The organism is Gordonia hydrophobica NBRC 16057 (genome assembly GCF_001592365.1).
GTDB classification, from domain to species: domain Bacteria; phylum Actinomycetota; class Actinomycetes; order Mycobacteriales; family Mycobacteriaceae; genus Gordonia; species Gordonia hydrophobica.
Genome location: NZ_BCWU01000001.1, coordinates 115,344 through 170,923, shown reverse-complemented (window position 1 = coordinate 170,923; position 55,580 = coordinate 115,344). Strand labels below are relative to the sequence as shown.

General features: G+C 66.4%; 57 protein-coding genes and 1 tRNA gene (2 of these 58 cut by a window edge). 22 read left to right on the top strand and 36 right to left on the bottom strand.

The genetic code is table 11. The features are described 5' to 3' along the window. From GH2_RS00825 to GH2_RS00780, 10 genes are all read right to left on the bottom strand, one after another. Nucleotides 1-323 carry the beginning of a hypothetical protein gene (locus tag GH2_RS00825; protein ID WP_066163206.1) on the bottom strand. 637 nt of this gene lie to the left of the window's left edge, so 323 of the gene's 960 nt are visible here — the first part of the coding sequence; it begins with the start codon at nt 321-323; its stop codon lies off the left edge, out of view. Between the two features lie 31 nt (nt 324-354). Continuing rightward, nucleotides 355-1,074, bottom strand: coding sequence for a YoaK family protein (locus GH2_RS00820; RefSeq protein ID WP_066161810.1), 720 nt, complete (start codon nt 1,072-1,074; stop codon nt 355-357). After that, nucleotides 1,071-1,907, bottom strand: coding sequence for a Cof-type HAD-IIB family hydrolase (locus GH2_RS00815; protein WP_066161807.1), 837 nt, complete (start codon nt 1,905-1,907; stop codon nt 1,071-1,073). The genes GH2_RS00820 and GH2_RS00815 overlap by 4 nt, the downstream gene beginning before the upstream one ends. Before the next feature lie 74 nt (nt 1,908-1,981). Then, nucleotides 1,982-2,992 (bottom strand): MerR family transcriptional regulator, encoded by a 1,011-nt coding sequence (locus GH2_RS00810; protein ID WP_275583798.1) that lies wholly within the window; start codon nt 2,990-2,992, stop codon nt 1,982-1,984. Nucleotides 2,993-3,017: 25 nt separating this feature from the next. Then, nucleotides 3,018-3,689 (bottom strand): HEAT repeat domain-containing protein, encoded by a 672-nt coding sequence (locus GH2_RS00805; protein ID WP_066161805.1) that lies wholly within the window; start codon nt 3,687-3,689, stop codon nt 3,018-3,020. Nucleotides 3,690-3,767: 78 nt separating this feature from the next. Next, nucleotides 3,768-4,664, bottom strand: a complete 897-nt coding sequence (locus GH2_RS00800) for an RNA polymerase sigma-70 factor (protein WP_066161802.1) — start codon at nt 4,662-4,664, stop codon at nt 3,768-3,770. Continuing rightward, nucleotides 4,661-5,704 (bottom strand): NAD(P)/FAD-dependent oxidoreductase, encoded by a 1,044-nt coding sequence (locus GH2_RS00795; protein ID WP_066161799.1) that lies wholly within the window; start codon nt 5,702-5,704, stop codon nt 4,661-4,663. The genes GH2_RS00800 and GH2_RS00795 overlap by 4 nt, the downstream gene beginning before the upstream one ends. A 108-nt stretch (nt 5,705-5,812) precedes the next feature. Beyond that, complete coding sequence (locus GH2_RS00790; RefSeq protein ID WP_066161796.1) at nt 5,813-8,320, bottom strand: excinuclease ABC subunit UvrA; 2,508 nt, start codon at nt 8,318-8,320, stop codon at nt 5,813-5,815. Nucleotides 8,321-8,377: 57 nt separating this feature from the next. Beyond that, complete coding sequence (locus GH2_RS00785; RefSeq protein ID WP_066161793.1) at nt 8,378-9,940, bottom strand: acyl-CoA synthetase; 1,563 nt, start codon at nt 9,938-9,940, stop codon at nt 8,378-8,380. A gap of 73 nt (nt 9,941-10,013) precedes the next feature. Further along, a complete protein-coding gene (locus GH2_RS00780; protein ID WP_066161787.1) occupies nt 10,014-10,985 on the bottom strand; it encodes an EamA family transporter in 972 nt (323 codons plus the stop codon). 72 nt (nt 10,986-11,057) lie between these two features. Here GH2_RS00780 and GH2_RS00775 point away from each other — a divergent pair, with 72 nt between their 5' ends. Then, a complete protein-coding gene (locus GH2_RS00775) occupies nt 11,058-11,975 on the top strand; it encodes a LysR family transcriptional regulator (RefSeq protein WP_066161785.1) in 918 nt (305 codons plus the stop codon). A 283-nt stretch (nt 11,976-12,258) separates the two neighbouring features. On the opposite strand, the gene GH2_RS00770 is transcribed toward GH2_RS00775, so the two are convergent. Both GH2_RS00770 and GH2_RS00765 read right to left on the bottom strand, forming a co-directional pair. Continuing rightward, complete coding sequence (locus GH2_RS00770; protein WP_066161782.1) at nt 12,259-13,626, bottom strand: HNH endonuclease signature motif containing protein; 1,368 nt, start codon at nt 13,624-13,626, stop codon at nt 12,259-12,261. Between the two features lie 814 nt (nt 13,627-14,440). Further along, a complete protein-coding gene (locus GH2_RS00765; protein WP_066161780.1) occupies nt 14,441-14,785 on the bottom strand; it encodes a hypothetical protein in 345 nt (114 codons plus the stop codon). Between the two features lie 71 nt (nt 14,786-14,856). On the opposite strand from GH2_RS00765, the gene GH2_RS00760 reads away from it, so the two are divergent. The 3 genes from GH2_RS00760 (at nt 14,857) to GH2_RS00750 (ending at nt 16,462) form a co-directional block, all read left to right on the top strand. Beyond that, entirely contained in the window at nt 14,857-15,162 is a 306-nt protein-coding gene (locus GH2_RS00760) for a thiamine-binding protein (protein ID WP_066161778.1), read from the top strand. A 35-nt stretch (nt 15,163-15,197) separates the two neighbouring features. Next, the gene (locus GH2_RS00755) at nt 15,198-15,689 is read left to right on the top strand and encodes a MarR family winged helix-turn-helix transcriptional regulator (RefSeq protein ID WP_066161774.1); all 492 of its coding nucleotides are present in this window, start codon (nt 15,198-15,200) and stop codon (nt 15,687-15,689) included. A gap of 146 nt (nt 15,690-15,835) precedes the next feature. Further along, on the top strand, nt 15,836-16,462 hold the full coding sequence (locus tag GH2_RS00750) for a heme-binding beta-barrel domain-containing protein (RefSeq protein WP_066161771.1): 627 nt from the start codon (nt 15,836-15,838) through the stop codon (nt 16,460-16,462). Nucleotides 16,463-16,528: 66 nt separating this feature from the next. Here GH2_RS00750 and GH2_RS00745 read toward each other — a convergent pair whose 3' ends face one another. The 3 genes from GH2_RS00745 to GH2_RS00735 form a co-directional block, all read right to left on the bottom strand. Beyond that, complete coding sequence (locus GH2_RS00745; protein WP_066161769.1) at nt 16,529-18,175, bottom strand: ABC-F family ATP-binding cassette domain-containing protein; 1,647 nt, start codon at nt 18,173-18,175, stop codon at nt 16,529-16,531. A 166-nt stretch (nt 18,176-18,341) separates the two neighbouring features. Continuing rightward, a complete protein-coding gene (locus GH2_RS00740; RefSeq protein WP_066161766.1) occupies nt 18,342-19,190 on the bottom strand; it encodes a 3-hydroxybutyryl-CoA dehydrogenase in 849 nt (282 codons plus the stop codon). 183 nt (nt 19,191-19,373) lie between these two features. Beyond that, nucleotides 19,374-19,655 (bottom strand): DUF2249 domain-containing protein, encoded by a 282-nt coding sequence (locus GH2_RS00735; protein WP_066161762.1) that lies wholly within the window; start codon nt 19,653-19,655, stop codon nt 19,374-19,376. Nucleotides 19,656-19,754: 99 nt separating this feature from the next. Here GH2_RS00735 and GH2_RS00730 point away from each other — a divergent pair, with 99 nt between their 5' ends. Then, on the top strand, nt 19,755-20,366 hold the full coding sequence (locus GH2_RS00730; protein ID WP_066161759.1) for a helix-turn-helix transcriptional regulator: 612 nt from the start codon (nt 19,755-19,757) through the stop codon (nt 20,364-20,366). 61 nt (nt 20,367-20,427) lie between these two features. Here the strand turns inward: GH2_RS00730 and ahpF are convergent, their stop codons facing one another. The 3 genes from ahpF to GH2_RS00715 form a co-directional block, all read right to left on the bottom strand. Further along, entirely contained in the window at nt 20,428-22,011 is a 1,584-nt protein-coding gene (gene ahpF, locus GH2_RS00725) for an alkyl hydroperoxide reductase subunit F (RefSeq protein WP_066163202.1), read from the bottom strand. Between the two features lie 88 nt (nt 22,012-22,099). Then, nucleotides 22,100-22,663 carry an alkyl hydroperoxide reductase subunit C gene (gene ahpC, locus GH2_RS00720; RefSeq protein WP_066161756.1) on the bottom strand — a complete coding sequence of 188 codons (564 nt, stop codon included), beginning with the start codon at nt 22,661-22,663 and terminating at the stop codon, nt 22,100-22,102. A gap of 224 nt (nt 22,664-22,887) precedes the next feature. Continuing rightward, nucleotides 22,888-24,162 (bottom strand): glutaminase, encoded by a 1,275-nt coding sequence (locus GH2_RS00715; protein ID WP_066161753.1) that lies wholly within the window; start codon nt 24,160-24,162, stop codon nt 22,888-22,890. Nucleotides 24,163-24,328: 166 nt separating this feature from the next. On the opposite strand from GH2_RS00715, the gene GH2_RS00710 reads away from it, so the two are divergent. From GH2_RS00710 to GH2_RS21935, 5 genes are all read left to right on the top strand, one after another. Continuing rightward, a complete protein-coding gene (locus GH2_RS00710) occupies nt 24,329-25,741 on the top strand; it encodes a CitMHS family transporter (RefSeq protein ID WP_066161750.1) in 1,413 nt (470 codons plus the stop codon). A 31-nt stretch (nt 25,742-25,772) separates the two neighbouring features. Further along, nucleotides 25,773-27,446, top strand: coding sequence for an ATP-binding protein (locus GH2_RS00705; protein WP_239588500.1), 1,674 nt, complete (start codon nt 25,773-25,775; stop codon nt 27,444-27,446). Nucleotides 27,447-27,450: 4 nt separating this feature from the next. Next, entirely contained in the window at nt 27,451-28,107 is a 657-nt protein-coding gene (locus tag GH2_RS00700; RefSeq protein WP_066161746.1) for a response regulator, read from the top strand. Nucleotides 28,108-28,394: 287 nt separating this feature from the next. Then, nucleotides 28,395-28,820 carry an Ltp family lipoprotein gene (locus GH2_RS00695; RefSeq protein WP_066161743.1) on the top strand — a complete coding sequence of 142 codons (426 nt, stop codon included), beginning with the start codon at nt 28,395-28,397 and terminating at the stop codon, nt 28,818-28,820. 149 nt (nt 28,821-28,969) lie between these two features. Further along, on the top strand, nt 28,970-29,563 hold the full coding sequence (locus GH2_RS21935) for a hypothetical protein (RefSeq protein ID WP_239588499.1): 594 nt from the start codon (nt 28,970-28,972) through the stop codon (nt 29,561-29,563). A gap of 35 nt (nt 29,564-29,598) precedes the next feature. Here GH2_RS21935 and GH2_RS00685 read toward each other — a convergent pair whose 3' ends face one another. Together GH2_RS00685 and GH2_RS00680 are read right to left on the bottom strand one after the other, a co-directional pair. Then, on the bottom strand, nt 29,599-30,249 hold the full coding sequence (locus tag GH2_RS00685) for a CoA transferase subunit B (protein WP_066161741.1): 651 nt from the start codon (nt 30,247-30,249) through the stop codon (nt 29,599-29,601). After that, on the bottom strand, nt 30,249-31,010 hold the full coding sequence (locus GH2_RS00680; protein ID WP_066161738.1) for a CoA transferase subunit A: 762 nt from the start codon (nt 31,008-31,010) through the stop codon (nt 30,249-30,251). Before GH2_RS00680 ends, GH2_RS00685 begins: the two co-directional genes overlap by 1 nt. A 158-nt stretch (nt 31,011-31,168) precedes the next feature. Between GH2_RS00680 and GH2_RS00675 the strand changes: the two genes are divergently transcribed. Further along, complete coding sequence (locus tag GH2_RS00675) at nt 31,169-31,957, top strand: IclR family transcriptional regulator (RefSeq protein WP_066161735.1); 789 nt, start codon at nt 31,169-31,171, stop codon at nt 31,955-31,957. A gap of 55 nt (nt 31,958-32,012) precedes the next feature. On the opposite strand, the gene GH2_RS00670 is transcribed toward GH2_RS00675, so the two are convergent. Beyond that, the gene (locus GH2_RS00670) at nt 32,013-33,080 is read right to left on the bottom strand and encodes a phosphotransferase (protein ID WP_157085952.1); all 1,068 of its coding nucleotides are present in this window, start codon (nt 33,078-33,080) and stop codon (nt 32,013-32,015) included. Nucleotides 33,081-33,616: 536 nt separating this feature from the next. Here GH2_RS00670 and GH2_RS00660 point away from each other — a divergent pair. Beyond that, nucleotides 33,617-33,934: a hypothetical protein gene (locus GH2_RS00660; RefSeq protein ID WP_066161726.1), complete on the top strand. Its 318-nt coding sequence runs from the start codon at nt 33,617-33,619 to the stop codon at nt 33,932-33,934. Between the two features lie 45 nt (nt 33,935-33,979). Here GH2_RS00660 and GH2_RS00655 read toward each other — a convergent pair whose 3' ends face one another. Continuing rightward, nucleotides 33,980-34,441, bottom strand: coding sequence for a MarR family winged helix-turn-helix transcriptional regulator (locus tag GH2_RS00655; RefSeq protein ID WP_066161723.1), 462 nt, complete (start codon nt 34,439-34,441; stop codon nt 33,980-33,982). A gap of 92 nt (nt 34,442-34,533) precedes the next feature. Between GH2_RS00655 and GH2_RS00650 the strand changes: the two genes are divergently transcribed. Both GH2_RS00650 and GH2_RS00645 read left to right on the top strand, forming a co-directional pair. Then, nucleotides 34,534-35,115, top strand: coding sequence for an NADPH-dependent FMN reductase (locus tag GH2_RS00650; protein ID WP_066161720.1), 582 nt, complete (start codon nt 34,534-34,536; stop codon nt 35,113-35,115). A 76-nt stretch (nt 35,116-35,191) separates the two neighbouring features. Further along, a complete protein-coding gene (locus GH2_RS00645) occupies nt 35,192-35,956 on the top strand; it encodes an NmrA family NAD(P)-binding protein (protein ID WP_066161717.1) in 765 nt (254 codons plus the stop codon). 93 nt (nt 35,957-36,049) lie between these two features. On the opposite strand, the gene GH2_RS00640 is transcribed toward GH2_RS00645, so the two are convergent. Beyond that, nucleotides 36,050-36,619, bottom strand: a complete 570-nt coding sequence (locus GH2_RS00640) for a TetR/AcrR family transcriptional regulator (RefSeq protein ID WP_066161714.1) — start codon at nt 36,617-36,619, stop codon at nt 36,050-36,052. A 216-nt stretch (nt 36,620-36,835) separates the two neighbouring features. Between GH2_RS00640 and GH2_RS00635 the strand changes: the two genes are divergently transcribed. The 4 genes from GH2_RS00635 (at nt 36,836) to GH2_RS00620 (ending at nt 40,245) form a co-directional block, all read left to right on the top strand. Beyond that, entirely contained in the window at nt 36,836-37,927 is a 1,092-nt protein-coding gene (locus GH2_RS00635) for an LLM class flavin-dependent oxidoreductase (RefSeq protein ID WP_066161711.1), read from the top strand. Continuing rightward, a complete protein-coding gene (locus GH2_RS00630; protein ID WP_066161709.1) occupies nt 37,914-38,975 on the top strand; it encodes an LLM class flavin-dependent oxidoreductase in 1,062 nt (353 codons plus the stop codon). Before GH2_RS00635 ends, GH2_RS00630 begins: the two co-directional genes overlap by 14 nt. Then, the gene (locus tag GH2_RS00625; protein WP_239588498.1) at nt 38,975-39,718 is read left to right on the top strand and encodes an NADPH-dependent F420 reductase; all 744 of its coding nucleotides are present in this window, start codon (nt 38,975-38,977) and stop codon (nt 39,716-39,718) included. The genes GH2_RS00630 and GH2_RS00625 overlap by 1 nt, the downstream gene beginning before the upstream one ends. A 149-nt stretch (nt 39,719-39,867) precedes the next feature. Beyond that, nucleotides 39,868-40,245, top strand: coding sequence for a TlpA family protein disulfide reductase (locus GH2_RS00620; RefSeq protein WP_204700954.1), 378 nt, complete (start codon nt 39,868-39,870; stop codon nt 40,243-40,245). Nucleotides 40,246-40,326: 81 nt separating this feature from the next. On the opposite strand, the gene GH2_RS00615 is transcribed toward GH2_RS00620, so the two are convergent. From GH2_RS00615 to pgm, 4 genes are all read right to left on the bottom strand, one after another. Continuing rightward, nucleotides 40,327-40,399, bottom strand: a tRNA-Ala gene (locus GH2_RS00615). Nucleotides 40,400-40,517: 118 nt separating this feature from the next. Continuing rightward, nucleotides 40,518-41,105, bottom strand: a complete 588-nt coding sequence (locus GH2_RS00610) for a DUF1707 SHOCT-like domain-containing protein (protein WP_066163196.1) — start codon at nt 41,103-41,105, stop codon at nt 40,518-40,520. A gap of 44 nt (nt 41,106-41,149) precedes the next feature. Beyond that, a complete protein-coding gene (locus GH2_RS00605) occupies nt 41,150-41,878 on the bottom strand; it encodes a DsbA family protein (RefSeq protein WP_066161706.1) in 729 nt (242 codons plus the stop codon). A 29-nt stretch (nt 41,879-41,907) separates the two neighbouring features. Then, complete coding sequence (pgm, locus tag GH2_RS00600; RefSeq protein ID WP_066161704.1) at nt 41,908-43,551, bottom strand: phosphoglucomutase (alpha-D-glucose-1,6-bisphosphate-dependent); 1,644 nt, start codon at nt 43,549-43,551, stop codon at nt 41,908-41,910. Between the two features lie 127 nt (nt 43,552-43,678). Here pgm and GH2_RS00595 point away from each other — a divergent pair, with 127 nt between their 5' ends. The 4 genes from GH2_RS00595 to GH2_RS00580 are packed head-to-tail and all read left to right on the top strand — an operon-like array spanning nt 43,679 to nt 46,605. After that, entirely contained in the window at nt 43,679-44,308 is a 630-nt protein-coding gene (locus GH2_RS00595) for a dienelactone hydrolase family protein (protein ID WP_244885283.1), read from the top strand. Further along, nucleotides 44,305-45,153: an ABC transporter ATP-binding protein gene (locus GH2_RS00590; RefSeq protein WP_066161702.1), complete on the top strand. Its 849-nt coding sequence runs from the start codon at nt 44,305-44,307 to the stop codon at nt 45,151-45,153. Before GH2_RS00595 ends, GH2_RS00590 begins: the two co-directional genes overlap by 4 nt. 1 nt (nt 45,154) lies before the next feature. Further along, nucleotides 45,155-46,216, top strand: a complete 1,062-nt coding sequence (locus GH2_RS00585; protein WP_066161699.1) for an ABC transporter permease — start codon at nt 45,155-45,157, stop codon at nt 46,214-46,216. 32 nt (nt 46,217-46,248) lie between these two features. After that, entirely contained in the window at nt 46,249-46,605 is a 357-nt protein-coding gene (locus GH2_RS00580) for a DUF488 domain-containing protein (RefSeq protein WP_066161697.1), read from the top strand. Between the two features lie 28 nt (nt 46,606-46,633). Here the strand turns inward: GH2_RS00580 and GH2_RS00575 are convergent, their stop codons facing one another. The 9 genes from GH2_RS00575 to GH2_RS00535 form a co-directional block, all read right to left on the bottom strand. Then, nucleotides 46,634-48,373 carry a sigma-54-dependent Fis family transcriptional regulator gene (locus GH2_RS00575; protein ID WP_066161695.1) on the bottom strand — a complete coding sequence of 580 codons (1,740 nt, stop codon included), beginning with the start codon at nt 48,371-48,373 and terminating at the stop codon, nt 46,634-46,636. A gap of 126 nt (nt 48,374-48,499) precedes the next feature. Continuing rightward, nucleotides 48,500-49,840, bottom strand: coding sequence for an FAD-binding oxidoreductase (locus tag GH2_RS00570; protein ID WP_066163192.1), 1,341 nt, complete (start codon nt 49,838-49,840; stop codon nt 48,500-48,502). Between the two features lie 64 nt (nt 49,841-49,904). Beyond that, complete coding sequence (locus GH2_RS00565; protein ID WP_066161693.1) at nt 49,905-50,228, bottom strand: putative quinol monooxygenase; 324 nt, start codon at nt 50,226-50,228, stop codon at nt 49,905-49,907. 28 nt (nt 50,229-50,256) lie between these two features. Beyond that, complete coding sequence (groL, locus tag GH2_RS00560; protein ID WP_066161692.1) at nt 50,257-51,909, bottom strand: chaperonin GroEL; 1,653 nt, start codon at nt 51,907-51,909, stop codon at nt 50,257-50,259. Nucleotides 51,910-51,986: 77 nt separating this feature from the next. Further along, nucleotides 51,987-53,012, bottom strand: a complete 1,026-nt coding sequence (locus GH2_RS00555; RefSeq protein ID WP_066161691.1) for an NAD(P)-dependent alcohol dehydrogenase — start codon at nt 53,010-53,012, stop codon at nt 51,987-51,989. Then, nucleotides 53,009-53,803: an iron-sulfur cluster assembly protein gene (locus GH2_RS00550; RefSeq protein WP_066161689.1), complete on the bottom strand. Its 795-nt coding sequence runs from the start codon at nt 53,801-53,803 to the stop codon at nt 53,009-53,011. Before GH2_RS00550 ends, GH2_RS00555 begins: the two co-directional genes overlap by 4 nt. A 9-nt stretch (nt 53,804-53,812) precedes the next feature. Further along, nucleotides 53,813-54,814 carry an amidohydrolase family protein gene (locus GH2_RS00545; protein ID WP_066161687.1) on the bottom strand — a complete coding sequence of 334 codons (1,002 nt, stop codon included), beginning with the start codon at nt 54,812-54,814 and terminating at the stop codon, nt 53,813-53,815. A gap of 125 nt (nt 54,815-54,939) precedes the next feature. Next, a complete protein-coding gene (gene mimD / locus GH2_RS00540; protein ID WP_066161685.1) occupies nt 54,940-55,281 on the bottom strand; it encodes a propane 2-monooxygenase effector subunit MimD in 342 nt (113 codons plus the stop codon). Further along, nucleotides 55,278-55,580 carry the end of an aromatic/alkene monooxygenase hydroxylase subunit beta gene (locus GH2_RS00535; protein ID WP_066161684.1) on the bottom strand. Its footprint extends 804 nt past the window's final position, so only the last 303 of its 1,107 coding nucleotides appear in the window; its start codon lies beyond the right edge, outside the window; it ends in the stop codon at nt 55,278-55,280. The genes mimD and GH2_RS00535 overlap by 4 nt, the downstream gene beginning before the upstream one ends.

Sequence of the window (55,580 nt, the reverse complement as noted above, 5' to 3'; positions counted from 1 at the left end):
TCGAACCGTCGGCGGTCGAGGACGTCCGGGAGCGTGGTGTCATGCGCGACTGAGTAGGCGTACAACCGCGCGGCGACCGTTCCCACCAACTCGGGAATCGCCCCTTCGACGGGGAAGGCGACCGTGTACTTGCGGGCCACTGCTTTCACGAGATCCCGGGAGACGGCGACCTCCAGCGGCAGATCGTCGGCCACGGCCAGGAAGGCGTCGATCTCTTCCTGGACCAGCGCGTTGAAGGCCGCCGGATCGGTCAGCCGACGACGCTCGAAATCGATGTGGGCCTCGAGGAGTCGTGCGGCGAGATCTGCGGAGTCCGTTGGCATGTCCTTCATGCTAGGGCGTGTCTGGTCAATCCTAGGAGATCGGTTCTGGTTCGTCGGGGTTGCCGATCACCGTCGTCTCGCGATAGTGGTGGTGCTGCGATCCGAAACGTCCGGCCCGCTTGCGGACCACCACGACGACGACCGTGACGACGCTGATCACGCCGACCGCGATCCAGGTCGCGGCGGTCACACCGGTCAGTCGGTGCGTGAAGGCGCCGAGCACGCCGCCGACGGCGAGCGCCATCCAGAGTCCCAGATTTCGCAGCCACAGCCAGCGGGGTCCCCCGGCGAAGGCGTCGACGAGTTGCTGTCCGGACTTCACCAGTGCGCCCGTCATGTACGTGAGGCCGATCGTCACCTCCCCCTGTTTCAGGAAGGTCGCGTTGATGGTGCCCATTGCGGCCGGCATTCCCACCATGACGGCGAGATCCGGATCCACGATGCTCGTCGCCACCGCGGTGATGGCGAGCAGAACGATCGTCACCACCAGCACGGTGGTGCGCGGATCACCGAACCGCGCGGCCACCGCGCCGCCCATCACACCGAGGAAGAACATCGCGAGCAGGACCGCGACCGTCCCCACCCCGGCCAGATCGCCGGTACCCAGGAAGGTCGCGAACTCCGTGGTGTTGCCGCTCATGAACGAGACGAACCGGCCGCCGAGCACCAGGAAGCCGACCGCGTCGAGATAGCCTGCCACACTGGCGAGGACGACCGCGAGCCCTACCTCGCGGCGCAGCGCCGACCTCATTCTTCGAGGAGTTGCGCGAGCACGGCCACGACCCCTGCCTCCAAGTTCGTCGGGGCCCGGTAGCGCGCGCGTTCAAGCACCTCCGGGTGCGCGTTCGACATCGCGAACGACCACTCGGCGGCGTCGAGCATCTCGAGATCGTTGAGGTAATCACCGAAGGCGACGGTGTTCTCCGGACCCGCCCCGACCAACTCCTGCAGGGCGGCGACGCCGGTCGCCTTGTGGGTTCCCGGTGCGGTGATATCGATCCAGTGATGCCCTGAGACCGCCATCTTGTGGTCGCCGACGATCGACGTGAACAACGCGGCGCTCGTCTCCGCGTCGTCGGCGTCGAAGATCGCCAGCTTCACCGCATCGCCCGGAATCTCCGACTGATCGGCGACGTGTTCCAGGCGCGCGCAGTAGTGGCGCGCGTGCCCGATGAAATGGTCGTCCTCGGACTCGATGAACGCGCCGTCGATCCGGTGCACGATCAGATACAACCGGCGGCCGGCGGCAGCAGCGGCGCGAACGGTGTCCACCACGGCTGCGGTGACCGACGGGTCGATGTTCGACGACGCGAGCAGTTCGCCGTCGTGCATCACCATGCTGCCGTTCTCCGCGATATACGAGAGGCTGCCCGGATGCGGAGCGAAGATCTCCGCAAGCGTGTAGTACTGCCGTCCGCTGGCGGGGACGAAGGCGATCCCGCGCGCGGTCATGTCGGCCAGCAGCGGCCAGAACGCTTCAGGGACGCGGCCTGCGTCGTCGAGCAGAGTTCCGTCCATATCGGACACCACCAGGCGAATGTCCGCCGCCGCAAGTCCGTCAGGCAGGAGTCCCCGTTGTGTCATGCTCCCATGATATCGGTGCCGCTTCGGCCGGCAGAACTGCTGGTCGGCGGTGATGGCGACAGCCGCCGCTCGGTTCAGGGACGCGGCCGCGCCGGCCGGATCGTCGTCAGATAGGTCGCTGTCCTGGCCACCATCTCGTCGTCGTCCGCGGTCAAGGCCTCCAGCGCTGCGCGAGCGTGGCCGCCCCGCAGATCCCCGAGCGCTTGAGCGATCCGGCACCGTTGCCCGGGCGACGCGGACGCCAGTGGAGCCGTCAGTCGCCGAGCGATCGCGTCGGGGTCTCCGGCGCGGTCGGCGAGCGACGCGAGCGCATCGGCTGCGTCGACATCACGGACGCCCTCGACGACGAGGTTCACCAGAACCTCGACCGGTTCGTCGCGACCGCGGTCGGCGAGTTCGAGCGCGACCAGCGCACGCACCTGCGAATCGCCGTCGGTCAGCATCTCGATCAAGACCGCGGTGGCGCCCTCACCGGGAATGTCGACGAGGGCGAACGCCGCACGCCGACGGCGCTCGACGTCGGCGCTGCCGACGGCGGCCGACAGCGGGGCAACCGCGGCGTCGCCCGTGCGCGTGACCGCCCAGCGCAGTGCACCTGCGACATTGACGTCCGACTCGCACAGCAGTGAGTCGACGAGCGCCGTCGGCGACGCGGACCGCTGCTCGTAGGTGAGCGCGGCGCGTTGGCGCTGCCCCGCAGTCGGCGACGACAGCGCCGCGAGCAGGGCGACGGCGTCGAGCACCTCTTCCCAATTGTCGGGCGCGGTGGCATCGATGTGCTCCAACCTGGCGAGCAGTGCCTCCTCGCTGCGGATCCGTTCAGCGCTGCGGTGCTTCAGTTCGGCGACGAGCGCAGCGGGCGCGAACGCGGGATCGTCCAGCGCCTGCCCCACCTCGCGCAACGACAATCCGAGTGAACGCAGACTCTCCACATGGAAGATGCGTGTCACCTCGGCGGGTGTGTAGACCCGATACCCCGCCGAGGTCCGAGCGCCCGGGCTGACGAGCCCGAGTTCGTCATAGTGCCGCAGCATGCGCGCGCTCACTCCCGAACGTCGCGCCACCTCCGAGATCCGCACGTCCATCCCCTTCCAGGTCTGCCCCTTCGTTCTACCGGGTCCCGAGCCGCGCCGCCGGTCCGAGCGCAGCGGCTCGGCGCGCAGCGTCCACGTCGACAACGAAGCTCGACTCCGGATCGTGCATCAACGCCTCGGTCGCCAGCGCATGGGCACGCACCTCGGGGACGTTCGAGCGCTGCGCAGCCCGCACGAGCGGCAGCGCCGTCTCGCCGATCTCGACGAATGCGCGACTGAGACTGCGCTGGACATCGATGCCGCCGCGCCCCAACTGGGTGATGAGGGCGGCGGCGACCTCCGCCACCGCGGGTCCGGCAGCGACGATCACCGCCAGGCGCCAGGCACTGCGCGCCACCTCGTCGTCGGGGTCGGTGAGCAACGAGTTCGCCGTCGGCGTCCAGGTCGCCGGATCGCCGATCTTCGACAGGGTGTGCAGCGCCTGACTGCGCGCCTGCGGGATCGGGGACTCCAGCTCGGCCAGCAGTGCGGGCACCGTCAGCGCGTCGTCGTGCCGTGTCAGCGCCCAGGTCAGCATGTCGCGGACGTAGAAGTCCGGCTCGTGACGGCACCGCTCCAGCAAGTCGGCGACGAGGACCGGGTCGGGTTCAGTCCCGGCAGCGAGCGCCGCCTGCAATCGCACGGTCGACGACGGCGCGCCCAGGGCTCGGCGCAGCGTGTCGACGGTTCGGGTGTGCTGTTCAGTCATGGTGACCTCCTCTGTGAGGTCGACTCCACACCTTCGCACTGTGTGAAGGTCAAGCGTCCGCTGTCGAAACGACGTCGCCTATGCCATGCGGAGGCCGCTCAGCTTGGCGGGATTCCGCACCGCGTAGACGGCGGTGACCACCTCATCGGTCACCTCGACGCACACCACGGTGTCGAGCGCGCCGTCGATCGTCACGGCCACCGCGGGCATGCCGTTGGCGACGGTCATGCGCATGTCGACCTCACCCATCGTCGTTGCTCTCGCCAGCAGTCCCACCAGCATGCGCGCCACATGGTCAGGCCCTTCGACGGGGCGGCGCGCCGCAGCCACCACTCCCCCGCCGTCGCCGAGGTACACCACGCCGGGTGCGAGCAGGTCCATCAGGAGCTGGACCTCGCCGGTCGCCGCGGCGAGCAGGAACCGCTCGACGACCGCCTGTGCCTCGGACGGTTCGGCGACCGCCGTGGTGCGACGAGCGCGCACGTGATGGCGGGCGCGGTGTGCGATCTGGCGGACGGCGGGTTCGGTCTTGTCGACCGCGGCGGCGATCTCCGGATACCCGAAGTCGAAGACTTCGCGCAGGACGAAGACGGCACGCTCGTCGGGGGTCAACGTCTCCAACACCAGCAGCATCGCGGTGGTGACCGCTTCGCCGGTGAGCACGTGGTCGAGGCCGCTGTCGGCCCCGGCCTGCTCCAGCGGTTCTGGCAGCCAGGGACCGACGTACGACTCCCGTCGCCGCGATGCCGTCCGCGCAGCGTTGAGCGCTTGTCGCGTCACGATGCGGGCGAGGTACGCCCGTGGATTCTCGACATCGCGGCGGTCGTGCTCCTGCCACCGCAGCCAACTCTCCGACAGCACGTCTTCGGCGTCGGCGACCGATCCCAGGATTTCGTAGGCGATCGAGAACAGCAGCGGTCGGTGCGTCGAGAACTCCTCGAGACCGGTCGGCTCACCCGCTGACCCCGCTGTCATGACGGCCCGGGCATCCACGCGTACTGCGACGACCGCGTGGCGACCACGGTGCTGCGGCACACCTGTTCTTTGACGAACGCTGCCGCTCGCCCACCGAGCCAGGCGCCTGCCGGGCTGTCGTCGCGGTGGACCCGCTGAACGACGCCGTCGCGGCGACCCAGCGAAACGCACTGCGCCGTGAAGCCCATCGAATACGGCTTCGGCGCTCGGTTCCGCGACTCCCGGGCGATGGCGTCGGCGGCGTGCGCACCCTGTGGGATCGCGGCCTGGCAGCTCATCCGTGATCCCGGCACGGCCGCCGCATCACCGACCGCATAGAGCCGCGCATCGCTGACGCTCCGCAGACTCGCGTCGACGACCATTCGCCCGTCGGTGTCGACCTCCAGTCCGCTGGCCTCGGCGAGTTCGCTGACCTGCCGCGCGACCGCCCACAACGTCAGGGCGGCATCGCCTGGACTGTTCCACTCCGCTCGGACGGTCTCCACGCCCAGCCGGTCGAGGACCGCGGCGACCCGGGCGCGGGCGCGCCGTCCCAGCGACGGCGCCACCGGCCCGTCGGTGATGAGCCGCACGCGCAGGTCCGGGCGTTCGGAGGCGACCTCGGTCGTCGTCTCGATGCCGGTCAGGCCGCCGCCGACCACGTCGACTCGCGCATCGGTCGGCAGGTTGGCCAGCTGGTCCGCCGCCCGCCGCGCATCGTCAACGGCTCCGACCGCGAACGCGCCCTCGGGTGCGACGACCGTCCCGCCGGCCGCGTAGACGAGGCGGTCGAAGTCGATCGCGTCGCCGTCAGTCAGCGCGACCACGCCGTCGCCGATCTTCTGCGCTGCGGCGACACGCAACGTCACCGACTCGCGCAGCATCGCAGCGAGGGGACGGCTTGCTCCGCCGCTCCCCGCAATGAGTTCGTGCAACCGGATCCGTTCGACGAAGTCCGGCCGCGGGTTGACCAGGGTGACCTGCGCACCGCGTGCCCGGCGCGCGATGCGATTGGCGGCCATCGTCCCCGCGTATCCCGCTCCTACCACCACAACCTTCATGACAACCTCCACGGAGTTCGTTCTCATTGGCTGCCCATGGGACACCGCGCACTCGGCGTCTGTGACATCGACTCCCGGTGATGGCCGACACTACCTCCGCGACGGCGCTCAGCGCGTCAGGTGCTTGTCCAGATACCGCCCGGTGATGCTGTCGGCCGACCCCGCGACCTCGCCCGGCGTCCCGGTGGCAATGATCCGGCCGCCGTCCAGTCCGCCGCCCGGCCCCAGATCGATGAGGTGGTCGGCGTTGGCGATCACGTCGAGGTCGTGCTCGATCACCACGACGGTGGCTCCGGTGTCGAGGAGTCGCTGGAGCACGGCGATCAGGGTGCGGACGTCGAGCGGATGCAGTCCGACGCTCGGCTCGTCGAAGACGAACATCGCCGCGCCCTGGTCGCGACCGAGTTCTGCGGCGAGCTTGAGGCGTTGCGCCTCGCCGCCGGACAGTGCAGGGGTCGACTCGCCGAGCGTCAGGTAGCCGAGACCGAGGTCGATGAGCGTCTGCAGTCTGGTCCGGATCCGCCGGATGTCGCCGAGTCGATCGACGGCGTCGACCACGGTCAGGCGCAGCACTTCGGGCAGCGCGAGTCCGGGATCGTCGCCGACGGGCCGCCGGACGCGAACCGCCGCGGGCCCGTAGCGGCCGCCGTCGCAGTCGGGGCACACGATGTCCAGGTCCGGCAAGAACTGGACGTCGAGCACCACCTGGCCGGTGCCGGAGCAGCGCTCGCACCGCAGGCTTCCGGTGTTGTACGAGAAGTCTGCGGCGGCGAGCCCCGCCACCTGTGCGTCGGCGGTGTCGGCGTATGCGCGTCGAAGATCGTCCATCACCCCGCTGTAGGTCGCGACCGTGGAGCGGACGTTGATCCCGATCGGGTCGGCGTCGACCACCTGGACTCGCTCGATCCCGCCCGACGCCACGGTCCTCACGTGGCCGGGGAGCTCGTCGTCGGCGAGCGCAGGCACCAGGGTGTCGAGGACCAGCGTCGACTTGCCCGACCCGGACACTCCGGTCACCACCGTGAAACGGCTCTTCGGAACCTCCAGCGTCAGCGCCTCGACGGTGCGGAACGGCGTGGCGTGCACGGTGATCCGGCCATCGGCGAAGACGGCGTCCGCGGTCGAGCGGGCGCGGGTCACGACTGGTTCTGAACCGTCGAGGAAGCCCGCCAGCCGCGATCGCGGGTCGGCGCTCAGTTCGTTCGGCGCCGCTTGGGCGACCACGGTGCCGCCGCTCCTGCCGGACCCCGGGCCGATCTCGATCACCTGATCGGCCTCGCGGAGCACCTGGATGTCATGGTCCACCACCACGACCGAGTTCCCGTCCCGGAGGAGATCGCGCATCACGCCGACCAGGCCGTCGACGTTCGACGGGTGCAGGCCGATCGACGGCTCGTCCAGCACGTACAGCACGCCGGTGGTCTCGTTGCGCACCGCCCGGGACAGTTGGACGCGCTGCCGCTCGCCGGTCGAGAGAGTGGATGCCGCGCGGTCGAGCGTCAGATATCCGAGGCCGAGTTCGTGGAGTCGGCCCGCGGTCTGCTGAAAGGTCGCCGCGAGGTTCTGCCCCATCGCGGTCATCGCCTGGGGCAGCGTCTCCGGCACCTCCTCGGCCCAGGCGATGATGTTGTCGAGCGTCATCGCGGTGGCGTCGGCCAGTCCGAGTTCACCGATCCGCGGCGCGCGAGCCGCCTCGCTCAGCCGGGTTCCCTCACAGTCCGGACACGGGTGCTCGGTGATGAACCGATTGACCCGAAGCAGCCCCTTCTCCGTGGTCGCCTTGCCGAGTGCCTCCTCGACCGCTCGTCGAGCATTGCGATAGGTGAAGTTCAATTCGAACAACTTGCCGTTCTTGGAGCGGACTGCGATGTGGCGCTTCTCTTCCGGCCCACTCATGACGATGTCGCGTTCGGCTGCGGTGAGTTCTCGGTACGGGACATCGATGCGGACGCCGAGGTCTTCGACCACCTGCGGCATCACCGTAAGACCGAACATCGACCACGGTCGAACCGCGCCGTCGGCGATCGACCTGTCGTGGTCGGGGACCAGCGTCTGGTCGTCGATGCCGCGCACCTGCCCGGTGCCCTGACACGTGGGGCACGCACCACCCGAGTTGAACGCCAGTGACTCCGCGCCCGGCGGGGTGAACACGGTGTCGCACTCCGGGCAGGTCAGGTCGAGTCCGATGGCGACGTCGACGGTCGGCGCCACCCGGTGACCATTGGGACACCGATGAGCAGCCAGTCGCGAGAACATCAGGCGCAGCACGTTGAGCAGTTCTGTCGAGGTTCCGAACGTACTCCGGACGCCTGCGACGCCTGGCCGCTGTCGCAAGGCCAGCGCCGCAGGCACGTGCCGGACCGACTCCACGGCGGCCCGCGGTGCATGCGACATCCGGCGCCGCGTGTACGTCGACAGCGCCTCGATATATCTCCGCGACCCCTCCGCGTACAGCACACCCATCGCCAATGACGACTTCCCCGACCCGGACACTCCGCCGATCGCGACGATCTGGTTCAACGGCACGTCGACGTCGACGTCCTGCAGGTTGTGGACCCGCGCGCCCCGCACTTCGATCACCGTCGGCTGGGCGGCGACGTCACCGGCTGCGTTCATGTCGCCAGATTAGCGACCGGGTACGACATCGATGCCCGGCTGAGCTGAGGACGTCTCCTAACGCTGGACCGCCGAGCCGTCGGCCGACCAGCGTTTGCGGAGGTCGCGCTTCAGGATCTTTCCGGTCGCGGTGCGCGGCAGGGCGTCGACGAAGTAGACGGCGCGGGGGCTTTTGAAGTGGGCGATCTGTTCCCGCGTCCACGTGATCAACTCGGCTTCGGCGACGTCGGCGCCGGGTTTCACCGCGACCACCGCGGTCACTGATTCGCCCCACTTCTCGTCGGGTATGCCGATCACCGCGACCTCGCCGACCGCCGGGTGACGGTGCATCACCTGCTCCACCTCGGAGGCGTACACGTTCTCGCCGCCGCTGACGATCATGTCCTTCTTGCGATCGACGATCCGGTAGTAGCCGTCGTCGTCGCAGGTCGCGAGGTCGCCGGTGTAGAACCAGCCGCCGCGCAGCGCTTCGGCGGTGGCATCCGGCTTGTTCCAGTACCCGATGAACACATTGGGTCCGCGGACCAGCAGTTCGCCGATCTCCCCGCGAGACACCTCCTCGCCCTGCGGGTCCGCCACCATCATGTCGACGTGCAGTGCGGGTTTCCCGACCGAGCCGGCGAACCGCACCGTGTCTTCGATGTCGAGCACGCAGGCGATGGGCGCGGTCTCGGTGAGGCCGAACCCTTCCGCGAAACGGATGCCGCGCCGAGTCAGGCTCTCGATCAGCACCACCGGGCACGGTGCGCCGCCGCACAGTCCGTAGCGCAGCGAACTCAGATCGGTGGTGCCCATCGCCGGCGTGGCATCGATCGCTGCCCACATCGCCGGGACGGCGAAGGCGACGGAGACCCGATGCGTCGCGACCGCGTCGAGCCAGGCGTCCGGTGTGAACGCTTCGAGGACGACGGTCGTGCCGCCCACGTACAGGAGCGGTAACGAGAAGATGCCGAGAGCGCCGATGTGGAAGAGCGGTGCGGCGGCCAGGCTGATGTCGAGCGGTCCTATCCCCTCGACCGCCGTCAGGTTGTTGATCGCGTTCCAGTGATGGTTCGCGTGGGTCAGCATCGCGCCCTTCGGGAATCCGGTCGTCCCCGAGGTGTACATCAGCATGGCGAGATCGTCGGCGGCGACATCGGCTTCGACCCGTTCGGTGCTGCCCGCCGCGATCAACGTCTCGTACGGTGACTGGGACGCCTCGCCCGCGGCGCGCTGCTCACCGGACGGGATCTCGATGATCTCGGAGACGTCGGTCCCCTCGACGGCGGCAGCCACCACCGGTGCGGTCTGGGGCGAGGAGAAGACGATGCGGGCTCCGCAGTCGCCGAGGATGTACTGCACCTCCGGGGCCTGCAGTCGGCAGTTGATCGGCACCGCGACGCCGCCGAGTTTCGCGACGGCGAGCACCACCTCGAGCATCTGTGGACTGTTGAGCGTCACCAGCGCCACCCGGTCGCCCTGCGCGATGCCCTTGCGCGCAAGCGCGTCGGCGAGCGCATTGGTACGTGCATCCAGCTGCCCGAACGTGAGTTCCGCACCGTTGGCCGCGTCGATCAGCGCGATTCGATCCGGGTGCCGCACCCGGTGAATCGTGGGCCAATTGCCGATGCCATTGTCCATGTGACGCTCCCGTTGCTCCGCGCGGCGCCTGCCGCTCTGCCGTGACGAGCATCACCGTAGCGTGTCTGAACGGTCAGCGGCGGCCGTCCGCTGCCGACGCGGATGCGGGCGCTGCGTCGAGGGTGCGATCCGGTCTCCGTTCTGCTGCTGCCGCGGTGTCCGCCGTCGTCGTGCGGCGCGCTCGCCGGACCGTCGAACCCAGCAGCACACCGGCGACGACGAGCACCGCGCCGACCATCTCCAGCGGTGTGACGGCCTGACCGAGGACGATCCACGCCGTCGACATCCCGAACACCGGAACCAGCATGGAGAAGGGTGCGACGACGCCCGCAGGATGCCGGGTCATGAGCCACGTCCAGATGCCTGAGCCCGCGAGCGTGGCGATCACGATCGTGTACAGCAGGCCGAGGGTCGCGGGCAGACCTGTCATGCTGGCACCTTCCTGCAGCGCCTCACCGATTCGAGTCGGGCCTTCGACGATCAGGCTGACGACGAGCATCGGGATCGGTGGGATCACCGACATCCACAGGGTGAGCCGGATCGGATTCGCGGCGCGCGCCTGGCGATTGCAGACATTGCCGATGGCCCACCCGAACGCACCCGCGAGAGTGAGCAGGAACGGCAGGAACGCCGCGTGTGCCGACTGCTCCCAGCCGACCACTGTCATGCCGATCACTGCGATCGCGATGCCGAGGACCCGAATCGGCGTGAGCCGTTCCCGCAGGAAGGTCGCGCCGAGCAGAACGGTGAACGGCGCCGACGCCTGGAGCACCAGCGAGGCCAACCCGGCGGGCATCCCCGCGGCCATGCCCCAGTACAGGAATGCGAATTGGAGGATGCCGAAACCGACGCCGAACCCGATGAGCCACCGCCACGGCACGTCAGGGCGCGGCACCAAGAGAATCGTCGGGATCGCGATGATGCCGAACCGCAGTGCGGCACAGAGGAAGGGCGGAAACGTCTCGAGCGAATAGTGGATCGCCAGGAAGTTGATTCCCCACATCGCCGCGACGGTGATCGCGAGGAGTCGGTGGCGCGTCGGCATCCTTCTATCGTCTTACGTCGCAAGAATTCAGCACAACTGAAATGATTTGAAACAACACTGTAGGTTGCCTGTATGGATGTTCGGCACTTGGAGTTGCTTCGGGAGCTGGCCGAACGCGGAAGCGTCACCGCTGTGGCGCGGGCGACCCACCGAACCGTCTCTGCGGTCTCCCAACAGTTGCGGACCGCCCAACGCGAGTTCGGGATGGCGCTCGTCGAACCGGCGGGTCGCGGTGTTCGGCTGACCGACGCCGGGCGGCTGCTGGCTGCCGGTGGCGTCGAGGTCCACACCGCGATCGCCGCAGTCCAGGCGCAGTGGGATGCCTACCGCCGCGATCCCGGCGGGCTGGTATCGGTGAATGCGTTCCCCAGCGCTGCCACCCTCGTCTTTCCCCATCTCATCGGCGAAGCGACAGCTCATGGAATCACCCTCCGACTCGACGACGTGGATCCCGCCGAGTCGGAGATCGCCGCGATGACGGCCGACTACGACATCGTCGTCACCCACAGCCTCGACAGCCCCCGTCCAGCGGCATCCGCGGGCCTGACCGTCCGCGAGTTGGTCACCGAACCACTCGACATCGCGATGCGCGCCGATCACCCGCTGGCCGCGAAACACCGCCTCCACGCCGCAGACGTTCGCGGCGCAACCTGGTTCGGCGTCCCCGAGGGCTACCCGTTCGACTCGGTCCTCCGCGGCATCGAGCAGACCTTGGGCGAGCCGCCCGATGTGCGGCAGCGACTCCGCGACAATCGCGTCATCGAGCACCTCGTCGCCGCAGGCGACTCACTCGCCGTCCTCCCCCGCTTCACCACCCGGGTCGACGACGCCGTCGTACTCCGCGAGATCGTCGACGTCCCGGCCCGCCGCTATCTGGCAGCACTGATGCGACCGGACCGCGCCGAACGACACGCCGTCCGCACAGTGCTGGGCTGGCTCACCGAGGCCGCCCAGGCCCACGGGGGCATGGCATCGCGGTCGGCGCTCTAGGGGGAAGGCTGGTACTTGCCTTCCACCTTCGCGGGAACGGGCACTGGTCAGGCCCGCGTGGCGAGCGGCGTGAAGCGTTACGCCCGCGTGGGAGGGCGGAGTGGTCACGCCCACGTGGGGAGCGGCGGAGTGGTCACGCCCGCGTGGCGAGCGGCGTGAAGGTCACGCCACCTCGACAGTCCTCACTCCTCGGCTAGCGCCTCGTCCCTGCGGAGAGCTCGGCGGTCGTGACCACTCCGCCCCTCCCCGCGCTGCTTCCTGCGTCGTACGGCTTCCGCTGTGGTTACGCTGCCGCCGTTGGTGCTGAGGTCATCGTCCTTCTCGCGTTGGAGCGAATCGGTTCGCGGTGGCGATCCGGGTTCGCCTGGTCGAGGGGTGGGCGGAACCAGGGGTGGCGGTCGTGGCCGATGAACACCTCCCAGCCAGTCTGATGAACCACGGTGTGGTGCATGCGGCAGAGGAGAACGCAGTTGTCGATCGCGGTCTCACCTCCCTCCGACCAGGGAGTGCAGTGGTGGGCGTCGGTCCAGGAGATCGGGCGTCCGCAGCCCGGGAAGGCGCAGCCTCGGTCGCGGGCTTCCAGCGCCCGGCGTAGCCCCGCAGTCACCAAGCGGTGCTCCCTGCCGACGTCCAGCGGTGCCGAGTTCTGGTCGAGGAGCACGCGGCGCATCGCGGCTTCGCAGAGGACCAGTCCTACAGTCGCCGGAGAGACCGGGCCGGTGAAACCGAGCGACGCGACCTGCGACGAATCCTCGGGCGACGAACCTGGTGCGCTGGTGCCATCACCGCATTGCGTCGGAACGATCATGGTGACGTGCGGAAGAACTCCTCCCGAGACCGTCGAACGCTCCTTCCCGTTGAGGTAGGTGCGAATGACCTGCGCGAGCGCATCGGCGCGGCGTTGCTTAGCGTTGCGTGGATCTCGCGAGCCGTCGGGCTGCGGAATCGGCTTACACAATGGATCGAGCGCCTGATTGAGTTCCTCGCCGGTCAGTGCGTCGAGATCAAACGTCCCGGTCGTGCGGCCGTCGTCCCCGGTCACCAACGTCATCTCATTGAGATCCCGATTCTCCGCGACCGGTACCGCATCCGGATCAGTCTCATCGATCTCCGGCTGCCATTCCAGGGCGAGTTCCCGAGCCCGCTGGGACACATCCGCCGGCGTGACCTGGCAGGACAGTCGCCGAGCCAGATCAGCGCGCCGATCCTCATCCAGTGGAACCCGCTTGCCCACGAAGGAGATGCCTTTCCCGATGGCATCGAGTTGTTCGATCGGAACGCCGCCGGTCCTCGCGTGAACCATCACGCCCGGCATCGTGTGCGCGGCGTGCCCGGTCCGCGCGTACCGATGCGCGGCCGCGGGCGTGATGCCCAACTGCTTGAGCAGGTCGGTGCTGGTTTTGACTCGTTTCCGAGCCGGTAGTCCGGCTCGGCCGGCGGCGTCGGTCAACCCCGACATCGCCGTCCCAGCGAGATTGACCACCCGAGTCAACTGCACCATCGTCTGCCCGATGACCTGATCATCGAAACCGACCGTGGAAGGAGTCGCGCATAAACGGGCGAGTTCTCCTCCGGGTGCAGCGAGAGTGGGTGGGCTGAGCGCTTCGATGAGCGCGTCAGCGAATTCAGTGATGACGTCGACAATGGCCATGGCAAATCCCCCTTGCCCTTGTTGGCGAACGCGACCCGATACGGGTCGCGATCTTGGCTGGGCCCGCTCCGATCGAGAGCGCACCCGAAATGTGAAGCGGCAAGCCGACATCGGGGCCCGGGATCACCGAGTACCCGACGTCGACGCGCCGCTGACGTGGACAACACGCACGACACCGAACCCGACGCAAGCAGTCACCCCCGCCGCCAGACGCACCCGAAACCCCGAGAAGGGAGGGTGGTCTGGCGACGTCGCAGGACAGGCCGCCGACCCGAAGGCCCGGCACTAGATCACCCGCATCGCCCGGCCCCAACCCAAGGGACCTACTCGAGACGCGACTCCAACCCAAGGAGCCGACCCGAGACACAGCCCCTACCCAGGGGCCGACCCGAGGAGTGACTCCAACCCAAGGAGCCGACTCACGGCGATTCGGCGTCGATCCGCACAACCCCTGCCGGCCGAACCCTCGAGCCGACGGCGGTCCTGCTTCCGTGCGCACCCACCGACCACCCCTTAAAGCCCCTTGCTACGGAAGTAGTCCGTGTCGCCTGTGCGCGACGGCTATGAAGTTCTCAAACAACACGAGACGACCTTCCGGCCATCCCGATCAAGCTGTACATACCATGTTACAACTCACATTAAATAAATACAAGTGTTCGAATCAACGCCAAGTGCGAGAGAATTGTCGGAGTCGAACGATATGGTCGGCACTACACCGACGACAGCGGGCTGCTAACGCAGAGCACCAGTGGAAGGACGCATTACGACGCGCCCGATCACCGACGGTGTCGGGTGCGCATCCAGGGCGTTTCTCCTAGTCGAAACGCTCGACGACCTGCGGGTCGTAGAGTCGGCACCCCTGCTCGCGCATGAGGTCGATGACGACGTTGATGTGCTCCGGCTCCACACCGAAGCCCGTGAAGACGACGAGTTGATCGTCGATGAACGTATCGAACACCGGACCGTCGTCGGCCCCGCCCGGCGGGTACAGCATGGCGTCGCGGCGGGTCCATCCAGCAAGACCGTCAATCGCGACCAGGAGCCCATCGGCGTCGACCCGAGAGACTTCGGCGACATGCTCGCCGTCGCGCAACCGGTTGAAGAGTTCGGTGCACTCATCCGAATCTCCACCCGACCAGAACGCCAGCGTGTAGCTCATGGCCCTGATTGTCCACGACCGCGGCCCTCGAGTCAGCCGGATGAGGCCATCGACCCGAGTAATCTGCGAGCATGCTCTTCGCCTTCTCCATCGCCCCGGGTACCTCCGACAGTGCCGACGGGTCGGTCAGCGCCGCCGTCGCCGAAGCCGTGCGCGTTGTCCGCGCATCAGGTCTGCCGAATGAGACGACCTCGATGTTCACCACCATCGAAGGCGAGTGGGACGAGTGCATGGCCGTCATCAAAGCCGCCTGCGAAGCCGTGGCCGCCACCAGCCCTCGCGTCAGCCTGGTGTTGAAGGCCGATATGCGCGACGGGTTCTCCGGACAGCTCACCCACAAGGTGGAACGAGTCGAGGAACACCTGCGCGACGCCTGATCTCCCCTGTCTGACCCGCGTGCCATACTCGCCGCATGGATGACGCCGCCGCAGCCGACCAGCCGTCGAGCAGCGTGCTCGATACGGAGATCCTCGCATTCGAGACCGCGACCAGGGACCTCGTCGGCCTCGCCCTGCGCAGCGTGGAGGATCTGGACGTCTCCCTGCCTCAATTCCGACTCCTCCTGATTCTCGAGGAGATCGGGCCGGCGAGTTCCACCGCGTGTGCGGCGGCGCTGGGCGTGGTCGGCTCGTCGATCACTCGCCTCGCCGACCGCCTGCACACCTCCGGGCATCTGGTGCGCGGGACAGCTCCCGACAACCGCAGCGTCGTCACCTTGGCGCTGACCGACGTCGGTCGCGAGACGGTCCGCAGCGTGACCACCCATCGTCGCCGCGAGTTGAGCTCAGCACTCGCCGCGTTGAGTCCCGACGTCCGGGCGGCATGTGCCGCAGCACTGACACAACTGCACGTCCCGCTCACCGCGTCGGCCGGCGACGAACAGCGTCGCCATCTCCCGATGTGACCGGCTGACCGACCTCCTTTGACCAAAGCGCTGATTTGACTGAATCAAGTCTTGCTTTGTGCAAGACTTGCGCTGAGCAATACATGTGCCAGCGCAAACTATGCGTTGACCGCCGACGCTCGTCAGCCCCGACGATTGGAGAAGTCATGAGCACACCCGCCATCCCCGACCTCAAAGACATCCGTGGACCGCAGAAACTCGGCCCGTTGACGCCGCTGGTCGGCGTCTGGGAGGGAGATGTGGGCGTCGATCTCTCGTATCACAACACCGACGACGAGACGAGCCACACCTCGTACTTCGAGCGGGCCGTGTTCAAGCCGATTCCGATCCAGGAGAACGGCCAGCAGACCCTCTGGGGAATGAACTACACGATGACCGCCTGGCGCCACGGCGAAGAAGGCATGGACGCCTTCCACGACGAGGTCGGCTTCCTCCTGTGGGACAAGGCCAACGGAGAGGTGATGCGCACCGTGGTCTTCGGCCGCGGCATCGCGATCCAGGCAGGCAGTTCGGCAGGCCCGCACGACACCGAGATCCACTTCGACGCCACCCCCGGCGACCCGTCGTACGGCATCCTGCAGAACAAGTACCTGATGCAGCGCGCCGAGATCAAGGACTTCAAGAGCACCTTCACGATCATCGATGCCGACACTTTCAGCTACACCTCCGACCTGCTGCTGAAGCTGGCGGCGACCGGCGCCGAGATGCATCACACCGACCAGAACACCCTGCGCCGCGTGCAGCGCTTCCACCCGGGATCCGAATTCAACTGATCGACGCCCACCACCAGCGCACGACGATCGGCCGACGCCCGCGGGCGTCGGCCGATCTTGTCTGCCTCAGCGCTCAGTGACGACGCCGCGCTCGACGTGCCAGCGACGATCGACGTTGACGTTCTCGAGCATCCGGCGGTCGTGCGTGACGAGGAGGAGCGCACCGTCGTAGGACTCGAGGGCCTGCTCCAATTGTTCGATCGCGGGAAGGTCGAGGTGGTTGGTGGGCTCGTCGAGGACGAGGACGTTGACACCGCGGGCCTGCAGCAGCGCCAGCGCCGCGCGCGTGCGCTCACCCGGCGAGAGGTCGCGCGTGGCACGACCGACGTGGTCGGCGCGCAGACCGAACTTCGCAAGCAGGGTGCGGACCTCTTCGGTGGTGAACTCCGGCACCAATTCCTCAAACCGATCGGCGAGCGGTTCCGGCCCGGCGAACAGTCCGCGTGCTTGATCGATCTCACCGATGGCGACGTTCGCCCCGAGGTGCGCGGTACCCGAATCCGGTGACGTATGCCCGAGCAGCAGCCGGAGCAACGTCGACTTCCCCGCGCCGTTCGGTCCGGTGATGCCGATCCGCTCCCCCGCATTGACCTGCACCGAGACCGGCCCGAAGTGGAAATCGCCCTGCTGCAGCGCAGCGTCGTTGAGGGTCGCGACCACGGAACTCGATCGCGGCGCCGCACCGATCGTGAACTCGAGAACCCACTCCTTGCGCGGCTCGACGACCTCTTCCAGTCGGGCGATCCGACTCTCCATCTGGCGCACCTTCTGTGCCTGTTTCTCGCTCGACTCCGACGCCGCCTTCCGACGCACCTTGTCGTTGTCGGGATTCTTCTTCATCGCATTGCGCACGCCCTGGCTGGACCATTCGCGCTGCACGCGGGCGCGGGCGACGAGGTCGGCCTTGCGCTCGGCGTACTCCTCGTACTCCTCGCGCCGGTGCCGTCGTGCTACCTCACGCTCGTCGAGGTAGCTCTCGTATCCACCGCCGTACACGGTGTTGGTGTGCTGCGCGAGGTCGAGTTCCAGCACCCGAGTGACGCTGCGCGCCAGGAACTCCCGGTCGTGACTGACGAGGACGACGCCGCCGCGCATGCCCGTGACGACCTCCTCCAATCTCGCCAGTCCGTCCAGGTCGAGGTCGTTGGTCGGTTCGTCGAGCAGCACGATGTCGAAGCGTGAGCACAGCAATGCGGCCAGGCCCACCCGGGCCGCCTGTCCGCCGGAGAGTCCGGTCATCAGTTGAGATTCGGGCGACGTGTCGCCGGTGTCGAGGCCGAGGTCGGCCAGCACCGCCGGTAGTCGTTCGTCCAGGTCCGGCGCCCCGGTCGCCAACCAGTGGTCGAGCGCAGCGGAGTAGGCATCGGCGCCGTCGCCCGAGTCGGCCAGCAGTTCTGCGGCCGCCTCCATCGCGGCCGTCGCCGCCGCGCACCCGGTGCGACGTGCGACGTACTGTCCCACCGTCTCGCCCGCGACTCGCTCGTGCTCCTGCGGCAGCCAGCCGACGAAGGCGTCGGACGGCGACCGCGTGACGGTTCCGCTCAGCGGTGCCAGCTCACCGGCCAGCACCCGCAACAGCGTCGACTTGCCCGCGCCGTTGGCGCCGACGACGCCGATCACATCGCCCGGCGCCACCGTCAGATCCAGATCGTCGAACAGGACGCGATGCGCGTAGCCGCCGGAGACGTTCTTGGCGACAAGGGTTGCGGTCATGCGTCCATGGTCGCACTCGGACCGACCGAGACCGCATGGGCGGGTCTGGATGCCGGCGGGTCAGCAGCCGATCGGACAGAATTCCCCGCTCAGTGCCGCCATATCGTCAAACAGACATGCCGTCGCCGAGCGGGGAATCCTATCCGGTAGCAGCGCTAAGACGCCGTCAGTTGTAGTCGTAGAACCCGCGGCCGCTCTTGCGGCCCAGGCGGCCGGCGTCGACCATCCGACGCAGCAGGGCCGGCGGCGCGAAGTGCGGCTCGGCGAACTCGGCGTACAGCGACTCGGCCGCAGCGAGGCAGATGTCGAGGCCGACGGTGTCGCAGAGGGTCAGCGGACCCATCGGGTAACCGCAGCCGCCCTTCATCGCGGCGTCGATGTCCTCGGCGCTGGCGTAGCCGGAGTCGTACATGCGAATGGCCTGGCACAGGTACGGGATCAGGAGTGCGTTGACGATGAAGCCCGAGCGGTCACCGCACTGGACGGTGGTCTTGCCGAGGACGTTCTTGGCGTAGTCGGTGACGGACTCAGCGGTCTCCGGCGCGGTGGTGAGTGCGGAGATGATCTCGACGAGCGGCATCACCGGCACCGGGTTGAAGAAGTGGACGCCGACCACGCGCTCGGGGTGCTGGCTGGCCGCCGCGATCTTGATGATCGGGATCGACGAGGTGTTGGTCGCGAGGATGGCCTCGGGCTTCACGACGGCGTCGAGTTTGGCGAAGATGTCGTGTTTGATCGCCTCGACCTCGGGCGCCGCCTCAACCACCAACTCGCGGTCCGCGAACTCGTTGACGTCGAGCGTGACCTTCACGCGTGCGATGGCCGCGTCGGCGTCCTCCTGCGAGATCTTGCCCTTGGTCACGCCGCGGCTGATCGACTTCTCGATCCGCGCGGCGGCCGCGTCGGCGAACTCCCGCGTGGTCTCCAAGACCAGGACGTCGCTGCCTGCCTTGGCACATACCTCAGCGATGCCCGCTCCCATGGTGCCGCCGCCGATCACGCCGATCAGATTCACATGAACTCCCAACGCTGGGCCGCCGTGCTCGACGACCGAATGAACAGTCTTCGACGGCAAGCGTAGTAGCCGGACGCGCGGGTGCAACCGGGTGGGCGGCCTGCGGGGACGCAAACGGCGGCGCGCTCGATGCCGAGATCGAATCACGCCGCCGCACTGAGTTCACTTGCGGCCGAGCCTCGTTCACTTGCGTCCGAGGCGGATCTTCCACGCGTCGGGACCCTGCTGCACGTAGCTGATCTCGATGGCGTCGCCCTCGATCTGCACCAGCTGTCCGAGCAACGGCTTGGGGTCGTGCGGCGCGACGAGCACCATCGCCGCACCGGGTCGGACCTGCTGGAAGGCGCCGATGACCGCACCATGACGGATCGCGTGCGGAATGGCGCTGGCATCCAGTTCGGGGAGGCCGTGCTCCTCTTCGCAGGTACAGGTGGAGGCAGCCTCGGTGATGGGCAGTTCCTGCATGGTGAAGTCCTTCCATAGTCGGTGCGCCTCATTAGATCACAATCTGATTGTGAGAAAATAGCCGGGACGACTAATCCAACCGCGAGAAGGAGCACACTCATGGGGACGGAGATCAGCGTCGACGGAACCCGCGGGAAGCTGCTCGCCGCCATTCGCGCTGCATCGACGCCGCCGAGCGTCGACGACCTCGCCACGACCCTCGGCCTGCATCCGAACTCGGTACGACTGCACGCCGCCGCACTCCGCGACGCCGGGCTGATCGTGCAGCGCGGTCGTACCGACGGAGGCCGCGGACGACCGTTGACCGTCTACTCCGCCACCGCCCGCGGCGCCCGCATCGGCCATCGCAACTATGAAGTGCTGGCCGAAGTCCTGGTCGAACACCTGGCGAGCAGCAGTGACGACCCCGCGGCGGCGGCGCGTTCAGCCGGTCGCGACTGGGGAGCTCGGCTAGCCGCCGAGCGCAACGACGCGGCACTGACTCCCCTGGTTCTGAACGAACTCGGGTTTGAGCCGGACTTGCGCGAATCCGCGATCGAGCTGCGGAACTGCCCCTTCCGCGAGCTCGTCGACTCTCACCAGGGCCTCATCTGCGCCCTCCACGCCGGGATGCTCGACGGGCTGGCCACGCGCGACGGCGGCACCGTCTCACTGCTGCCGTTCACCTCGGCCACCACCTGCACGGTGCGCATGACCGCAGAATCCGACTGACACCACGCAAAGAGCCCTCCGACTCGAAAGTCGGAGGGCTCTGTTGCGTTCAGCGAGGACGTCAGGCCGACGCGCCGACCTCGACCGCGGGAACATCGGTGCGGATGAGGTGGTCGAACGCGCTCAGCGCAGCGGTCGCACCGGCACCGGCAGACACGATGATCTGCTTGAACGGGGTCGTCGTGCAATCGCCGGCCGCGAAGACGCCCGGCATCGAGGTGCGGCCGTGATCGTCGACGACGATCTCGCCGCGGGCGCTCAGCTCCACCGCACCCTCGAGCCATTCGGTGTTCGGCAGCAGACCGATCTGGACGAAGACGCCTTCCAGTGCGAGCTCATGCTCGTCGCCGTCGGTCCGATCCTTGTACACCAGCCCGGTCACCTTGCCGCCGTCGCCGCGGACCTCGGTGGTCATGGCGTCGACGAGAATGTCGACATTGGGCAGGCTGCGAAGCTTGCGCTGAAGGACGTCGTCGGCGCGCAGCTTCGAATCGAACTCGATGAGGGTGACGTGCGAGACCACACCCGCGAGGTCGATCGCGGCTTCGACGCCGGAGTTGCCACCGCCGATCACTGCGACACGCTTGCCCTTGAAGAGCGGGCCGTCGCAGTGCGGGCAATACGTGACGCCCTTGTTCCGATACTCGGCCTCGCCGGGCACGTCCATCGCACGCCACCGTGCGCCGGTGGACAGGACGACCGTCCGCGACTGCAGCGTCGCGCCGCTCGCGAGGGCAACGTCGACGAGGCCGGTCTCGGCGTCGATCGACAGGCGCGAGGCGTTCTGCACGTTCATGATGTCGACCTCGTAGTCGCGGACATGCGACTCGAGCTGAGCGGCGAACTTGGGCCCCTCGGTGTGGCTCACGGAGGTGAAGTTCTCGATGGCCATGGTGTCGAGCACCTGCCCACCGAACCGCTCCGCCACGACGCCGGTCCGGATTCCCTTGCGGGCCGCGTAGATCGCGGCCGTCGCACCGGCCGGGCCGCCGCCGACGACGAGGACGTCGAAGGGGTCCTTCTCATCGATGGTCGCTGCGGCACGATCGGCGGCGCCGGTGTCGATCTTGCCGACGATCTGCTCGAGGCTCATGCGACCGGAGTCGAAGAGCTCACCGTTGACGTACACGGTCGGCACCGCCATCACCTGGCGGGCGTCCACCTCGTCCTGGAACAGCGAACCGTCGATGGCGGTGTGCGAGATCCGCGGGTTCAGGACTGCCATCAGGTTCAGCGCCTGCACCACGTCGGGGCAGTTCTGGCACGACAGCGAGAAGTACGTCTCGAAGTGGAAGTCGCCGTCGAGGTCGCGCACCTGCTGAAGCAGGTCTGCGGCCTCCTTCGACGGGTGTCCGCCGACCTGCAGCAACGCCAGGACCAGCGAGGAGAACTCGTGACCCAGCGGGATGCCTGCGAACTGCACGCGGATGTCGGTGCCGGTGCGGCGGATCTCGAACGACGGCGTGCGCGCGTCGGCGCCGCTGCGGTCGTGGGTGATCAGCGCGGACATGCCCGCGATCTCGTCGAGCAGGTCGCCGAGTTCAACGGACTTGGCGCCGTCGTCGAGGGTGGAGACCAGCTCGATCGGCTGCGTGACGTTCTCGAGCAGGGACTTCAATTGGTTTGCGAGCGCGGTGTCGAGCATGGTTTTCCGTTCCTTCCAGAAGTTGTCGATGCGGGCGGCAGCGAAGCGGTGGTGCGGGACGTCCCGCACCACCGCCCGCGCGCGAGCGTCAGATCTTGCCGACGAGCTCCAGCGACGGCGCGAGGGTGTCTTCGCCCTCTTCCCACTTGGCCGGGCAGACCTCGCCCGGGTGCGAGCGCACGTACTGCGCGGCCTTGACCTTGCGCACGAGCTCAGAAGCGTTGCGGCCGATGCCCTCTGCGGTGACCTCGGTGAACTGAACGACGCCGTCCGGGTCCACCAGGAAGGTGCCGCGGTCGGCCAGGCCCTGGTTCTCGCGGAGAACCTCGAAGTCGGTGCTGATCTGCAGGGTCGGGTCACCGATCATGGCGTACTTGATCTTGTTGATGGTGTCCGACGAGCCGTGCCATGCCTTGTGCGTGAAGTGCGTGTCGGTCGAGACCGAGAAGACCTCGACGCCCAGGCGCTGCAGCTCGTCGTAGTGGTCGGCGAGGTCGCCGAGCTCAGTCGGGCAGACGAAGGTGAAGTCGGCCGGGTAGAAGTAGAACACTGCCCACTTGCCCTTGATGTCCTCGTCCGAGACGGTGACGAAGTTGCCGTCCTTGAAGGCCTCGGCCTTGAAGGGCTTGATCTGCTTGTTGATGAGCGACATGTACTTCCTCTTTCGTCGGGGTATCGATTGAGACAACCTGACAGTAGGTCGGATTGATTGATCGGTCCAATCAATGTGTCTTACTTCAACAATTGGGTTCACCTATCAGTGCAGGCAGTCTCGATATCCACGTCGAAGTACCCGTCGAGTGATAATCGACACACCCGGCAGCACTGCGCCGCAACGGGTTTCGGCATCTGTCGAAGACCGGCGGACCGGTGGGATCAGCCGACTATGTCCTCGCGTCGCCCGACCACAGTGACCCGCCCGCCATCACCGGGATCCGGGTCGGGAAGCACGCCGTCGGGGTCGATCAGATAGAGGTCGTGACCGTCGAGCGTGAGGCGCGCAATCGCCTCCAGCAGCATGCGTCGGGCGACGTCGCCGATCGAGCCGACCCGGATCAGGCTGATCGCGAACCGCTTCTGCGTCGGCGGCGTCTCTTCGAGGTCACGGAGCACGCGTTCGGCCCCGGCGAACCGGATGGAGCCCTGGAGCGAGACCACCTCCACCGCCAACCGGCCATGACCGAAGACCCGACGACTGCGCACCACCGACGGTCCGGGCGGCGGCACCTCCATCAAATGCATGCCCATGTCCGAGGTGAACCGTTCGAACAGCGCAACGCCTCGGACGCTGTTGCCGCGGACGTCCAGTCGTGGCGAGAACGTCGCGATCCCGGCCTGCCCGGGAAGGGCGCCGATGAGCCCACCGGCGACTCCACTCTTCGCGGGGATGCCGACCCGCGTCATCCAGTCGCCGGCACCGTCGTACATCCCGCAGGTGGCCATCACGCTCAGCGTCTGACGCACCACGGCCGCAGGGACGACCGGCCGTCCGGTCCGCGGGTTGACGCCCCGGTTCGCGAGCGTCGCCGCCATCAGCGCGAGGTCCTCCACCGTGACCAGCAGCGAGCACTGACGCGTGTAGCCGCTGACCGCAACCAGCGGGTCCTCCTCGATGATGTCGTTGGCGCGCAACAGATTCGCGAGTGCTCGATTGCGGTAGGCCGTCGAGATCTCCGAGGAGAAGACCGCGTCGTCGACCTCCAAACGACGGCCGGCGAAGGCGCTGAGCCCGTCGATGATCCGGTCGCCGCGCTCCTGCGGTGTGGCCCCGCGTGGACCGGCGAGCGTATGCGTGGTGATCGCACCGGCATTGATCATCGGGTTGAGCGGCCGACCGGTCTCCGGCTCCAGCGAAAGGTCGTTGAAGGCGTCCCCGCTCGGTTCCACACTCACTTTCGCGAGCACCTCGTCGAAGCCGCGATCTGCCAACGCGAGCGCGTACACGAAGGGCTTCGAGATCGACTGGATGCTGAACGCCGCGTCGACGTCGCCCTGCGAGTACAGCCGCCCGTCCTCGGTGCAGAGCGCGGCCGCGAGCCGGTTCGGGTCGGCGCTCGCCAACTCGGGAATGTAGTCGGCCGTGGCCCCGGACTGGTCGGCTTCGACCGAGCTCAGGGCTTCGGCAAGGTAATCAGGAATTGGAGAGCGCACATCGCGCAGCGTACGTGGTACCTGTTCGCGCTGCCCGCCGCTCGGTGAGCAAAACGATCAGAACGCGACTTACGAGCACAAGAGTGACTGTGACGACGATTACTCAGAAACTGATTCTGAAGTCCACATCACCTGATGCGGAACAGACACGAGAATCGAGACGACGATGCTGGTAGCCCTCGGCCTGGGGATGGTGGCCACGTTCATGTACCTGATCATGACCAAGCGTGCGACTCCGGTTGTCGCGCTCATCTTGGTTCCGACGGCGTTCGGCTTGTTCGCCGGCGCCGGACTGGGGCTGAGCGACATGATCACCGACGGCATCAAGGAACTCGCGCCCACGGCCGCGATGCTGTTCTTCGCGATCGTGTTCTTCGGGATCATGATCGACGTCGGCTTGTTCGATCCGATCGTTCACCGCGTGGTCCGACTGGTCCGCAACGACCCCGCTCGGCTCGTCGTCGGCACCGCGGTCCTGGCCTCCGTGGTCTCGCTCGACGGCGACGGTTCGACGACCTTCATCATCGTCACCTCCGCGCTGCTCCCCCTCTATCTGAAACTCGGCGTCAGCCCCGTCGTGTTGACGGTGACCGCGGGCCTGGCCAACGGCACGATGAACATCCTCCCATGGGGCGGTCCCACCGCCCGTGCCGCCGCCGCGCTGAACGTCGATGCCGCCGACGTGTTCGTGCCGATGGTGCCGTCGCTGATCGCGGGCATGCTGGTGGTGCTGGCCTTCTCCTACCACCTGGGCGTGCTGGAACGACGCCGGATCGGCCGCATTGAGGTCCGTGAGTCCATTCTGGTCGGCGCAGGCGCCCGCTACTCCTCCGGCGGCGGGTCGTCGAACAACGAGTCCGGCAACGACCGTCCGTCGCACGGCGGCTCCACCGGCGGCGGCTCCGACGACGCGCTCGAGGGCGAAGCCTTCTCGGGTGTGCTCGATCCGAACCGCGCGACGCTCCGCCCTCGCCTGCTCTGGGTCAACGCTGCACTGACCGTCGCGCTGCTCGCCGTCCTCGGCGCCAACGTCGTCGCCATCCCGGTCCTGTTCATGATCGCTGCGGGTCTGGCCTTGGTGATCAACTTCCCGCACGTGAAGGAGCAGCAGGCAGCGATCACCCGGCACTCGTCGTCGATCGTCTCGGTGGTCGCCATGGTGCTCGCCGCCGCGGTGCTGACCGGAGTCTTCACCGGCACCGGCATGGTCGATGCGCTCGCACACTGGCTGACCGGCGCCATCCCGGACTGGATGGGTCCGCACCTGGCGATCGTCACCGGTCTGCTGTCGATTCCGTTGACCTTCCTGATGAGCAACGACGCCTTCTACTTCGGCGTGCTGCCGGTCCTGTCGGAGACCGCGTCCAAGTACGGCATCGATCCGTCGGAGATCGCCCGCGCCTCGATCACCGGTCAGCCGGTGCACATGCAGAGTCCGCTGGTTCCGGCGATCCTGCTCCTGGTCGCGCTGGCGGCCGTGCCGCTGGCCGATCACCACAAGAAGGTGCTGTGGCGGGCCGCCGTGGTCTCGGTGACGATGCTCGGTGTCGGAGCACTCATCGGCGCGATTCCGTTCTGATCGCCTGCACCAACCACCTACGCTGACATCCATGTTCACCGCCTTGCGCCCGGTCCGACGGACCGGGCGCTTGTCGTTGGGATCACGGGTGCTGATCCTTCAGATCGTCGTCCTGACTGTCAGTCTCGGCGTCGGATTCGGATGGCACATCAGCACCGTCGACGACAGCCTGCGTGACGAGTACGCGAAGCGGGCACTGGCGATCTCGCAGACCGTGGCCGACGATCCCGACGTCCGGGTGCTCCTGGCGGGCTTGCAGGGCCCCCATCTCGACGCCGCCGCCCTGCGCTCGGGCACCCTCCAGCGCGAGGCCGTGGCGGTGGCACAGAGCACCGGAGTGCTGTTCGTGGTCATCGCCAACCGGGACGGCATCCGCGTCGCCCACCCCGATCTGGAACGGCTCGGAGAACATGTGTCGACCGACGCCACCGATGTGCTGCACGGCGAGGACGTCCTCGACACCGATCGGGGCACGCTCGGCCAGTCGGTCCGCGGCAAGGCCGCGGTCCGCGACGTCGACGGGACCGTGATCGGCTTCGTCAGCACCGGCATCTCCACCGAACGGGTGCGGGCCGCCACGCGACGCGACATCCGGATCGTGCTCGGATTGGCCGGCGTCGCGCTCGCCGTCGGTGTGCTCGGCTCCGCGCTCCTCGCGCGACGGTGGCGGCGTCTGACGCTGGGACTGCAGCCCGACGAGCTCGTCGATCTGGTCGGTCAGCAGCGCGCGGTCCTGCACGCGCTGGCTGACGGGGTCCTTGCCGTCGACCGGCACGGTCGTCTGAAGACGATCAACGATCGAGCGCGTCTGCTCCTCGGTGTGGACGCCCCGCTGGGTGCCCGCGCCGACGAGTTGGGTCTCCCCGAACGCCTGCGCCGACTCCTCGACGACGAGGAGCACTCCCTGGTCTCGGCGACCGTCGGCGATCGCATCGTGCTGGCGTCGTCGCGCCGGATCGAGGCCGACGGCCGCGATCTGGGCATGCTGCTGTCGGCCATCGACCGCACCGACGTCGAAGCTCTGACTCAGGAGCTCGGTTCCGTCCGTGCGATGAGCGAGGCCTTACGAGCACAGCGGCACGAGACCGCGAACCGCTTCCACGTCCTCGCCGGGCTGTTGCGCCGGAACCACGTCGACGAGGCGGTCGATTACCTGACGGAGATCGCAGGCCTTCGCGGGCGCGGGAGTCTGGTCGGATTGAGCAATGTGCATGAGCCGCACCTGGAAGCGTTTCTCGATGCGAAGGCCACGTTGGCCCGGGAACGACGCGTCCAGCTCACGCTCGGTCCGCAGACCTGGGTCGACGGCTCGCTCACCGATCCGGTGGCCGTCACCACCGTGGTCGGCAATCTGCTCGACAACGCGCTCGACGCTGCGGCGCCGGATGCGAGTGCACCGGACGGTCGGGTCGACGTCGAACTCGTCGTCGACGGTGAGACTCTGTGGGTGACGGTCGCCGATTCCGGCGCGGGCATCGTCTTCGAGCGCCCCGATGACGTCTTCCTCGACGGGATGACGTCGAAGGACGGTGCGGCGGTCCCGGGCGGTCGCGGCATGGGACTGACGCTCGCCCGGCAGCTGTGTCGTCGAGGTGGCGGCGACGTGCGCGTCGCCCATCCCGGCGGCGCGTCGTCGGACCTGGGCGGGGCCGTCTTCGTCGCCGAGATGCGGCAGACTGTGAAGGAGCGGGAAGGCAGTGAGTGAGGCGATGGACGAGATCCGAGTCTTGATCGTCGACGACGACTTCCGCGTGGCGCAACTGCACGCCTCGATCGTCACGGCCTTGCGCGGGTTCCGCGTCGAAGCGCAGGTCGGCAGCTGTGCGGCCGCCCGCGAAGCCGCCGCCGACGGCGCTGTCGACCTCGCCCTGCTCGACGTGTATCTGCCCGACGGATCCGGAATCGATCTGGTGTCCGAGCTCGGCTGTGACAGCTTCGTCGTCGGCGCCGAATCCGGCGGCGACGCGATCCGTCGCGCGATGCGCTCGGGCGCGTTGACCTACTTGATCAAACCGTTCGACGACACCGAACTCGCCCGCCGACTCGCCGGCTACGCGCACTATCGCAGACTCCTCGCCGAGCCCGATGTGGACCAGCAGCGGGTCGACGAGGCGTTGGGCGCGATGCGCTTCGCGCAAGGCGGCCGCGATCGCGGCGATGCGTCGTCGCCGACGGCCACCCGGATCCTCGAGTTGTTCACCGATCCGGACGTGGTGCTGTTCGCCGACGAGGTCGCCGAGCAGGTGGGTGTCGCAGCGCCCACGGCTCGACGCCATCTGGCGCATCTGACCACGGCAGGCAAACTGCGGATGACCCTGCAGTACGGCGGCACCGGTCGCCCGCGCCAGGAGTATCGGCTGGCTTGAGCCCCGTGTCCACTGATCGGCCCAACCCTGCGCAGAACAGTCCAAACCACCTGAAACGCACCTGATTTCCTCGTACATTCGGCAGTATCCACCACACCACGAACTGCTCGGCCGTCCGTCGGAGAACAGACCCCGTTCGCGACGCCGACGGAAAGCGAGAGTCCGTGCACCCATCGCGCACTGTCATAATCATCGGCGCCGTTTGCGTCCTCGGCGCAAGTGTCCTCACTGGATGTGGATCCGACGAGACTCCTAGTGAGACCGCAAGCGCACCGACACCCGTCACCATGACGGTCACCGAAACGACAACCGCGACAGCCGAGTCGGCCACGATGACCGCCACCTCGACGATCGATGACGAGCCGCCGACAACGACCTCGAATACCCCGGCCGCTCGAACGACTCCGGCGACCACCGGCCAAAGCCTCACCGCGTCGGAGCGCAACGCAGTCGCGAAAGCTCGCGAGTATCTTGCGATCTCCGCATTCTCACGAAGTGGGCTGATCGAGCAGTTGGAGTACGAAGGGTTCAGCACCGGCGATGCCACCGTCGGCGTCGACTACCTCAGCACCGATTGGACCGAGCAGGCCAAGAAGAAAGCGGCCGAGTACATGAGCATCTCCGCGTTCTCCCAGCAGGGACTCGCCGAGCAACTCGTCTACGAGGGGTTCTCCCAGACCCAGGCTGCCGCAGGGGCCGCAAGCCAGTTCTGACCCCGGTCGACGCGGTGCCGAGACCACCCATGCCGACCGAATCTGCGCTCCTGCGTCACACGCTCGGGTATATTCCGCGAGACTGACTCGCGACGCGGTTCATGAACCGTTCTCGCTGTCGCGCCGACGCACAAGGTGAGGATTGCGCCATGAGCCAAGGTACAAAACGCAATTGGGTCTGGACCGACGGTGGAACATGGATCGGTGCGTTCACGGTCGGCTCTGCGCTGTTCGCCTGGGCGGTCCTCTCGCTCCCGGTCGATGGCGCTGCGCGCGGCGCCCTCCTGGTGATAGGCATCGTCGCGATCGCAGCCGCCTGCCTGTTCGGCCGGACTCACGCGATCGAACACGCGCGACTCCCCTCGTTGGACATGACGCCACGAACCGCCCAGGTGCGGGAGGTCCGCGGCATCCAAGACGCCGACCATCCCTACGAGCATGCGGCCAGAAGAATCATCGTCGATTACGCCGGAGCCGACGGACGCACCCACCGCGCCTGGCTGGGCGATCTCATCCACGAGACGTCGATCGATCCGTTCACGCCCGGAAGTACCTGGCAGGTCCACACATTCGACGATCCGGCACTGGCCGATGCCACAGTCCTGCTTGCCGCGGCGCACGACGACGTGGTCCGCGGCGGGTTCATGCTCGACGGCGTAGCCGGAATTCGCGGGTTCTCCAGTTTTCACGCCCCCGCGCCAGGATCACCCTTTCTCCACGGGAAGCGGGACTTCGCAGGATGAACGCGCAGATCTGATCCGCCCCACCTCCTCCGAGGTCACGCCACCGTCAGGTCCGCTTCGGTGGCGGCGCGCACGTCGTCGACGCTCACGCCGGGCGCCAGTTCACGAAGGACGAGCCCTGCGTCGGTCACGTCGATGACCGCGAGATCGGTGATGATCCGGTTGACCACCTTGCGACCGGTCAACGGAAGGGTGCAGGCAGGCACCACCTTCGACGATCCGGAACGGTCCGTGTGCTCCATGACGACGATCACGCGGGATGCACCGTGAACCAGGTCCATCGCGCCGCCCATGCCCTTGACCATCTTGCCGGGCACCATCCAGTTCGCGAGGTCGCCCGTCGCCGACACCTGCATGCCGCCGAGGACCGCGGTGTCGATGTGGCCGCCGCGGATCATGCCGAACGACAGCGCCGAATCGAAGAACGCGGCGCCGGGTTCCACCGTCACGGTCTCCTTGCCCGCGTTGATGAGGTCCGGGTCGACGGTGTCGACGGACGGGTAGCCGCCGGTGCCGAGAATCCCGTTCTCCGAGTGCAGGACCACGTTCACCGACGAGTCGAGGTAGGTCGGAATCAGCGTCGGCAGCCCGATGCCGAGGTTCACGTACTCACCGTCGATCATCTCGGCGGCGGCGCGCTGGGCCATCTGATCGCGGGTCCAGCCCCGGGTGATCGATGCGGTCATTATGCGGCTCCTTCGGTCGCGACGGTCAGCTTTTCGATCCGCTTGTTCTGCGGTCCGCTCTCCACGATGTGTTGGACGAAGACGCCGGGGATGTGGACGTCAGCCGGATCGATCACGCCCGGTTCCACGAGTTCCTCCACCTGCGCGATGGTGATGCGTCCGGCCATCGCCGCGAGCGGATTGAAGTTCTGCGCAGTCTTGTCGAAGACGAGGTTGCCCTCGGTGTCGCCGAGCCGTGCGTGCACCAGCGCGAAGTCGGCGGTGATCCCCCGCTCCATCACGTACTCGCGGTCGTCAAACACGCGCGTCTCCTTCACCGGCGACGCGACGTCGATCTCACCGTCCGGCCGATACCGCCACGGCATACCGCCCTCGGCGACGAGCGTTCCCACGCCTGCGGGCGTGAAGAACGCGGGAATTCCGGCGCCGCCCGCACGCAGACGTTCGGCCAACGTACCCTGAGGCACCAACTCCACCTCGAGCTCGCCTGCGAGGTACTGGCGAGCGAACTCCTTGTTCTCGCCGACGTACGACGCCGTGACGCGGACGATCCGACGGTCCTGCAGCAGCAGGCCGAGTCCGTAGTCGTCGACGCCGCAGTTGTTGGAGAACACTTCCAACCGGTCGACGCCACGCTCGCACAGCGCCTCGATCAGTGCGTCAGGGACGCCGCACAGGCCGAATCCGCCGACCGCCAATGTTGACCCGCTGGTGATGGCGCCGACCGCATCGGCCGCCGTTGCACAGACTTTCCTGGACAAATCCTTCGTCCCTTCCTCCGGTAGACAGACACGCTCCGTCGCGAGTTCGAGTGTGTCTTTCCGCACGTCAGAGATTCAAGAGGGACGCGATGATCTCTCTATGGACGACCAGTGAATGGCTCTTGCGTTCATTGAATGAACGTCTTAACGTCGTTGGCGTGACCGCTTCAGACAGATCAGGACAGGGCGTCGCACGCGTCGCAGCCCTCTTGCGTGCCATCGGCTCACGGTCCGACGCGGCGTCGACGACCGCGCTCGCGACCGACGCCGGGCTCGCTCGTCCGACCGCTCATCGGCTCCTCAGTGCAATGGCGTCGGAGGGGCTCGTCGATCGGGACAACAAGACCGGCAACTGGTCGTTGGGCCCCGAGCTCTACCTGCTCGGCGCCACCGCTGCGGCCGCCTACGACATCCGTGACGACGCCCAGGACGTGCTCGATCGCCTTTCGGGCGAGTCGGGCGAGTCGGCGTTCCTGAGTGCCAGACGCGGTGACGAGACGGTGTGCATCGCTGCGCAGGAGGGCAGTTTCCCGGTGCGGTCGCACGTCCTCTACGAAGGCATCCGCTTTCCGCTCGGCGTGGCGTCGGCGGGATTGGCGATCCTGAGCCATCTCCCCGATCGCGACGTGGACCAGTACCTGGCCCGCGCCGACCTGCACGCGAAATGGGGCGACGTCCACTCCGAGCCGGCGCTGCGTGCTCGGATCGACAAGACCCGCCTCGACGGCTATTCGACCAACCCCGCGCTCCTCGTCGAGGCGAGTTGGGGCATGGGTGCGGCCGTGTTCGACGCCGACGGACGTCCCGCGTGGGCGTTGAGCCTCACCGGGGTCGAGGCCCGATTCCAACCCGATCGACGACACTTTCTCGGACGCCTGCTGCTAGAACAGGCGCACGAGCTGACACGACGTCTCGGACGCCGCGAGACGGCTCCGCGGTTCCCCTGATCCACAGCCCAGGGAAACCGCGGTCGGCCGACGCCGAAACGAAAGCGAATTGCGACTATCCGCGGGCCATGCCGAGCAGCGCGAACGGATCGAGGTCCTCGATCTGTGCGGCGTAGCGACGGGTCATCGCGGTGACCACCTCCGACGGCTGCATGACGGTCGGGACGCACATCCAGAAGAAGCCGTGGAGACTGTGGCGGCGGTACTCCTCCCACACCTCGTCGTCGGTCAGCCGCGGCCCACCGGCCGCCGCGAGTGCGTCGCGATAGTGCGCGAGCAGTGCCCGCTCGTTATCCCGCCGGTCGTCGGGCTCCAAGGCTGAACCGAGGAAGTACGCGACATCGTGTGCCCACGGAGCGAGGCAGGCGGTCTGCCAATCGAGGTACGCGGTCCGACCGCCGGGAAGGCGATAGAGCTGACCGGTGTGCGCGTCGCCGTGATTGATGACGTGGGTCGACGCGTCGTCGTACTCCCAGAGCTTCGCGAACGCGGCCCGGACGTACTCGCCGTCGCGCATATGAGCGGGGAGATCGGGAACCTCCTCGCGCTCGGTGAGCGGTCCGAACATCTCCGGACTGAGCATCACCTGGAACGCCTGGCGAGCCGCTTCCACCCCGACCGGCAGCCAATCGAACCGGCCCGGCTTGGATCCCCAGGTCTCCCCGTGGAGTCTCGCGAGCAATTCGAGCGTTTCACTCGCCGCATCGACGCCCCAGACGTCGACGCCGTTGCAGAACTCCGCCCCGCGCTGCGAGAGGTCTTCCATGATGACGATCCCCTGATCGTGCTCACTCGCCGCGTAGAACCCCCGCGGATGCTCCACCGTCAGTTCGGGTGAGAGATCGCGGAAGAAGGCTCCTTCGAGTTCATAGGCGCTACCGAGCCCGAACGCGCGGCTGCGTTCGTCGAAACCGCCCTTGATGCAGAGATGGTCGGGCAGGCCTTGGGGGTCGCCGTCGAACGTCAGGCGGACGAAAACCTTCGTCGCCGAGCCCCAGATGATTCGTTCGACGTCGAGTCCGCTGACGCGCACTCCTGGTCGATCGACGGAGAGGGCGGCAGTGATCCAGTCGGCTGTAATGCCGTCGACATCGCGAATGAGGAGGTCAGTTGATGCGTTCATGAGCACGACCATACAGAGTGTTTAGATATGGTGTCAATCACATTTCGCATGCGGATTCACGCCTCGTCGTACGCGTTCCCGGGCCCCGACGAGCATTGTCCGAGGCGTCGAGCACTGTGGCCGCATGGGAGTGAACAATCAGGCGAAGCGAGCTGCCAAGGCCAAGCAGCGTGCGCGGGAGCAGCACCACCGTCGCCCCGGCATGGCCGGCTCGCATCGACCGGGGTGCGTGAGGCGTCGGGATGTCGCGCATAGGTTCAGGACCAGCAGCTGACGTGGGACGACGCACTGGATCCGATGCTCGACCTGCTGGCCGCACTGGGTTCACTGCCGCCCCTCCCGGTCATCTTGCCCGCTCCTGGGGAATGGAATCCGCACGTGGACGCCGCACGCAGTGTCGACGACCGCATCCTCCAGAAGGTCCGCGGGCTTCTCACCAAGGCCGAGTCGACGGCCTCACCTAGATCGGGTTCGCCGCGGACCTCGGTTCCGTCGAGCTGCTGAGCACCTCGCTGCGCTTCCAGGCGAACCGCTCCATGCCCGCCGAGGGGTCCCGGCGATATCGCGACGGCGGTTCCCGGACCCGATCGTTCCTCATCGCCTACGGAATCCGCATCGGCGAACGCTTGCGCGAGGCGTCGAGCGAGACCGAGTCACGCGTCGACGCCGAGCACAACGAACGGTTGCTGCCCGTGCTCGCCGCCCGCGACGACGACGTCGCAGCGTACACCGAGGAACTCGTTCCACACGTCAAGGCGAACTCGATGAACATCTCGGACCGCGAAGGCTACGGCGCAGGCCGCCGCGCTGCCGACGAAGCGCACATCGAGATCCGAGACGCGATCGCGGATTGATCGAAAACACGACCGGTGCGCGCACTCGCCCTCGCACCCCCTCCACTACGGTCCATCAAGCGCCTTCTGCATAGCCTCACAACAGTGGTCGAGGTCTGCGAGCTGGTCGCTCGTCAGGGGATCAACGAAGAACCGACGCACTGTTGCGACGTGTTCCGGCGCCGCTTCTTGGATCTTTTCCCAGCCGGCGTCGGTCAGACTGGCGTTCGTGTAACGACCGTCGTCCGGCGACGGCGCTCGGGTGACCCATCCGTGATCTTCCAATCGCTTGACCACATGCGAGAGTCGTGACAGCGAACCGTTTGTGAGCACGGCGAGGTCACTCATCCGAGCGGTGCGCCCCGGAGACTCCGACAGCCCGGCGAGCGCCAGGTACTCGTACCAGTTCAGGCCCGCATCACGGCGCAACTGAGCATCCAACTCCTGCGGCACACGAACCAACAGGTGGGAGAACTTCAGCCAGACAGCGAGTTCAGCAGGACTCAACCACGGCGACTCGTCACTCATGACACATGATCTTAGCAATGACTTGAATCTTCAACTACTTGGTGCTTTCATGATGACTTGAAGGTTCAAGTTGTCTGTCGGAAGGGCCAACCATGCCTCGCATCGCCATCATCGTCGGAAGCACCCGCCCCGGGCGCATCAGTCCGAAAGTCGCCCAGTGGGTGCACACAGTCGCGTCTTCGCGCGACGACGCCGAATTCGAAATTCTCGACCTCGCGGACTTCACCCTGCCCATTTACGACGAGCCACTCCCCCCGTCGATGGGGCAGTACACCCACGATCACACCCGGGTCTGGAGCGCGGCGATAGCCGGGTTCGACGGCTTCGTGTTCGTCACTCCCGAGTACAATCGAAGCATTCCCGGTGTGTTGAAGAACGCGATCGACTACCTCAGTGCCGAATGGGCGAACAAGGCGGCCGGATTCGTCGGCTACGGAGTGGTCGGCGGCGCTCGCGCCCTCGAACACCTTCGACTCGTCCTGGGCGAGCTACGGGTCGCACCGGTGCGCGATGCCGTCTGTCTCTCGCTCTTCGACGACTTCACTGACTTCACAGACCTCACGCCGCGCGAGGTGCAGGTGACAGCCCTGGAGACGATGCTGGACGACGTCGTCGCGTGGTCCCGAGCGCTGGCGTCACTCCGCACGCCACAGCACGCCGAGACGGCGGTCTGATCCGGTGAACACCAGCATTCCCGCAGAGGGCCCGACGACACTGGTCCTCGGCAGTAACGGCACGACGGGGAGCCGAGTGCTCGAGCGGCTCCGGCGGCGTCACGTCCCGGTGCGCATCGGATCCCGTCGTGGCGAGCCACCGTTCTCATGGACTGACGAATCCACATGGGTCGCCGCACTCCATGAGATCGATCGCGTCTATGTACTCCATCCCCTGATCGGAGCACCCGACACCGCCGATCAAGTGGCGCGATTCTCCACGAAGGCAGCGGCGGCGGGGGTATCGCGCCTCGTCCTGCTCACCGCGCATGGTTACGACGAGTCGCCCGAACAGCAAGCCGTTGAGTCAGCGGGCACCGAATGGACGATTGTTCGCCCCAGTTGGTTCGCTCAGAACTTCGACGACGATTTCATGGGGTTCCGGACACTGCTGCGCGATGGAAACCTCACCCTGCCATTTCGGCACGCCGCCTTCGCCTTCGTCGACGCCGACGATATCGCAGACGTCGCCGTCGCGGCCTTGACCGAATCCGGTCATCACGGCAAGGCCTACGACGTCACGGGACCTGAGTCCCTCGATTATTTCGAAGTGGCCGAACGATTCTCGCAAATTCTCGGACGCTCGATCAGGTACACGCCGGTGACGTCCGAGCAGTTCGTTGATCGCATGAGCGACCTTGGATCTCCAAGCGATCCCGGTGCCGTGTTCGCCGCTGACGACGACGTTCGCGAAGCTGTCGCTCACGGTGTGAACGAAGCGCTCGGCCACCCCCCGAAAAGCCTCGATTCGTATATCACCACGATGGCGGCAACCGGAGTCTGGAATCCGGCAGCAGACTGACGAAGCAATAGTCCGCTATCACCCCGCCGATTGTTGCGGGCATTCGCGACGCACGAATGCCCGCGACAATCCCCGCCTCGAGAGCCGGCAACATCACAGGGTCATCCGGATGAGTTCGTCGCCCGCGTGCCGGACATCATCGTCACTCTCGTCGCCGCACGCGCGCCCCGACGCCAGACCTTCGGATGCGCGTCGGACGATGCGTGCGAGAGTGGGGTCGAAACCATCGGCCAGGAATTGCTTGCTCAACCAATTCTGGTGCTCACGTTCGAGTTCGGACGCTCCCGGGACCCCTTCGAGTCCGATCCAGAACGGCATCGCGCTGAGGAAACCGGGGAGGTCACTGCCGCTGAGACAAAGGGTGCGTACATAGGCGCGCAGCATCTTGCCTGGACAGTTCTCGGAGAGGTCCAGATTCGCTTGCACCTCGGCTTCCAGCCTGGCCTGCAGGTCGCGAAGCACTTCCAGGAGCAGGGCATCACGGGACGAGAAGTGGTGCAGGAGTCCGCTCTTGGAGACCTTCGCCTCGGTGGCAACGTCCGCAACGGTTACGCTGCCCCCCTTGCGTAAGAGCAAGTCGGCAGCCGCATCGAGGATGGCACGACGTGTGCGCTCTGTGTTCCTCGTTGCTGGGCGTTCGCTCATGTTCGGCTCCCACATCATCGACTGTCCCCACAGAATAGGCCCATTCGGTCTGAACAAGTCGACCCGCCGGACTGTCTGACCGACCACCGCGACGCGCACGTCCCCGAGACCTCTAGGCCCGCCTGCACCCGGGAATAATCGGACTCTAAATACTATTGTACCGACTAGATAGTCGGTTGAGGCGATGTCATCGCATCCTCAACTATCACCACGCGCCCCCGAAATGGAGTTTGCATGAGAGTCCCGACGGATCCCGGTCAGTTCGAGTTCGGTTTGAACTCGTTCGGAGAAGTGGCCACTGACAACCACCGCACACTCAGTGATGCCGAGACGGTGCGACTCCTGGTGGAGGAAGCAGAACTGGCAGAGTCTGCCGGCCTGGATGTCTTCAGTATCGGAGAGCACTATCGGGAGGACTATGTCGATACGGCAACCCCCGTACTACTGGCGGCCGCTGCGCAGGCGACGAGCACCATCGGACTCGGAACCTCGGTCACCGTCTTATCGACACAGGATCCGGTCCGCCTATACCACGAGTTCTCAACGGTGGATGCCATCTCGAATGGACGTACCCAACTCGTTCTGGGTCGCGCCAGCGTGCTCGATGCCTTCTCCCTGTTCGGGTACGAGATCGCGGAGTATCACGAGTTGTTCACGGAGAAACTCGACCTGTTCCTCCAACTCATGCGGACCGAGCGAGTCACCTGGTCGGGCAAGTACCGCAGCCCCTTATCCGATGCGTACCTGCGTCCCCGGATGCCCGACGGCGGCATCCCGACGTGGATCGGGATCGGGGGAAGTCCGGAATCAGTGCTCCGCGCTGCCGAACACGGCCTACCACTGATGATGGCTGTGATCGGCGGCCGGCCAGAACGGTTCGCGAGGCAAGCACAGTTGTACCTGCGCGCACTCGACGAGTTCGGCCGACCGGAACTGCCGATCGGCCAGCACTCTCTCGGACTCGTCGCCGCCACCGATGACGAAGCCGCGGAACGATACTGGCCGTTCTGGGAACGGATGATCACCGAAGCACACGAGTCGAACGGCTGGTTTCGACCCAGCAGAAAACGCTACCGCCAAGAGATCGACACCGGTGCATTATTCGTCGGGTCGGCCGAGACCGTCGCACAGAAGATCGCATCGATCGCCCGGTCGAATCATCTGTCTCGATTCGACCTGAAGTACGACGCAGTCGGCATGCCCCGGCAATCACGAGAGGACAGCATCCGGCTGTTCGGCGAGTCGGTCGCGCCGCGGGTGCGCGAATTGCTCGCCGACAGCAACGAGGTCACCGGCACACACGGAGGAACCCATGCAACCCAGTGACAACATCCAGTTCGGTTTCCAATTCTTCGGCGACCGGACACGCGATGACAATGACAACCTGATCACCTATGCGCAGGCCATTCGCAACACCGTAGACCTGGCAGTGCTGGCCGAAGACGTCGGCATCGACGCGATCGGCTTGGGCGAGCACCATCGCCACGAGTACGCGATCTCCACACCGGAGACCGTGCTCGCCGGAATCGCGACGAGAACCGATCGCATCCGGCTCGGCTCAGCGGTCACGGTGCTCTCAACGGATGATCCCGTGCGCGTCTTTCAACGGTTCGCCACCGTCGACGCCCTGTCGAACGGTCGCGCGGAAGTGATGCTCGGCCGAGGCTCCTTCACCGAGTCGTATCCCCTGTTCGGCTACGATCTGGCGAACTACGAGGTGCTGTTCGAGGAGAAGATCGACCTCTTCAATCGTCTGCTCGACGAGCAACCGGTGACGTGGGAAGGAACCATGCGCGCCCCGCTGCACGCTGCCGATGTGTTCCCCAAGACCGAAAGCGGTCGACTGGACACCTGGGTCGGCGTCGGAGGTTCTCCCCAATCGGTCCTTCGCACGGCGCGCTACGGCTTTCGTCTGATGCTTGCGGTGATCAGTGGACCGCCGCAACGCTTCGCCCGATACACGGAGCTCTATCGGAGAGCCGCTGAAGAGTTCGGCCAGGTTGCACACCCCATCGGCATGCACTCCCCCGGGCTGATCGCCGACACCGACGACCAAGCTAAAGAGATCTTCTTCGATCACTACAAGAAGGATCACGACCAGATCGCCCGCGAACGCGGGTGGCAGCCCATGCACCGTGCGGACTTCGACCGGGAGATCACCTACGGCTCTTTGTATGTCGGCTCTCCGGAGACGGTGGCACGAAAGATCGTCCACGCCGTCCGCGCACTCGGCCTGGGCCGCTTCGACCTGCCGATGGCCACCGCGATCCCGACCAGCGCGCTGATGCGCTCAGTGGAGCTCTACGGCACCAAGGTGATCCCGATGGTGCGCGACATGCTCACCGCGCACACCGAGCCAGGAAGACTCCGATGATGGCCACCAATCAGACCACGATCGGGATTCTTGGCGCAGGCAAAGTCGGCACGGTGCTGGCGCGACTCGCTGTGGGCGCGGGCTACCGCGTGCTCATCGCAGCTTCGGGAGATCCGGTCGACATCGCGCTGACGGTAGACGTACTCGCCCCGGGTGCCACCGCGGTGTGGTCCGCGGAAGCGGCACGGACAGCGGACGCGGTGATCCTGGCACTTCCGCTCGGAAAATACCACACTGTTCCACGCGAGCACCTTTCCGGAAAACTAGTCATTGACGCCATGAACTACTGGCTGGAAACCGACGGCGTCCGGGACGATCTCAGCGATCCACGCACCTCCACCAGCCACGCGGTGCAGGATTTCCTCGCAGACTCGCGCATCGTCAAAGCCTTCAACCATATGGGCTATCACGACCTCGAGGACGAGGCTCGTCCGTCGGGTTCGGCAGTTCGCAAAGCCGTCGCCATCGCCGGCGACGATCCCGCCGACGTCGCGGAGGTCGCCTCGATCGTCGACGCATTCGGCTTCGACCCCCTCGCGATCGGCAGGCTCGACGCTGGAACTGCGCTCCAGCCGGGGCATCCGGCATTCGGCGCCAATCTCGGTCTCGACGAGCTCTCGGCACTACTCGATCCGCGGCCAACCGCGTCGCGCTCGTCTTCATCCGCGGCGACATCGCATCCCTCGCCGACGGCACAACAGATGGTGAGCCGCGGAGACTACCCCTCAATACCGTCCCGCTGAATGGTCAGGCCGTCGGGCTCCCCCACAGCAATCCACCACCGCGCTCGCATCACGAATCGACACAGCCGCGCCCACTATCGACCATCAAGACAGAATAGCCGTCCATTTGGTCTGCTAAAATTTGGAATAACGAGAGGAGAACCAGTGGTATGAAATCCGAGGTCAACACCACAGTCCCCGATACAGACGGGGTCGGCGATCAGCCCCAATCACTCGCCAAGGAGAGCCTCGATCTCATCGGCCAACTGGGCTCACGAGCGACTATTCTCCAGATCTCGTCGGGATTCTGCGCCCCGTGCCGAGCCACTCGACTCCTGCTGAAACGCGTCGTCGACGCTGAACCCGGAGTGCATTACGCGGAGATCGACCTCGCCTTTCACCCAGAGCAGGCAGAACGCTTACAGATTGTCGACATCCCGACGGTCTTCTTCCTCAGTCCTCAGGGCACAATCCTCTCCCGACTCGTCGGCGTCCCCCGGCTGGCTGCCGCCCGGGCCCTGCTCCACAAAGTAGCTCCCTCCACGTGATCGGCATTCGTCATCATTGTGCACACACGACGAAGCCCCCTTCGGCATCATCCGAAGGGGGCTTACATCTGCGTTCCTCTGTGGAGCTAAGGGGACTCGAACCCCTGACCCCCACACTGCCAGTGTGGTGCGCTACCAGCTGCGCCATAGCCCCGTGTTCACTTGTACGCACCAGATTGTTTGCCTCTCTGAGTGCGCTAGCTAAATTACCCCACGCGCGTGGGGGGACCAAATCGGCTGGTCGGCGACCCGAGCGCAGAGATGCGCCGCCGTCAGGATCGTTTGATCGTCATGCCGGTCATTCCGCCGATCGAACCGGTCACGGTGATCACCTGACCGCCCGGTCGCTCCGGCGCTCCCGCCTTGTCCTTGATCGACGACCACCCGGTCTTGACGACCGACTGATACCGGATCTCCTGATCCGAACCGAGGCGGACTCGGACGGTGGAGGCCGTGACCTGCAACTGTAGTTCGACCGACGGCGCGGTGAACGTGGCCAGGCGATAGTCGATCTCGAAGGTACCCATCTGCCCGGTCAGAATCATCTTCGCGGGCACCGTCCACGAACCCTTGCGACGATGCGTATCCCACTCCGCCGCGATCGTCTCCGGGGTCAGATCCACCGACGCGGCGGCACCGACGACGGGTGCGTCCGGGAACAACGTCTGCGCGTTCGGCAGGTCCGCCACCACTCCTCTGAGGTCGCCGCGCGTCCGTGCCTCGTAGACGACGCCGGAGCGCTGCTCGAACTCGGTGATGTCGAGATAGCCCTGGGAGAAGGAATCGTTGATCAGCCCGATCGCACGCTCCCGCTCGGGATGGCCCACGCGGACGTCGTCGTCTGGGTGTTCGGCGCTCACGCCCGCCACTCTACGAGAAAGCGCGGCCCGCGGGTGCCATCGACCTACGCCGTGGGGCGATCCCCGGCAATGATGTCGTCGAGCCAGCCGGTGCCCGCGGTGATGTTCTCCACCTGTTTACCCGCCAGGAGCACCGTCGGCGTCGCGACCTGCCCCTCGGTGGAGTTGTTCAACTGCCCCTTCGACGCGTCGGCCATGCTGCGCGCTTCGTCGACCAATGTGCCCGACGCGATGCACTCACGGCTGGTCGGGCCGGCCCCGGAGGCGACCGCGAGATCGGCGATCTGTTGATTGTTCAGGTCGTCGTTCCACCGCTCGAACAGCGCCGAATGCAGCTTCCAGAACACCTCGCGGTCGTCGTTGCGGGCCACGCACAGCGCCGCGCCTGCGGCACGCGACGAGTAGTCGCCGGAGTCCGACGCCCCGTCCAGGAAGTTCAGCATGTGGTAGCGCGCACGGATCTTGCCGTCGATGACGTTCTGCCGAATCGCTGCGCTCGACTGCTTCTCGAACTCGCTGCAGTGCTCGCAGTGGAAGTCCTCGAAGATGTCGATCGTGATCGGGGCGGCCCGGTCGCCGACGATGAACGACGCGTTCTCGGCGAGGACCTTGTCGTCGACCGGCGGATACGACTTGTTGTTCATCCAGATGAAGCCGCCGACCACCAACGCGATCACGACCACGAGTCCGATGCCGAGATACAGGTACGACGACGCCCCTGCCGCCTGCGGCTGATAGTCGGGATTCTCGCGCGGTTTCTTGCCGTTGGTCACGCTGTCGACTGTAGCGGGGTTCGATCCCCTTACCCGCCGAGCACCGAATCGACCAGCGACTGCGCCTCCGCCTGAACCTGCGCCAGGTGGTCCGCACCGCGGAACGATTCGGCGTAGATCTTGTACACGTCTTCGGTGCCGGACGGCCGGGCGGCGAACCAGGCGTTCTCGGTGGTGACCTTCAACCCGCCGATCGCGGCGCCGTTGCCGGGCGCCTCGGTGAGGATCGCGGTGATCGGCTCCCCTGCGAGCTCCGAGGCGCTGACCTGGCTCGCGGACAGCTTCGCCAGACGCGCCTTCTGCTCGCGGTCGGCAGGTGCGTCGATCCGGGCGTACGCGGTCTGGCCGAACTGCTCGGCGAGGTCGACGTACCGCTCCGACGGCGTCTGCCCGGTCACCGCGAGGATCTCACTGGCGAGCAGATTCATGATGAGGCCGTCCTTGTCGGTGGACCACGGCCGACCGTCGAAGGTCAGGAACGACGCTCCGGCGCTCTCCTCGCCGCCGAAGGCGATGGTGCCGTCCAGCAGCCCGTCGACGAAGTATTTGAACCCGACCGGCACCTCCACCAGCGGGCGACCGATGCCGGCGGCGACTCGATTGATCAGCGACGACGACACCAGCGTCTTTCCGATGGCCGACGCTTCGCTCCAGCCGTCACGGTGGGTGAACAGATAGTCGATCGCGACGGCGAGGTAATGATTCGGGTTCATCAGCCCGGCGTCCGAGGTGACGATGCCGTGCCGGTCGGCGTCGGCGTCGTTGCCGGTCGCGATGTCGTACGACTCGCGGGCGGCGATCAACGACGCCATCGCGTTCGGCGAACTGCAGTCCATCCGAATCTTGCCGTCGGTGTCGAGCGTCATGAACCCGAACGCGGGATCGGTGTCGGGATTGACGACCGTCATCGAATCCAGCGCGTAGTAGTCCTTGATCTCACCCCAGTAGGCGACCGAGGCGCCGCCGAGCGGGTCGGCGCCGATCTGCACGTCCGCGGCGCGGATCGCGTCGATGTTGACGACCTCGCCCAACGCGGTCACGTACTCCCCGAGGAACGGGTAGTCGATCACCAGCTCGGAACTGCGGGCGCGCTCGAACGGAACGCGCTGGACGTCGAGGAGGCCGCCTTCGAGGATCGCGTTGGCGCGCGCGGCGATGGACGCGGTGATGTCCGAGTCCGCGGGTCCGCCGCTCGGCGGATTGTACTTGAAGCCGCCGTCGGCGGGAGGATTGTGCGACGGCGTCACCACGATCCCATCCGCCTGGACACCCGGATTCTCCCGGTTGAAGCGGAGGATCGCGCGACTGACGGCCGGGGTGGGCGTGAACTGGTCCTCGTCGGCGGTGAAGACCGAGACGCCGTTGCCGACCAGGACCTCCAGCGCGCTGCGCCATGCCGGAATCGAGAGCGCATGGGTGTCGAAGCCGATGAAGACCGGTCCCTCGATCCCGGCCTTCTCGCGGTGCTCGGCGATCGCCTGCGTCATCGCCAGGACGTGCGCCTCGTTGAACGCACCGTCGAGGCTCGACCCCCGGTGCCCGGACGTGCCGAACACGACGCGCTGATCCGGGTTCGCCGGATCGGGCTTGATCTCGTAATAGGCCGACTCGACCGCCGCCACGTCGATGAGATCGTCAGCGGTCGCGGGGGTGCCTGCTCTCGGATGCGCCATAGCCTCAATTCTGCCACCACGACCAGTTCGACACCGGTCCGACGACCGAACGACGCGGTCCCCGCGCCGTGACGAAACCTGGCTATTCTGGCCACAACTCATCCCTGACATCGAGAGCGACGACATCGTGTTCCTCAACGCCCTCCTGGCACCGATCCGCAGCGCGACGGCACCCGACCTCGTGGTCCTGGTCCTGCCCGGCGGCACCGACTTCAGCTATCGCCGCTTCTCGCCGTTGCAGGGCTCCGCACTGCGGATGTATCCGTTCACCGCCTCGATCCAAGCCCGCTTCGGCACCCGGGTCCGGGTGAAGCAGGCGCAGTACCGCGTCTACGGCTGGAACGGCGGCCAGGCGAGTCCGATGCCGCACGCTCGTGCGGCCCTCGAGGCGCTCGCCGACGAGCATCCCGGAGTCCCGATCGCCGTCATCGGCCATTCGATGGGCGGCCGGATCGCCGCGCAACTCGGCGACGACGAGCGCGTCACCGATGTCCTCGCACTGGCGCCGTGGTGGCAGTTCGCCGACTGGCGGCAGATCCACGACGGCGTGCGGGTGCGCGCGGTCCACGGCGACGCCGACACCGTCACCCGCGCTCCGCGCACGGCGAAGGGCATCGCCGAACTGGTGGCCCGCGGTGTCGACGCCGACTACCTCGCGATCCCCGGCGGTGGTCACCCGATGCTCGATCACGTCGGCGTCTGGCAGGGCAGCGCTCTGCGTTTCGTCGCCGACGCGTTGGAGCGGTCCGCAGCATGACCGTCCCGGTTCTGCAGGCCTCCGGACTCGCTCGGTCGTTCAACGGGCACTATGCGGTCACGGCCGCCGACGTCGCGCTGCACGCAGGTCGGGTCACCGGGCTCGTCGGCCCGAACGGTGCGGGGAAGACCACCCTTCTCCTGATGCTCGCGGGGCTGTTGGAACCCGATCGCGGCACCATCACGTTCGACGGCGCGGCCGTCGAGCACGCGAGACTGCGGGCCGCCACCGGCTGGATGCCCGACACGTTCGGCACGTGGGAGTCGTTGACCCCGCGCGAGATCCTCGTGGCCTTTGGCAGGCTCTACAGACTGTCGGCCCGCGACGGCGACGGCCGCGCCCGCGAGCTCCTGGCTCAGGTCCACCTGGAGGCGTTCACCGATGCTCCGGCGTCCGGCCTGTCCCGCGGCCAGAAGCAGCGCCTCGGCCTGGCCCGGGCCCTGATGAACCGCCCGCGCATCCTCCTGCTCGACGAACCCGCATCCGGAATGGATCCACGCTCACGCATCGAACTGCGAATGCTGCTCCGCACCCTGGCCGACGCCGGGACCGCAGTCCTGGTGTCGTCGCACATCTTGTCCGAGCTCGACGAGATGAGCGACGACATCGTCCTGATGCAGGCGGGCGCCACGCAGATTCCGCCGCCTGCCCAACGCGTGTCGTGGCGGATCCGACGCGTCGGTGAACCCGCCGATCGAGCGGTCACCGTCGAACTGCCGGACGACGCCGCAGCGGCGCAGTACCTGGCGCAGTTGATCGCCGCCGGCCATCTGATCGCCGAGTTCACTCGAGTCGGCACTGGTCTGGAACAGGTCTACCTCGGCCTCGACGCGGACAGGACCTGACATGAACCTTGCAGCCGTCACCACTGTCGCCGGTCTGGAAGTCCGGCAGCGGATCCGTTCCACCCGGTGGAAGTGGACACTCGCGATCCTGTTCCTGCTCATCAGCGTGCTCATTCTCGGCACGCTGTATCTGACGGTCGTGATCGCCGACCAGCGGTACGCCTTGTGGGCCGAGTTCCTGTTCGACTACACGCTCGGCCTCATCCTGTTTCTCGGGCTGGCCGCCGCACCCACCATGTCCGCGACGTCGATCAACGGCGACCGCCGCGACGCGACCCTCGCCCTGGTCCAGGCCACGCCGATCACCTCGGCAGAACTGACTCTCGGCAAGCTCCTCGGATCCTGGCTGGCCTCGCTCGCACTCATCGGGGTCGCACTCCCCTACCTGCTGTGGGGCTTGTTCACCGGTCCGGTGTCGATCCTCGCCGGTGTGCTCGGCATCGTCGTCACGGCGCTTCTGCTGGGCTGTTACTGCGGTCTCGGGCTCGGGTTCTCTGCCCTGACCGCACGACCGGCCGCCTCGGCGATGCTCACGCAGGCCACCGTCCTGCTCCTGTTGGTGGGACTCCCGATCGCCTTCGGGATGACCGTTCCGCTGCTGTACCAGGACCACGAGGTCCGGCAGGCGCGGTACGTGTACAACGCGGGCAGCGTGCGCCAGTGCGACGACGCCCCGCGCACCAAGAGCGTCGTCCACACCGAACGAACCTGGTGGTTGCTGCTGCCGAACCCGCTGCTGGTGGTGAGCGACGCTGTCGCGAGCGGCGTGGACCACGAGACGATCGACTCCGTGCGGAGCGCTGCGTCTGTGCCCGCGCTCGGGCAGTCGTTGGCACGATCGGGACCGGATCTCGCCGACCTCCGGTGCTCGCAGTTGGACCAGAGCAGCGACTTCCAGACCATCCGTGACCTCAGCGACCGCCGAGACAAGCGGTACATCGGCCACAACTGGTACCTGGGTCTCCTGGCGAATCTCGTCCTCGGCGCCCTCGGGGTCTGGGTCGCTGTTCGACGACTGCACGTGCCTGCCCGCCGCCTCCCCAAGGGAGTGCGCGTGGCGTAGCGTCGGAGGCGAACTCGGCGAAAGGAGCAACCGTGACAGTCTCTATCGCACGCGTCTACGATGCCCCCGGGGACGGCCGTGTGCTGGTCGATCGCCTGTGGCCCCGCGGGATCAAGAAGGACGACCCCCGCATCGGGCGGTGGCTCAAAGACGCGGCGCCGTCGAAGGAACTCCGCAGTTGGTACCACGCGAACATGGACCAATACGACACGTTCCACGAGCGCTACCTCGCCGAACTCTCCGCTCCCGGCCCAGCCGCCGACGCCCTCGCTGAACTAGTCGACCTCGCCAAGGCCGGCGACCTGGAACTCGCAACGGCGATGAAGGACCCCGCGCAGAGCGAGGTCCCGACGCTGGTCGAGGCGATCGAGGCCGAATTGGCGGGATAGGGCGCGGACGGAGGCGCCGACCGCCACGTCAGTTGCTGATGCCGAACTGCTTGATACGGCGGTAGATCGTCGCTCGAGAGATTCCGAGAGCGGCCGCTGCGCGTTCCTTGTCGAACTCGTGCGCTCTCAGGGCCTCGACGATCGCATCGCGCTCCATCCTCTCGATCGGACTGAGTGCGCTGCGTCCATGCGACCAGACCTCCGGCGGCAACGCGTCGACGTCGAGCGTCCCCGCCCGTTGCTGCCGAACCACATCGCGCAACACCTTGCGCAATTGCGCCACATTGCCCGGCCATTCGTACGCCGAGAGCATGCGCATCGCGGCCGGGGTGACGGCGAGATCGCCGCCTGAGGTGAGTTCGCGCAGTAGTTGCGGCACCAATACCTGCAGGTCAGAAATTCGGTGTCGAAGGGCAGGCACCATCACTGTCCGAGCGAAATGCGGAACGATCAAGTTGTCGAAGACCGCACCTGAATCGTCCGACGAGGTCATGGTGGCGCCGACCCACCCGCGGTCGGCGTTCATGGTCAAGAGCGCCGAGATCGAATCAATGCTCTCCGCGGGTGATCGGTCGATGTTCCTGATGATCACGGAGAAGCCATCGTCCGCGAGCTCGTCCTCGAGTACGCGCATCTGGTCCGAACCGACGACCAGCTCGGCGGCGTCGAACACCCTGACAAAACCCGGTCGATGCGTCTCGGCAGCGGCCCGCAGCGCCGCACAGCGACCGGTTCCGGCCTCGCCGTCGACCGCGACCCAGATGCTGGAGCTGAGCGCATGCCGCAACTCGTCGCACAGGATTCGCCACGGCACGCTCCAACCCACCAGCCCCGGCAGCGCGGCACTCAGGCCGCGACGCACACTTCCGGACCGGGTGTCCTCGTCCGCCAGACGCACCACGAACAGCGCGAGCGTCGCCCCGGCGTCCTCTACTCGTGTCAAACGCACGGTCCGCCCGCTCGGCAACGTCTGCACCGCCGAGCGCAGGCCGGCGTGTGCACCGTCGATCGCATACTCGATCAAGGCGGCGACGTCTGCCGAGCCGAGCGTCCGACGAAGCTTCTCGTTCATCAGAGTCATGTCCTCGCCGAGAACGATGAACATCGCCGACGGGTTGCGACGACGTTCGGCGAGATATGCATTGAACGCAGCGACGTGGCCTTCGCCCGAGTGCTGCACGATGAGTGCCTCGATCTCCTTGACTGTCGCCTCCGCGAGGCTGAGCATCAGCTGCCCACCGATGGCCGAGCGTCCCGTCATGTCGAGCGCTCCGAGCATGACCCCGGAAATCGGGTGAATGATCGGCACCCCCGCGCACGCCAATCCGGTGAGTGCCGCCGAGTAGTGCTCCGGGCCGACGACCAGCGTCGACCGCCGCGTCGCCAAGGCTGTACCGATTCCATTGGTGCCGACGAACTCCTCCGAGTAGGAGAAGCCCGGCGCCAACTGGACGTCGTCCAGGCGATGACGGAGGTCGGTGCGCTGAGCCGATCTGCTGAGAACGACTCCATCATCGGAGGTGAGGATCACGGATATCGGCTCGTCGGAGAGCGTGGCGACGAGATTCTCGATCACCGGATTCGCCGCCGCCACCAACAGTGAGTCGAGGTCGGGCTCCCCGATGAACGGCACTGCGACATGCGTACTCGCGACTTCGAGTGCTTTCGACCGTCGCCACGACGTCTCGATCTGCTCCCGCACATGCCCGGTCGACAACTCATCACTGAGAAACCGCTCACGAACCAACTCGATATCCAGATCCGCCATTCCAGCCCGCTCTCCCATCCCACACCATCATTTGTGGTGCAGATCACCACATCAGGCAGGTTACGCCCCCGCGAAACCCACCCCTGTCTCAAAATGAGATTGCCGATGCAACCAGATCTCTCGGCGTCACCCTTTACCCGGATTAAGGATTTTGTACGGGTCGAAGGCCTGTCGTATCCGGGACTGGAGGTCGAGTTCGGCGTCACCGATCATCAATCGGAGATGTGCGCGTTTCAAGACTCCGACACCGTGTTCGCCGGCGATCGTCCCTCCCAACTCGACGGCACGCTCGACGATCGCCTCAAACGCCTGGCCGGCTCGGGACACCTGGCTGGGATCGGTCTCGTCGAACATGATCGTCGGATGCAGATTGCCGTCTCCCGCGTGGCCGAACGTGCCGATACGGATGTCGTACCGCTCAGCGATCCGATCGATGGACTGCATCATTCCCGGCAGTTGGGGCACCGGAACGGCGACGTCGTCGAGGAGAACGCCTCCCGAGCGTTCCAACGCAGGCAAGGCCATCCGACGCGCAGCCATCATCGCCTCGCCCTCCTCGGCGTCGTCCGTCGACCACACTTCACCTGCGGTACGACGGCACACGGCCGCACAGCGCTCAGCATCGGCGGCGAAGTCGGCGCCGTCGCACCGGATCAACAGGAGTGCGCCGGATTCGACGTCCAATCCCATCCGCGTCATCGACTCCACCGCGCGTATCGTCGTGCGATCCATCACCTCCATCACGCAGGGGTCCGCGACCGCCGCGCACTCGATGACGGCATCGATCGCGCTCGCGCAATCGGGAAACGACGCCACGACGGTCGACATGGCGCCGGGCGCTCGTCGAAGACGGACGGTGACTTCGACGATGACGGCAAGTGTTCCCTCCGAGCCGACGAGCAGGCTGCCGATGTCGAGTCCGGCCACGTTCTTCCGAGTCCGGGAACCGGTGTGGATCACCCGCCCGTCCGGCAGCACCGCCTTGATCCTGGCCACGTGATCGGCCGTCACGCCGTACTTCACACAGCACGATCCGCCCGCGTTCGTGGCGACGTTTCCGCCGATGGTCGAGAAGTCCCGACTACCGGGATCGGGCGGATACCACAGTCCGGACGCCGCTGCGGCCCGCGCCAGATCTGCATTGACGACTCCGGCCTGGACGGTGGCGAGCTTCGATGCGACATCGATGTGGATGATCTGATCGAGGCCGGCGAGGCTGAGGATGACGCAACCGTCGACGGCGTTCGCGCCACCGGCGAGTCCGGAGCCGGCGCCGCGAGTGACCACCGGAATCCGACGCGCGTGGGCCCATTGCATCGTGGCCCGGACGTCGTCGATGGACCGCGCCCGGACCACACAAAGCGGACTGCCCGCGCTGGTCAACTTGGACTGGTCACGTCGATAGCTCTCCACCACCGCCGGGTCGACCGTCACCGCGCTGCCGATGACCGATCTCAGGGCCGCGATCGCCGCGCCCGACGGATCAGCGTCCGTCGGCGCCGGTGACGCTTCACCATCGACGAGAGCGTTACTAACGGTGCTCAAGCTCGCCCATTTCCGACCACCCGTCACCCTCGACGTCTCTGCTGACGATGCGCGGGGTCGATTTCAATGCCGGGCGCATCGCGTCCAGGCCTTCCTGGAAGTGCGGTGCGTTGACGTGGGCCGCACCGGCGTCGGCATCACGGAACGCCTCGACCAGGACGAACTCGGAAGCATTCTCGACACTGCGCGACCAGTCGAACCACAGGTTCCCCGGTTCCGCGCGGGTCGCAGCCGTGAATGCCGCAGTCCGCGCCATCCAACTGTCGACGTATTCGTCGCGCACGTCGAACTTCACCACGATGAAGATCATCAGATCCTCCTTTTCTCAGCTGCGTGAATCAGTAGATGTTGGATGGGCGGACCATGCCTTCAGCCAGGTCCCCGAAGCCCGGAGCATCGATCGCTCCGGGATTGGTGAAGATCTCCTCGACGACGGCGGTCTCGGTCGTGATGAGCAGAGCTGCGATCGACGCCGCACTCTCGAGCGCGGCGCGCGTGACCTTGTAGGGATCGATGATCCCCTCCTCGAACATGTCGCCGTAGGTACCGGTCAGCGCATTGAATCCGTGGCCGTGGGGAAGCCCCGACACCACGGCGACGACGTCGTCGCCGTCGAAGCCCGCATTGGTTGCGATCCACCGAAGTGGCTCGTCCAGCGAACCCCGCACCACTTCGATGCCGACTGCCTCGTCGTCGGACAGGCCGGTCAGATCTGCCAGCGCGCGGTGCGCTTGCGCGAGAGCCGTGCCTCCGCCGGCGAGAACTCCCATCTCGACGGCCGCCCGAGTTGCCGACAGCGCATCCTCGACGCGCAGCATGCGCTCCTTGAGCTCGACGCTGGTGAAGCCACCGACTTTGATGACCGCGACGCGACCGGTCAGTCGCGCGATGCGGAGTTCCAAGCTGTCGCGATCCGCATCGATCCGCGCGCGATCGAATTGCGCCTGCAGTTGGGCGACCCGCGCGTCGATCAGCGCTTGTTCGCCGGCGCCGCCGACGATGGTCGTGTCGTTCTCCGTGACGGTGACCCGGGTGCACGCACCGAGGTGCGTAATGCTGACCTCGTGGAGTTCGATGCCCGTGTCCTTGGCGATCACATGTCCGCCGAGCGCCACGGCGAGATCCTCCAACTCGGCAACACGGCGGTGTCCGAATCCCGGGGCTCGCACGACGACCGAGCGCATCGTGTTGTGCATGTTGCCGCCGACGAGGAGTTGCAGCGCCGCGCCGTCGACGTCTTCGGCGAGCACCAGCAGAGGCCGGTCTGCCCGCTTGGCCGCCTCGACCGCGGGCATCACGTCCTGCACCGCCGTGATCTTCTTGTTCGTCAGCAGGACCACCGGCGAGTCGAGCACCGCTTCCATCCGCTCGGGATCGGTCACCATGTAGCCCGAGGTGTACCCGTGGCTGAACTCGATGCCATCGACGACGTCGACGGAGATGCCCAGGCTGTCCGACTCCTCGGTGGTGATGACGCCGCTGCGACCCGCGAACTCGACTGCCTCGGTGATCGCGGCGCCGATGGTCTCGTCGTCACTCGCCGCCAGGCTGGCGATCTTGACCAGTTCGGACGTGTCGGTCACCTGCACCGCCTGCTCGTCGAGGGCACCCAGCACGGCGCCGACGCCACGCTCGATCCCGCGACGCACGCGCATCGGGTTCGCCCCGCGATCGACGGCCCGGAGGCCTTCCCTGACCATGGCCTGCGCCAAGACCGTCGCCGTCGTGGTGCCGTCGCCCACGACGCCGTTCGTCTTCATCGCGACTTCTTTGACCAGTTGCGCACCCATGTTCGCGAACGGATCGCGAAGCTGGATCTCGCGGGCGATGGTGACACCGTCATTGGTGATCGTCGGCGGACCGGTCAGCTTCTCGAGGACGGCATTGCGTCCCTTCGGTCCGAGCGTCACCTTGACCGCGTCGGCGAGGGCGTTGACACCGCGTTCCAGTCGGAGGCGGGCATCGGAGTTGTAGCGCACTTCTTTTGCCATGATGGCGAGCCTTTCGGGAACCGGTCCGAGACCGGGTTACGGAGATGGTGGAGTGATCCGGCAGCAGCGTCGCGCGGTCAGGGGACGAGGATTGCTCGTCCCCTGACGCGACCGGCGTCGAGGTCCTTGAGCGCGGCCCCGAACTGTTCCAGCGGGTACTCGGTGGTGTGCAGCTTCACCTTGCCCTGGGCGGCGAGCGCCATCAGTTCCCCCAGGTCGTTGTACGACCCGACGAGGTTTCCGATGAAGTTGATCTCGCTGGAGACGATGTCGATCGTCGGCACGTCGATGTTCTCGCCGTACCCGACCACCAGGTAATTGCCTGCGTTCCGCAGCATTGCGACGCCCTCTGCCGTGGCGCCGCCCTCACCGACGAAGTCGAGGACCGCCTCGGCTCCGCGGCCGCCGGTGATGTCCAAGACCTGCTGAATGTGCGTGCCGTCGGCGACGATCCCATGGTCCGCGCCCACGTCGACGGCCAGCGCCAGAGCGTCGGGATTGCGATCGACCACGATCATCGTGACACCGGAGATCGCCGCGAGGACCTGGATGCCGATGTGGCCCAGTCCGCCTGCGCCGATGACCACGCAGTAATCGCCCGGCCGGGTGACCGCCGCGACTTTTGCTGCCGCGTGATAGGCGGTCAGGCCGGCGTCGGCGAGTGCTGCGACCTCGGCCGGCTCCAGCGAGTCGTCGAGCTTGACCACACTGCGGGCGGTGGTCTTGAGGTACTCGGCGTAACCGCCGTCGGTGTCGATCCCCGGGAACTGGTTGTCCTCGCAGTGCACGTCGTCGCCCGCGCGGCAGGCTCGGCACAACCCGCAGGTGATCAGGGGATGGAGGATCACCTTGTCACCGACCTCGACATTGGTGACCGAGCTGCCGATCGCGTCGACCCATCCGGCGTTCTCGTGCCCGATGGTGTACGGCAATGCGACGTGCGTCTTCGGTTCCCACTGCCCCTCCAGGATGTGCAGATCAGTCCGGCACACGCCGGCGCCGCCGATCCGCACGATCACATCCATCGGTCCGGTGACCTCGGGCTTGGGAACCTCGTTGAGAACCAGATCCTGGTGGTAGCCGACCACCTGCACTGCCTTCATGACGACCTCTCCGCGCGGGTGCGCATGTTGGTGATGAGCGGGCCGTCGGTGCCCGCACAGTCGCCGTCGTCGGCATAACGCGTTGCCAACAAGCCGCGACAGAAGTGAGAATTGCCCTCGATCGAGATTCGGACCGATCGAGCGAACCGCAATCGGATCGGCACCTGATCGTCCGGTAGCGACCGCCCCTGGTCGTCGACCAGGACCGGCGCGTTGGGACACAGGCTGAGTCCGATCGCCGTCCGCCGACGCCGAAGCGCGAATGTCGTCTGGTCCTCGGGCAGGTCACGCAGGGTGACCCGCCCGACGGTCTCCGATGTCGCCGATCCCTGGGCGATCAGGCGCGACAGACTGCGCTCCATGGCTGCGGTGTGGGCCTTCCGCAGGAACGTCTCGCGGAGTTCGACGAGGCTCTCCTGCGCCTCCTGCCCGAAGGTGCCTCGATAGCCCGCCCGAGCTGCGAGGCCCGCATTGATCTTGTCGCTGTCGTGGTGGTCGTCGAGATACACCCGCACCACCCCGATGTCGTCGATGAGCTCGAGCGCATCAACGGCGTCCGACGCCATCAAGTAGGCGAAGTTCGGGGAGCAGAACGACGTCGGCAACCGGAGGTGAACCGACACCCCGTCATCGTCGATGGCGATCGAGCGAACGAACTTCAGCTCGGTGATCGGTTCGTCCAGCTCCGGATCCATCACGGTTCCCAGGCCGTCCATGATCTTCGACTCGAGACTCTCATCCGTGCCCGGCGAGCCCGCAGACGTCTGAGCCCGTTGCTCCAGCGCAGTCATCACGGTCTCCTAAACCAGTGCCGACGACGGCAGTTGCAGTTCCGCGGGAACCTGGATGTGCGGATACAGCGCGGCTGCATTCAGTCCGAGGATCTTCTTCTTCTGGTCGACTGTCAGCGGTGCGTACTCGGTCATGTCCTCCGGGATCTGGAAATCAACGAACTTCTCGATCAGCCACCGCGGGGTCCACAGCGCATAGTCGCTCGAGAACAGAATGCGATCCTCATCCAGCCAGTACAGGAGCTCACCGATGATCTGCGCGAAGTAGCGCGGCCTGGTGTGGATGAACGGCATCGCCACCGCGAGTCCGCCGTAGACGTTCGGCTCCTGCGTCGCGATCCAGCAGAAATCCTCGAGGCGTGGCAGACCGACGTGTTCGATGATGAAGTTGAGATCGGTGTAGTCGGTCGCGACCTTGTCGACATCGCCCACATCGAAAGCGTCCTTGTCGAGGGGCCGAATGGTGGGGCCCTTGTGAACGTGGACGTTCTTGACACCCAGTTTCAGGCACTCTTCGAGATAGCGCCGCGACCACGGGTCATCGAGCTTGTAGCCGCGAGACTCGCCGTACCAGTCCGCCGTGTAGAGCTTGACTCCGGTGAACTGGTGTTTGGCGGCATCACGACGGAGTTTCTCAAGCCCATCTTCTCCGTGGCGGGGGTCGTAGGCGTAATTGTGAGTAAGGATGTCGGGGTTCTTGGCCCGGAGATCTTCGATCTCCCGATACTGCGAGAAACCGGTCTTGTAGAACTCAGCGAGAACAGTCGGCTGGACGATTGCGTGGTCGACATATCCGTCGACGAACAAGTCCTTCATCATCCGATCGCCGCCGTAGTAGGTGTACTCGTCGTACTCCCAGACCTCTTCTTCGGGGCTCAGATTGCGGTGATAGTCGTAGAAGCAGTCGATGAACTGTTTGCCGTGAATGTTCTTGTGGTTCTCAGCGCGACCGTCCCACAGGTGGACGTGCGCGTCGACGATGAAATACTTCTCGCCATTCTTCTCATACATGTCAGGTCACTCACTTTCATTCGTCGACGCGATGACTGTGCGGATCGCGTGTCTCGGTGGGTTCGTGTCGGATGGTGACTCCTCGCCGGGTCGCGGGTGATGGGCCGACCCGGCGAGGAGCGTCTTCAGGAGGCGGTCAGGTCGAAACCGATGTACTCGGCCGCGTCCTCCGGGCTGGCGAACAGGATCGTCTGGTCGTCGAGGTGGACCATGCGGCCGTAGTGCGTCGAGCTGATCTCTTCGAAGACCGAGCCGTCGAAGTCTTGACCGAGCGCGTCGGTCAGTTCCTCGTAGTCGAAATTGAGCCGGCCGCTCCCGTCGACGCGGATCATCGACGGATACTCGGTCAGTTCGACGCCTTCTTTGGCGCCCATCACGTCGGCGACGACGCGACCGATCGGAGTGTTCATCAGGGTCACGCCGCACATGTTCGAAAACTCGGTGGACGATCCGAAATTCATACTCACTGGTTCAGCTCCTTGGGAACGTCGACCTCGATGGTCGTCAGGACTTCACGGAAATTGTTGATGGCGGCTTCCAGGCTGGAAGCGAACGTTATTGACTTCTCTGCAGGCTGCGACCAGATCGGCTGCAGCGCACGGGCCGCATCCAGGCACCGCGGCACCCATTCGGCCATCCACTGCCCGAACAGTTCACGGTTGTACTCACCGTGTTCCGGATCGCGCGAGAGCATCCGGAACAGATTGCGCGTGTAGGCCAGGTCGCGGTCGTAGTCGTGCTCACCGGTGCCGACGATCGTCGGCGT

What these genes read in the sequence shown, in the direction of transcription:
- GH2_RS00790 (WP_066161796.1), bottom strand. Translation starts at nt 8,320, where the DNA reads ATGAACGCAGCCGGTGACGTCGCCGCCCAGCCGACGGTGATCGAAGTG.
- GH2_RS00735 (WP_066161762.1), bottom strand. Translation starts at nt 19,655, where the DNA reads ATGCAGGAACTGCCCATCACCGAGGCTGCCTCCACCTGTACCTGCGAA.
- GH2_RS00795 (WP_066161799.1), bottom strand. Translation starts at nt 5,704, where the DNA reads ATGAAGGTTGTGGTGGTAGGAGCGGGATACGCGGGGACGATGGCCGCC.
- GH2_RS00810 (WP_275583798.1), bottom strand. Translation starts at nt 2,992, where the DNA reads ATGGACGTGCGGATCTCGGAGGTGGCGCGACGTTCGGGAGTGAGCGCG.
- GH2_RS00685 (WP_066161741.1), bottom strand. Translation starts at nt 30,249, where the DNA reads ATGACCGCATCGATCACCCGGGGCTGGACCCGCGATCAGATGGCCCAG.
- GH2_RS00745 (WP_066161769.1), bottom strand. Translation starts at nt 18,175, where the DNA reads ATGACCGCAACCCTTGTCGCCAAGAACGTCTCCGGCGGCTACGCGCAT.
- ahpC (WP_066161756.1), bottom strand. Translation starts at nt 22,663, where the DNA reads ATGTCGCTCATCAACAAGCAGATCAAGCCCTTCAAGGCCGAGGCCTTC.
- GH2_RS00710 (WP_066161750.1), top strand. Translation starts at nt 24,329, where the DNA reads ATGCTGGTAGCCCTCGGCCTGGGGATGGTGGCCACGTTCATGTACCTG.
- GH2_RS00780 (WP_066161787.1), bottom strand. Translation starts at nt 10,985, where the DNA reads ATGCCGACGCGCCACCGACTCCTCGCGATCACCGTCGCGGCGATGTGG.
- GH2_RS00775 (WP_066161785.1), top strand. Translation starts at nt 11,058, where the DNA reads ATGGATGTTCGGCACTTGGAGTTGCTTCGGGAGCTGGCCGAACGCGGA.
- GH2_RS00730 (WP_066161759.1), top strand. Translation starts at nt 19,755, where the DNA reads ATGGGGACGGAGATCAGCGTCGACGGAACCCGCGGGAAGCTGCTCGCC.
- GH2_RS00765 (WP_066161780.1), bottom strand. Translation starts at nt 14,785, where the DNA reads ATGAGCTACACGCTGGCGTTCTGGTCGGGTGGAGATTCGGATGAGTGC.
- GH2_RS00760 (WP_066161778.1), top strand. Translation starts at nt 14,857, where the DNA reads ATGCTCTTCGCCTTCTCCATCGCCCCGGGTACCTCCGACAGTGCCGAC.
- GH2_RS00800 (WP_066161802.1), bottom strand. Translation starts at nt 4,664, where the DNA reads ATGACAGCGGGGTCAGCGGGTGAGCCGACCGGTCTCGAGGAGTTCTCG.
- groL (WP_066161692.1), bottom strand. Translation starts at nt 51,909, where the DNA reads ATGGCAAAAGAAGTGCGCTACAACTCCGATGCCCGCCTCCGACTGGAA.
- GH2_RS00545 (WP_066161687.1), bottom strand. Translation starts at nt 54,814, where the DNA reads ATGTATGAGAAGAATGGCGAGAAGTATTTCATCGTCGACGCGCACGTC.
- GH2_RS00590 (WP_066161702.1), top strand. Translation starts at nt 44,305, where the DNA reads ATGACCGTCCCGGTTCTGCAGGCCTCCGGACTCGCTCGGTCGTTCAAC.
- GH2_RS00820 (WP_066161810.1), bottom strand. Translation starts at nt 1,074, where the DNA reads ATGAGGTCGGCGCTGCGCCGCGAGGTAGGGCTCGCGGTCGTCCTCGCC.
- GH2_RS00660 (WP_066161726.1), top strand. Translation starts at nt 33,617, where the DNA reads ATGCCCGCCGAGGGGTCCCGGCGATATCGCGACGGCGGTTCCCGGACC.
- GH2_RS00750 (WP_066161771.1), top strand. Translation starts at nt 15,836, where the DNA reads ATGAGCACACCCGCCATCCCCGACCTCAAAGACATCCGTGGACCGCAG.
- GH2_RS00785 (WP_066161793.1), bottom strand. Translation starts at nt 9,940, where the DNA reads ATGGACAATGGCATCGGCAATTGGCCCACGATTCACCGGGTGCGGCAC.
- GH2_RS00585 (WP_066161699.1), top strand. Translation starts at nt 45,155, where the DNA reads ATGAACCTTGCAGCCGTCACCACTGTCGCCGGTCTGGAAGTCCGGCAG.
- GH2_RS00655 (WP_066161723.1), bottom strand. Translation starts at nt 34,441, where the DNA reads ATGAGTGACGAGTCGCCGTGGTTGAGTCCTGCTGAACTCGCTGTCTGG.
- GH2_RS00705 (WP_239588500.1), top strand. Translation starts at nt 25,773, where the DNA reads ATGTTCACCGCCTTGCGCCCGGTCCGACGGACCGGGCGCTTGTCGTTG.
- GH2_RS00555 (WP_066161691.1), bottom strand. Translation starts at nt 53,012, where the DNA reads ATGAAGGCAGTGCAGGTGGTCGGCTACCACCAGGATCTGGTTCTCAAC.
- GH2_RS00620 (WP_204700954.1), top strand. Translation starts at nt 39,868, where the DNA reads ATGAAATCCGAGGTCAACACCACAGTCCCCGATACAGACGGGGTCGGC.
- GH2_RS00635 (WP_066161711.1), top strand. Translation starts at nt 36,836, where the DNA reads ATGAGAGTCCCGACGGATCCCGGTCAGTTCGAGTTCGGTTTGAACTCG.
- GH2_RS00630 (WP_066161709.1), top strand. Translation starts at nt 37,914, where the DNA reads ATGCAACCCAGTGACAACATCCAGTTCGGTTTCCAATTCTTCGGCGAC.
- GH2_RS00805 (WP_066161805.1), bottom strand. Translation starts at nt 3,689, where the DNA reads ATGACTGAACAGCACACCCGAACCGTCGACACGCTGCGCCGAGCCCTG.
- GH2_RS00625 (WP_239588498.1), top strand. Translation starts at nt 38,975, where the DNA reads ATGGCCACCAATCAGACCACGATCGGGATTCTTGGCGCAGGCAAAGTC.
- GH2_RS00670 (WP_157085952.1), bottom strand. Translation starts at nt 33,080, where the DNA reads ATGAACGCATCAACTGACCTCCTCATTCGCGATGTCGACGGCATTACA.
- GH2_RS00575 (WP_066161695.1), bottom strand. Translation starts at nt 48,373, where the DNA reads ATGGCGGATCTGGATATCGAGTTGGTTCGTGAGCGGTTTCTCAGTGAT.
- GH2_RS00650 (WP_066161720.1), top strand. Translation starts at nt 34,534, where the DNA reads ATGCCTCGCATCGCCATCATCGTCGGAAGCACCCGCCCCGGGCGCATC.
- GH2_RS00770 (WP_066161782.1), bottom strand. Translation starts at nt 13,626, where the DNA reads ATGGCCATTGTCGACGTCATCACTGAATTCGCTGACGCGCTCATCGAA.
- GH2_RS00565 (WP_066161693.1), bottom strand. Translation starts at nt 50,228, where the DNA reads ATGATCTTCATCGTGGTGAAGTTCGACGTGCGCGACGAATACGTCGAC.
- GH2_RS00640 (WP_066161714.1), bottom strand. Translation starts at nt 36,619, where the DNA reads ATGATGTGGGAGCCGAACATGAGCGAACGCCCAGCAACGAGGAACACA.
- GH2_RS00815 (WP_066161807.1), bottom strand. Translation starts at nt 1,907, where the DNA reads ATGACACAACGGGGACTCCTGCCTGACGGACTTGCGGCGGCGGACATT.
- GH2_RS00550 (WP_066161689.1), bottom strand. Translation starts at nt 53,803, where the DNA reads ATGACTGCGCTGGAGCAACGGGCTCAGACGTCTGCGGGCTCGCCGGGC.
- ahpF (WP_066163202.1), bottom strand. Translation starts at nt 22,011, where the DNA reads ATGCTCGACACCGCGCTCGCAAACCAATTGAAGTCCCTGCTCGAGAAC.
- pgm (WP_066161704.1), bottom strand. Translation starts at nt 43,551, where the DNA reads ATGGCGCATCCGAGAGCAGGCACCCCCGCGACCGCTGACGATCTCATC.
- GH2_RS21935 (WP_239588499.1), top strand. Translation starts at nt 28,970, where the DNA reads ATGAGCCAAGGTACAAAACGCAATTGGGTCTGGACCGACGGTGGAACA.
- GH2_RS00755 (WP_066161774.1), top strand. Translation starts at nt 15,198, where the DNA reads ATGGATGACGCCGCCGCAGCCGACCAGCCGTCGAGCAGCGTGCTCGAT.
- GH2_RS00695 (WP_066161743.1), top strand. Translation starts at nt 28,395, where the DNA reads ATGACGGTCACCGAAACGACAACCGCGACAGCCGAGTCGGCCACGATG.
- GH2_RS00700 (WP_066161746.1), top strand. Translation starts at nt 27,451, where the DNA reads ATGGACGAGATCCGAGTCTTGATCGTCGACGACGACTTCCGCGTGGCG.